Annotated in this window: 45 protein-coding genes and 1 tRNA gene; 35 read left to right on the top strand and 11 right to left on the bottom strand. The window is 67.9% G+C overall.

Annotated features, from left to right (window positions below):
• Positions 1–252 precede the first annotated feature (252 nt).
• The 20 genes from ACYVG2_RS18875 (at position 253) to ACYVG2_RS18780 (ending at position 17,878) form a co-directional block, all read left to right on the top strand.
• Positions 253–783 (top strand): hypothetical protein, encoded by a 531-nt coding sequence (locus ACYVG2_RS18875; RefSeq protein ID WP_460782397.1) that lies wholly within the window; start codon positions 253–255, stop codon positions 781–783.
• Positions 756–1,418, top strand: coding sequence for a hypothetical protein (locus tag ACYVG2_RS18870; protein WP_460782396.1), 663 nt, complete (start codon positions 756–758; stop codon positions 1,416–1,418). The genes ACYVG2_RS18875 and ACYVG2_RS18870 overlap by 28 nt, the downstream gene beginning before the upstream one ends.
• Positions 1,419–2,450: an HAD-IIA family hydrolase gene (locus ACYVG2_RS18865; protein ID WP_460782395.1), complete on the top strand. Its 1,032-nt coding sequence runs from the start codon at positions 1,419–1,421 to the stop codon at positions 2,448–2,450.
• Between the two features lie 56 nt (positions 2,451–2,506).
• Positions 2,507–2,701 (top strand): hypothetical protein, encoded by a 195-nt coding sequence (locus ACYVG2_RS18860; protein WP_448966132.1) that lies wholly within the window; start codon positions 2,507–2,509, stop codon positions 2,699–2,701.
• Entirely contained in the window at positions 2,698–3,495 is a 798-nt protein-coding gene (locus ACYVG2_RS18855) for a TlyA family RNA methyltransferase (RefSeq protein WP_460782394.1), read from the top strand. Before ACYVG2_RS18860 ends, ACYVG2_RS18855 begins: the two co-directional genes overlap by 4 nt.
• Entirely contained in the window at positions 3,492–4,415 is a 924-nt protein-coding gene (locus tag ACYVG2_RS18850; protein ID WP_448966130.1) for an NAD kinase, read from the top strand. Before ACYVG2_RS18855 ends, ACYVG2_RS18850 begins: the two co-directional genes overlap by 4 nt.
• A complete protein-coding gene (gene recN / locus ACYVG2_RS18845) occupies positions 4,412–6,094 on the top strand; it encodes a DNA repair protein RecN (protein ID WP_460782393.1) in 1,683 nt (560 codons plus the stop codon). Before ACYVG2_RS18850 ends, recN begins: the two co-directional genes overlap by 4 nt.
• Before the next feature lie 26 nt (positions 6,095–6,120).
• Positions 6,121–7,818, top strand: coding sequence for a CTP synthase (locus ACYVG2_RS18840; RefSeq protein ID WP_460782392.1), 1,698 nt, complete (start codon positions 6,121–6,123; stop codon positions 7,816–7,818).
• Positions 7,811–8,395, top strand: coding sequence for an NUDIX domain-containing protein (locus ACYVG2_RS18835; RefSeq protein ID WP_460782391.1), 585 nt, complete (start codon positions 7,811–7,813; stop codon positions 8,393–8,395). The genes ACYVG2_RS18840 and ACYVG2_RS18835 overlap by 8 nt, the downstream gene beginning before the upstream one ends.
• 2 nt (positions 8,396–8,397) lie before the next feature.
• The gene (gene xerD / locus ACYVG2_RS18830; RefSeq protein WP_448966126.1) at positions 8,398–9,300 is read left to right on the top strand and encodes a site-specific tyrosine recombinase XerD; all 903 of its coding nucleotides are present in this window, start codon (positions 8,398–8,400) and stop codon (positions 9,298–9,300) included.
• A 150-nt stretch (positions 9,301–9,450) separates the two neighbouring features.
• On the top strand, positions 9,451–10,284 hold the full coding sequence (locus ACYVG2_RS18825) for a ParA family protein (protein ID WP_448966173.1): 834 nt from the start codon (positions 9,451–9,453) through the stop codon (positions 10,282–10,284).
• The gene (locus tag ACYVG2_RS18820; protein WP_460782390.1) at positions 10,268–11,098 is read left to right on the top strand and encodes a segregation and condensation protein A; all 831 of its coding nucleotides are present in this window, start codon (positions 10,268–10,270) and stop codon (positions 11,096–11,098) included. Before ACYVG2_RS18825 ends, ACYVG2_RS18820 begins: the two co-directional genes overlap by 17 nt.
• Complete coding sequence (scpB, locus tag ACYVG2_RS18815; protein ID WP_460782388.1) at positions 11,088–11,678, top strand: SMC-Scp complex subunit ScpB; 591 nt, start codon at positions 11,088–11,090, stop codon at positions 11,676–11,678. The genes ACYVG2_RS18820 and scpB overlap by 11 nt, the downstream gene beginning before the upstream one ends.
• Positions 11,675–12,487, top strand: a complete 813-nt coding sequence (locus ACYVG2_RS18810) for a pseudouridine synthase (RefSeq protein ID WP_460782386.1) — start codon at positions 11,675–11,677, stop codon at positions 12,485–12,487. Before scpB ends, ACYVG2_RS18810 begins: the two co-directional genes overlap by 4 nt.
• On the top strand, positions 12,484–13,608 hold the full coding sequence (locus ACYVG2_RS18805) for a prephenate dehydrogenase (protein ID WP_460782385.1): 1,125 nt from the start codon (positions 12,484–12,486) through the stop codon (positions 13,606–13,608). The genes ACYVG2_RS18810 and ACYVG2_RS18805 overlap by 4 nt, the downstream gene beginning before the upstream one ends.
• Positions 13,601–14,278, top strand: a complete 678-nt coding sequence (gene cmk / locus ACYVG2_RS18800; protein WP_460782384.1) for a (d)CMP kinase — start codon at positions 13,601–13,603, stop codon at positions 14,276–14,278. Before ACYVG2_RS18805 ends, cmk begins: the two co-directional genes overlap by 8 nt.
• Positions 14,268–15,791 carry a ribosome biogenesis GTPase Der gene (gene der, locus ACYVG2_RS18795; protein ID WP_460782383.1) on the top strand — a complete coding sequence of 508 codons (1,524 nt, stop codon included), beginning with the start codon at positions 14,268–14,270 and terminating at the stop codon, positions 15,789–15,791. The genes cmk and der overlap by 11 nt, the downstream gene beginning before the upstream one ends.
• 50 nt (positions 15,792–15,841) lie before the next feature.
• Positions 15,842–16,210: an ArsR/SmtB family transcription factor gene (locus tag ACYVG2_RS18790; protein WP_448966119.1), complete on the top strand. Its 369-nt coding sequence runs from the start codon at positions 15,842–15,844 to the stop codon at positions 16,208–16,210.
• On the top strand, positions 16,207–16,707 hold the full coding sequence (locus ACYVG2_RS18785) for an SRPBCC domain-containing protein (protein WP_460782382.1): 501 nt from the start codon (positions 16,207–16,209) through the stop codon (positions 16,705–16,707). Before ACYVG2_RS18790 ends, ACYVG2_RS18785 begins: the two co-directional genes overlap by 4 nt.
• Before the next feature lie 100 nt (positions 16,708–16,807).
• Entirely contained in the window at positions 16,808–17,878 is a 1,071-nt protein-coding gene (locus ACYVG2_RS18780) for a Glu/Leu/Phe/Val dehydrogenase family protein (RefSeq protein ID WP_460782381.1), read from the top strand.
• Here the strand turns inward: ACYVG2_RS18780 and ACYVG2_RS18775 are convergent.
• Entirely contained in the window at positions 17,875–18,432 is a 558-nt protein-coding gene (locus tag ACYVG2_RS18775; protein ID WP_460782380.1) for a phosphorylase family protein, read from the bottom strand. The genes ACYVG2_RS18780 and ACYVG2_RS18775 overlap by 4 nt on opposite strands.
• 79 nt (positions 18,433–18,511) lie before the next feature.
• Here ACYVG2_RS18775 and ACYVG2_RS18770 point away from each other — a divergent pair, with 79 nt between their 5' ends.
• On the top strand, positions 18,512–19,009 hold the full coding sequence (locus ACYVG2_RS18770) for an NUDIX domain-containing protein (RefSeq protein ID WP_460782379.1): 498 nt from the start codon (positions 18,512–18,514) through the stop codon (positions 19,007–19,009).
• A 17-nt stretch (positions 19,010–19,026) separates the two neighbouring features.
• On the opposite strand, the gene ACYVG2_RS18765 is transcribed toward ACYVG2_RS18770, so the two are convergent.
• From ACYVG2_RS18765 to ACYVG2_RS18755, 3 genes are read right to left on the bottom strand one after another with little or no spacing between them, the layout of a single operon-like run.
• On the bottom strand, positions 19,027–19,392 hold the full coding sequence (locus ACYVG2_RS18765) for an RNA-binding S4 domain-containing protein (RefSeq protein WP_448966114.1): 366 nt from the start codon (positions 19,390–19,392) through the stop codon (positions 19,027–19,029).
• Between the two features lie 17 nt (positions 19,393–19,409).
• Positions 19,410–20,081, bottom strand: coding sequence for a lysoplasmalogenase family protein (locus ACYVG2_RS18760; protein WP_460782378.1), 672 nt, complete (start codon positions 20,079–20,081; stop codon positions 19,410–19,412).
• Between the two features lie 23 nt (positions 20,082–20,104).
• The gene (locus ACYVG2_RS18755; protein ID WP_460782377.1) at positions 20,105–20,686 is read right to left on the bottom strand and encodes a GNAT family N-acetyltransferase; all 582 of its coding nucleotides are present in this window, start codon (positions 20,684–20,686) and stop codon (positions 20,105–20,107) included.
• Positions 20,687–20,793: 107 nt separating this feature from the next.
• On the opposite strand from ACYVG2_RS18755, the gene ACYVG2_RS18750 reads away from it, so the two are divergent.
• Positions 20,794–20,870: transfer RNA gene (locus tag ACYVG2_RS18750), tRNA-Pro, on the top strand.
• 64 nt (positions 20,871–20,934) lie between these two features.
• Here ACYVG2_RS18750 and ACYVG2_RS18745 read toward each other — a convergent pair.
• Positions 20,935–22,383, bottom strand: coding sequence for an MFS transporter (locus ACYVG2_RS18745; RefSeq protein ID WP_460782376.1), 1,449 nt, complete (start codon positions 22,381–22,383; stop codon positions 20,935–20,937).
• A gap of 230 nt (positions 22,384–22,613) precedes the next feature.
• On the opposite strand from ACYVG2_RS18745, the gene ACYVG2_RS18740 reads away from it, so the two are divergent.
• From ACYVG2_RS18740 to ACYVG2_RS18730, 3 genes are all read left to right on the top strand, one after another.
• Positions 22,614–23,213, top strand: coding sequence for a TetR/AcrR family transcriptional regulator (locus ACYVG2_RS18740; protein ID WP_460782375.1), 600 nt, complete (start codon positions 22,614–22,616; stop codon positions 23,211–23,213).
• 138 nt (positions 23,214–23,351) lie between these two features.
• Positions 23,352–24,206: an enoyl-CoA hydratase/isomerase family protein gene (locus ACYVG2_RS18735; protein WP_460782374.1), complete on the top strand. Its 855-nt coding sequence runs from the start codon at positions 23,352–23,354 to the stop codon at positions 24,204–24,206.
• Between the two features lie 5 nt (positions 24,207–24,211).
• Entirely contained in the window at positions 24,212–25,033 is an 822-nt protein-coding gene (locus ACYVG2_RS18730) for an alpha/beta fold hydrolase (protein ID WP_460782373.1), read from the top strand.
• 2 nt (positions 25,034–25,035) lie between these two features.
• Here ACYVG2_RS18730 and ACYVG2_RS18725 read toward each other — a convergent pair whose 3' ends face one another.
• The 3 genes from ACYVG2_RS18725 to ACYVG2_RS18715 form a co-directional block, all read right to left on the bottom strand.
• A complete protein-coding gene (locus tag ACYVG2_RS18725) occupies positions 25,036–26,247 on the bottom strand; it encodes a metal-dependent hydrolase family protein (RefSeq protein WP_460782372.1) in 1,212 nt (403 codons plus the stop codon).
• 14 nt (positions 26,248–26,261) lie between these two features.
• Positions 26,262–27,677 carry an L-serine ammonia-lyase gene (locus tag ACYVG2_RS18720; protein ID WP_460782371.1) on the bottom strand — a complete coding sequence of 472 codons (1,416 nt, stop codon included), beginning with the start codon at positions 27,675–27,677 and terminating at the stop codon, positions 26,262–26,264.
• An 80-nt stretch (positions 27,678–27,757) separates the two neighbouring features.
• On the bottom strand, positions 27,758–28,783 hold the full coding sequence (locus ACYVG2_RS18715; protein ID WP_460782370.1) for an Lrp/AsnC family transcriptional regulator: 1,026 nt from the start codon (positions 28,781–28,783) through the stop codon (positions 27,758–27,760).
• A gap of 79 nt (positions 28,784–28,862) precedes the next feature.
• Here ACYVG2_RS18715 and ACYVG2_RS18710 point away from each other — a divergent pair, with 79 nt between their 5' ends.
• The 7 genes from ACYVG2_RS18710 to ACYVG2_RS18680 all read left to right on the top strand — a co-directional run bounded on the left by ACYVG2_RS18710 (position 28,863) and on the right by ACYVG2_RS18680 (position 35,810).
• Positions 28,863–30,326, top strand: coding sequence for an MFS transporter (locus ACYVG2_RS18710; protein WP_460782369.1), 1,464 nt, complete (start codon positions 28,863–28,865; stop codon positions 30,324–30,326).
• Positions 30,323–31,549 (top strand): amidohydrolase, encoded by a 1,227-nt coding sequence (locus ACYVG2_RS18705; protein WP_460782367.1) that lies wholly within the window; start codon positions 30,323–30,325, stop codon positions 31,547–31,549. Before ACYVG2_RS18710 ends, ACYVG2_RS18705 begins: the two co-directional genes overlap by 4 nt.
• Positions 31,550–31,605: 56 nt before the next feature.
• Positions 31,606–32,523 carry an ABC transporter ATP-binding protein gene (locus ACYVG2_RS18700; protein WP_460782366.1) on the top strand — a complete coding sequence of 306 codons (918 nt, stop codon included), beginning with the start codon at positions 31,606–31,608 and terminating at the stop codon, positions 32,521–32,523.
• Complete coding sequence (locus ACYVG2_RS18695; RefSeq protein WP_460782365.1) at positions 32,520–33,332, top strand: ABC transporter permease; 813 nt, start codon at positions 32,520–32,522, stop codon at positions 33,330–33,332. The genes ACYVG2_RS18700 and ACYVG2_RS18695 overlap by 4 nt, the downstream gene beginning before the upstream one ends.
• A gap of 15 nt (positions 33,333–33,347) precedes the next feature.
• The gene (locus tag ACYVG2_RS18690) at positions 33,348–34,532 is read left to right on the top strand and encodes a sensor histidine kinase (protein ID WP_460782364.1); all 1,185 of its coding nucleotides are present in this window, start codon (positions 33,348–33,350) and stop codon (positions 34,530–34,532) included.
• A complete protein-coding gene (locus ACYVG2_RS18685) occupies positions 34,510–35,181 on the top strand; it encodes a response regulator (protein WP_460782363.1) in 672 nt (223 codons plus the stop codon). Before ACYVG2_RS18690 ends, ACYVG2_RS18685 begins: the two co-directional genes overlap by 23 nt.
• 128 nt (positions 35,182–35,309) lie before the next feature.
• Positions 35,310–35,810 (top strand): hypothetical protein, encoded by a 501-nt coding sequence (locus ACYVG2_RS18680; RefSeq protein WP_460782362.1) that lies wholly within the window; start codon positions 35,310–35,312, stop codon positions 35,808–35,810.
• 53 nt (positions 35,811–35,863) lie between these two features.
• Here ACYVG2_RS18680 and ACYVG2_RS18675 read toward each other — a convergent pair whose 3' ends face one another.
• The 3 genes from ACYVG2_RS18675 to ACYVG2_RS18665 all read right to left on the bottom strand — a co-directional run bounded on the left by ACYVG2_RS18675 (position 35,864) and on the right by ACYVG2_RS18665 (position 38,990).
• Positions 35,864–36,790: an oxidoreductase gene (locus ACYVG2_RS18675; RefSeq protein WP_460782361.1), complete on the bottom strand. Its 927-nt coding sequence runs from the start codon at positions 36,788–36,790 to the stop codon at positions 35,864–35,866.
• A 455-nt stretch (positions 36,791–37,245) separates the two neighbouring features.
• Positions 37,246–38,427: an N-methyl-L-tryptophan oxidase gene (gene solA, locus ACYVG2_RS18670; RefSeq protein WP_460782360.1), complete on the bottom strand. Its 1,182-nt coding sequence runs from the start codon at positions 38,425–38,427 to the stop codon at positions 37,246–37,248.
• The gene (locus ACYVG2_RS18665) at positions 38,424–38,990 is read right to left on the bottom strand and encodes a TetR/AcrR family transcriptional regulator (protein ID WP_460782359.1); all 567 of its coding nucleotides are present in this window, start codon (positions 38,988–38,990) and stop codon (positions 38,424–38,426) included. The genes solA and ACYVG2_RS18665 overlap by 4 nt, the downstream gene beginning before the upstream one ends.
• Positions 38,991–39,085: 95 nt before the next feature.
• Here ACYVG2_RS18665 and ACYVG2_RS18660 point away from each other — a divergent pair, with 95 nt between their 5' ends.
• The 3 genes from ACYVG2_RS18660 to ACYVG2_RS18650 all read left to right on the top strand — a co-directional run bounded on the left by ACYVG2_RS18660 (position 39,086) and on the right by ACYVG2_RS18650 (position 42,307).
• Positions 39,086–40,312, top strand: coding sequence for a metal-dependent hydrolase family protein (locus ACYVG2_RS18660; protein ID WP_460782358.1), 1,227 nt, complete (start codon positions 39,086–39,088; stop codon positions 40,310–40,312).
• A 5-nt stretch (positions 40,313–40,317) separates the two neighbouring features.
• Positions 40,318–41,196 (top strand): alpha/beta hydrolase, encoded by an 879-nt coding sequence (locus ACYVG2_RS18655; protein WP_460782399.1) that lies wholly within the window; start codon positions 40,318–40,320, stop codon positions 41,194–41,196.
• Positions 41,197–41,902: 706 nt separating this feature from the next.
• Positions 41,903–42,307, top strand: a complete 405-nt coding sequence (locus ACYVG2_RS18650; RefSeq protein ID WP_460782356.1) for a YveK family protein — start codon at positions 41,903–41,905, stop codon at positions 42,305–42,307.
• The last annotated feature ends 52 nt before the right edge of the window (positions 42,308–42,359 follow it).

Here is a 42,359-nt window from a genome sequence, read left to right as displayed (position 1 = left end):
AACTTCTTCTAAACAAAATGGCCACCCAACGCAGGGTGGCCATTTTGCGTTAACCAGGAAGTTGAGAGAATCAGATCATGCCGAACGAGGACGAGCGTCGACCGCGACGCGACGACGACTCCAGCGCCCGACGAAACGATCGTCAGGGCCGTCCTCCGCGCACTGATCGCTCGGCTTCCTCCGGCGGTGCCGGCGCACCGCGTCGGGACAGCTCGGGTGCCCCTCGCCGTGAAGGCGGATACCAGAAGCGCGATGGTGCAGCACCACGTCGCGACGGTGGAGCTCCCCGTCGTGACGGTGGAGCACCACGTCGTGAGGGCGGCTACCAAGGCCGCGACGGTGCTCCGCGCCGTGACGGTGTGGGTGCTCCGCGCCGTGATGGCGCCGCTCCCCGCCGTGAAGGCGGTTACGTCAAGCGTGACGGTGCTGCCCCTCGTCGTGATGGCGCAGGTGCTCCCCGTCGCGATGGAGCGCCGCCGCGCCGTGATGGAGCAGCTCCCCGTCGTGAGGGCGGTTACGTCAGGCGTGACGGTGCTGCCCCTCGTCGTGACGGCGACCGCCGTGAAGGCGGCTACCAGAAGCGCGAAGGCGGCTACCAGGGTCGCGACAGTGCACCTCGTCGGGATGACCGCAGCTCCGGCGGACGTGGATTCCCGCAGCGTGGTGGCACCGGTCGCGACCGACCGGATCGCCAGAGCGATGACCGTCCGCGCCACGATGATCCCGCGATCCCTGAAGACATCACGCCCGCCGACTTGCACTCGTCGGCGCGCAACGAGCTGAAGACACTCAGCAAGGAGAACGCCGACGAGGTCGCGCGACATCTCGCGATGGCCGCCAAGCTCATCGACGAAGATCCGGCCCTCGCTCATCAGCACGCCCTCGCGGCATCCCGCCGGGCCGGTCGCATCGCGATCGTCAGGGAGTCGCTCGGCATCACCGCCTACGCGACCGGCGACTTCGCCCTCGCGCTGCGCGAGCTGCGCACATACCGGCGCATCTCCGGCAAGGACGACCAGATCGCGCTCATGGTGGACAGTGAACGTGGGATCGGCCGACCGGATCGAGCCCTCGAGACCGGTCGCGCTGCAGATCGTGCGAAGCTTCCCACTCCGGTGCGCGTCGCTCTCGCCATCGCCATGTCCGGTGCGCGCCTGGATCTCGGAGACACAGAACTCGCCCTCGGCGAGCTGCAGATCCCCGAACTCGATCCCGACCGCGCCTTCGAATGGAGCCCCGCTCTGTTCGCCGCGCACGCTGCGGTGCTGGAAGACCTCGGCCGCGACGAAGAAGCGGCGTTCTGGGCGGAACGGGCCGACGTCGCCGCCGACGCACTCGGTATGGGCGATGCCGACGAGGATGAGATCTTCGTGGAAGACGGACTGATCGAGGGCGAGCTGCCGGAAGAGGAGTCCTGAGTGGGACTGTTCTCCCGATCGCGCCGGAGCCCGCTCGACGGCGTCGACGTCGTCCTCGCTGACCTCGACGGCGTCGTCTACGCCGGACCCGGCGCGCTGCCGCACGCCGTCGACAGCCTCAATCGGGTCGCCGAGACCCGTCGTGTGGGCTACATCACCAACAACGCCTCTCGCACGGACGCCTCCGTCGCCGAGCACCTCACATCGCTCGGCCTGACCGTCGAGGCGAACGAGGTCGTCACCAGTCCCCAAGCGGCCATGCGGCTGCTCGCGTCCATGGTCCCGGCACCCGCCACACTGCTCATCGTGGGGGGCGAAGGGCTCGTCGTCGAGGCGGAGAAGGCCGGCTACACGGTCACCCGCAGCGCCGAGGACGCTCCGGACGCCGTCGTGCAGGGCTTCTCGCCCGAGGTCGCCTGGACCGACCTCGCCGAGGCCGCCTTCGCGCTGAAGATGCCGGAGGAAGAGGGCGGCATCCCGTGGATCGCCACCAACAGCGACTGGACCATCCCGCGCGAGCGCGGCGTCGCGCCGGGAAACGGCACTCTCGTCTCGGCAGTGCACACCGCAGTGGGACGTCTGGCCACCGTGGCCGGCAAGCCGGAGGTGCCGATCTTCGAAGAGGCCATCGCACGGTTCGGCGGCTCCAAGACGCTGTTCATCGGTGACCGTCTGGACACCGACATCATGGGCGCAGTGCGTGTCGGCATCGATTCGGTACTCGTGCTCACGGGAATCGATCGGCCCAAGCACGTGCTGGCGGCACCCGAGGGATCCAGGCCGACGTACATCCTCGGTGACCTCCGCGAGTTGCACGAGGCGTACCCGCAGACCGAGCGCAAGGACGGAGCCGTCACCGTGAACGGTGCATCCGTGCGAGTGGTCGGCGGAGACGTCGAGATCCTCTCCGAGGGCTCGCGGCAGATCGATCTCGTCCGTGCCGGGGCCACGGCGATCTGGGAATCCGGCACGCCCATCTTCGTGCTCCGCGTCCCCGAGAAGCTCTACGAGGACCCGTTCCACCGTCCGTGAGTGCTTCCCCGCCGTGCCTCACCAGGTGCGTCGGAGCCGCGCCGTAGAGTGGAGTCGTGAGCGATGAGACGACTGCGACGCCGACCGACGGTCTGTGGAGCCGACTGCGCCTGATCGAGGGGCAGCCGCTGGCCGACCGTGCCGATGCGTACTCGACCCTGCACGATGAGCTCTTCCGCCGCCTCGAGAGCGGCACCAAGCTCGACACCCGCGACAAGTCCGCCGACAGGGCGCCGTCGGGAGACCGGTGACGCGCCTCGACGCCGCTCTCGCAGCCAGAGGACTCGCGCGCTCGCGTTCGCACGCGGCCACGCTGATCGCGGCGGGTGTCGTCAGTGTCGACGGGCGCCCTGTGATCAAGGCGTCGACCTCGGTGAACGACGACGCCGACATCACCCTCGCCGAGAGCGACCACTACGTCAGCAGGGGCGCGCAGAAGCTCCTCGCGGCTCTGGACGCGTTCCAGGTGCCGATCGACGGGCGCCTCGCGCTCGACATGGGCGCGTCGACCGGTGGCTTCACCCAGGTGCTTCGTGAGCGCGGAGCCCGCAAGGTGCTCGCCGTCGACGTCGGACACGATCAGCTCGCTGCATCCATCGCGGCAGATCCTGCGGTGGTCGGCGTCGAGGGGTTCAACGTGCGGCACATGACCCGCGAGAGCCTCGGCGAGGCCACCGGCGAGAAGGATGCACCGGATGTGATCGTGGCCGACCTCTCGTTCATCTCGCTCGAACTCGTCCTCCCCGCAGTCGCCGCTGTCGCGGCATCCGACGCCGACATCGTCCTGCTCGTCAAACCGCAGTTCGAGGTCGGACGCACCGCCGTCCGCGGGGGACTGGTCACCGATCCCGCCACACGAGCGGATGCCGTCGCCCGCGTGGTCTGGAACGGATGGGACGCCGGATTCGGCATGCTCGGGATCGTGGCGTCACCGATCCTCGGCACGCACGGCAACGCGGAATTCCTGGTCCACATGGCGCCCGGTCGTGGGAGCAATCCGACACAATGGAGACAGCAGATCGACGAACTGGCTGGAGGACGATGAACGAGCGCAACATCCTGGTCGTCGCCCACGCCGGCCGGGACGACACCGTCGCCGCCGCCCGTCGCGTCATCGATCTTCTGCGCAATGCCGGCGCGCGGCCGGTGCTCTCGCCCGACGACCGCGCTGAGCTGTCCGCCGTCGACGGAGACTTCAGCGACGTCGACGCCCTGGGCGATGATGTCGCGGTCGACGACCTCGAGCTCGCCATCGTGCTCGGCGGCGATGGCACGATCCTTCGCGCGGCCGAACTCGTGCGCGGCACGAACAGCGCACCAGTGCTCGGCATCAACATGGGGCACGTCGGCTTCCTCGCCGAGATCGAGCGCGATGCGATGGACGACGCGGTGCAGCGCGTCATCGAGCGAGACTATGCGGTCGAGGAGCGCCTGGCTCTCGCCGTGCGCGTCAAGGATGCCGAGGGGAACGTCGTCTTCGAGACGTGGGCCCTGAACGAGGCGACCGTCGAGAAGGCCAGCCGAGAGCGCATGATCGAGGTCGTCGTCGAGATCGACGGCCGCCCGCTGTCGAGCTTCGGCTGCGACGGCATGGTCATCTCCACACCCACCGGTTCCACCGCCTACAACTTCTCCGCGGGCGGGCCGGTGATCTGGCCCAGCGTCGAGGCGATCGCGGTGATCCCGCTGTCGGCGCACGCGCTGTTCGCACGGCCATTGGTCGTCAGCCCTGATGCGTCGGTGGCGATCGAGATGCTCGAGCGCACCTCCGGCACCGGCATCCTGTGGTGCGACGGGCGTCGTTCGCATGACCTCCCACCCGGGGCGCGTGTGGTCGCACGGCGCTCATCGCGTCCCGTGCGTCTCGCCCGGCTGCACCCGACCGCCTTCACCGAGAGACTGGTGCGCAAGTTCCAGCTGCCGGTGGCCGGCTGGCGCGGACAGGACGGAGGGGTGCCGCTGTGATCGAGGAGATGCGGATGCAGGGACTCGGTGTCATCGCTGACGCCGTGCTGCCGCTCGGTCCCGGCTTCACGGCGATAACGGGCGAGACCGGAGCGGGCAAGACCATGGTCGTCACAGGCCTGGGGTTGCTGCTCGGTCAGCGCGCGGACTCCGGTGCTGTGCGCGCCGGCGCCGCGCAGGCCTCTGTCGCAGGCGTCTGGATCGTGCCGGAGTCGGGTGCGGTGGCCGAGATCGTCTCGGATGCCGGCGGCGACCTCGAGCCGCTCGACGACGGCCGCGGCGAGCTGTACGTGTCTCGCACGCTGAGCGCAGAGGGGCGCAGTCGTGCCAGCGTCGGCGGACGCGCGGCACCCGCCGGAGTGCTGTCCGCCCTCGCAGACGAACTCGTCGTCGTGCACGGACAGTCCGAACAGCTGCGACTTCGCTCGACAGCGGCCCAGCGCGACGCCCTGGACCGTTTCGGCGGGGCGCCGATCGCCGACGCTCTGCAGGCGTACAGTGCGGCGTTCACCCGCTGGCGCGAGCTGGATGCCGAGATCGCCGAGATCGCCGAGAATCGCGATCTTCGGGCCGACGAGGCGCAGCGGCTGCGTGAAGCGCTCGCGCTGATCGATGCGACCGCCCCCGAGCCGGGGGAGGACGTCGCACTCGCGGAGCGGTCGGAGCGGCTCTCCAACGCCGAAGACCTCCGGCTCGCGGCATCCCTCGCGCACAACGCGCTCTCCAGCGAGGAGGGCGACGCGGACGCGTCGGCACTCATCGCCGACGCACGGCGCAACCTCGAGCGGGCGACGGATCCCGCGCTCGTCGCGATCTCCGAAGGGATCGCCGACGTCGGCTACCGCATCGCGGACCTCGCGGGGCAGCTCTCCGCATACCTCGCCGACCTCGACGAGACAGGACCGCATGAGCTCGCCGCTGTCGAGGAGCGGCGAGCGGCGCTGACCGCACTGATCCGTTCGCACGGATCGCTGGATGAAGCGCTCGAACTGTGGCAGACGGGATCCGCGAGGCTCGCAGAGCTCGACGATGACGATGATCGCCTGGAGCGGTTGCAGGCCGAGCGCGACGCCGCACGGAAGGCGCTCGACGACGCCGCCGCTGCGCTCACCGCCGCACGCACCGAGGCCGCAGCGCGCCTCGGCGCCGCAGTGACCGACGAACTGCATGCACTGGCCATGCCGGACGCCCGCCTCGAGGTCGCGGTCCGCGAGGGCGCCGAGAGCACGCACGGACGTGACGACGTCGCGATCCTGCTGGCACCGCACCCCGGGGCCGAACCCCGCTCCGTCGCGAAGAGCGCGTCGGGCGGAGAGCTCTCACGCGTGATGCTCGCGATCGAGGTCGTCATCGCCGGTACCGACCCGGTTCCGACGTTCGTCTTCGACGAGGTGGATGCCGGAATCGGCGGCGCCGCGGCCATCGAAGTGGGACGGCGACTCGCCCGGCTTGCAGAGACATCCCAAGTCATCGCGGTCACGCACCTGGCCCAGGTCGCAGCTTTCGCCTCCAACCACCTTTCCGTCGTGAAGGCCAATGACGGCGCGGTCACCGCGTCCAGCGTGCGGCGTCTGGAGGGGGAGGATCGGGAAGCGGAGATGGCGCGGCTGCTGTCGGGACTCACCGATTCGGATGCCGCGATCACCCATGCCCGAGAACTTCTCAGCCTTGCGGTCTGAGCGAACTGTTAGGATCGAAGCCCGTGATGAACTCTTCTGACGCGGGGCCCAAGAACGACACGACCAAGCACATCTTCGTGACCGGTGGTGTCGTTTCGTCTTTGGGCAAGGGGCTCACAGCCGCCAGCCTGGGAAACCTGCTCACCGCACGCGGATTGCGCGTCGTCATGCAGAAGCTCGACCCGTATCTGAACGTCGATCCCGGCACCATGAACCCGTTCCAGCACGGTGAGGTGTTCGTCACCGACGACGGCGCTGAGACCGACCTCGACATCGGTCACTACGAGCGCTTCCTCGACATCAACCTGTCGCAGGCCGCCAACGTGACGACCGGCCAGATCTACTCGCAGGTGATCGCGCGCGAGCGCCGCGGCGAGTACCTCGGAGACACCGTGCAGGTCATCCCGCACATCACAGACGAGATCAAGCGCCGCATGCGTCTGCAGGCGACCGAGGAGCCGCGTCCCGACGTCATCATCACCGAGGTCGGCGGCACGGTCGGCGACATCGAGTCGCAGCCCTTCCTGGAATCGGCACGCCAGCTGCGCCATGAGCTCGGCCGCGACAGCGTGTTCTTCGTGCACGTCTCGCTCGTTCCCTTCATGGGGGCCTCCGGCGAGCAGAAGACCAAGCCGACGCAGCACTCCGTCGCGGCCCTCCGCCAGGTCGGCATCCAGCCCGACGCGCTGGTGCTGCGCAGCGATCGTCCGGTGAGCGAGAGCAACCGCAACAAGATCGCGCTGATGTGCGACGTCGACGTCGAAGGCGTCATCAACACCGTCGACCTGCCCAGCATCTACGACATCCCGTCGACGCTGAACGACCAGGGCCTCGACTCCTACATCGTGCGCAGGCTCGGACTCGACACCAAGGCCGCACCGGAGGTCGACTGGTCGCGCTGGCAGAAGGTCCTGCAGGCCGTGCACAATCCGAAGCACGAGGTCACGATCGGCCTGGTCGGCAAGTACATCGACCTGCCGGACGCCTACCTCTCGGTCACCGAGGCGCTGCGCGCCGGCGGGTTCGCCCACGAGGCGCACGTCAGCATCCGCTGGATCCCGTCCGACTCCTGCGAGACGCCGGAGGGTGCGGCCAAGGCGCTGTCCGACGTCGACGGCATCTGCGTGCCAGGTGGATTCGGCATCCGCGGCATCGAGGGCAAGCTCGGCGCGTTGAAGTTCGCCCGCGAGCAGGGCATCCCGACGCTCGGCCTCTGCCTCGGACTGCAGTGCATGGTCATCGAGTACGGCCGCAACGTCGCAGGCATCGCCGGTGCCTCCTCGAGCGAGTTCGACCCCGAGACCTCGGAGCCCGTCATCGCGACGATGGCCGAGCAGGTCGAGATCCTCGACGGCGGCGACCTCGGCGGCACCATGCGCCTCGGGCTCTACGAGGCGGAGCTGGGCGAAGGAACGCTCGCGCGCGAGCTGTACGGCACCGCGCAGGCATCCGAGCGTCACCGCCACCGCTACGAGGTCAACAACACGTACCGCGACCGCCTGTCCGATGCGGGGCTCGTCTTCTCCGGCCTGAACCCCGCCCTCGACCTCGTGGAGTACGTCGAGCTTCCCCGCGACGTTCACCCCTACTACATCGCCACGCAGGCGCACCCCGAGCTGCGCTCTCGTCCGACCGCACCGCACCCGCTGTTCCGCGGGCTGATCGGGGCCGCGATCGAGCGGCACCGTTCCAGCGAGCTCTTCGACGTTTCGGCCGATGACTGAGAACCAGGGCGGCACGTCCGCGCTGCGCGATGAGCTCTTCGAGCCGGAGGTCGTCAGCAGCGACGTCGTCTACAAGGGCTGGGTCTGGGACGTGCGCTCCGATCATGTCGCGTACGGCGACGGCGAGATCATCCGCGAGTACGTGGATCACACCGGCGCTGTCGCCGTGCTCGCTCTCGACGACGCGGGCAGGGTGCTGCTGATCCAGCAGTACCGGCATCCGATCCGTCACCGCGATTGGGAGCTTCCTGCCGGACTGCTCGACATCGAGGGTGAGGATCCTCTCGTCGCCGCGCAGCGCGAACTGGCGGAGGAAGCCGACCTCGCCGCACGCGACTGGGAACTGCTGGTGTCCACCTGGACGACCCCTGGCGGCAACAACGAACTGATCCGCATCTATCTCGCGACCGGGATCGAAGACGCGTCCGCCGTCTACGCCCGCGAGGACGAGGAAGCCGACATCCGCGTCGAGTGGGTTCCGCTCTCCGATGCGGTCGATGCCGTGCTCGAGGGGAGACTGCGCAACGGCATCCTCTCGCTCGGCGTGCTCGCAGCCGAGCGGAGATTGCGCGACTGACCGTGCGGCTGGATCGTGCGATCGACGCGTACCTCAGGCACGTCACGATCGAGCGCGGTCTCTCGGAGCACACGGTCGGGGCGTACCGTCGGGATCTCGACGTCTACCTCGGATGGCTGACCGAGGCGGGCATCGACGACACGACCGCCGTGACGGGCGCGATCATCAGCCGTTTCATCTCCGACCGTTCGAGCATGGTGCCTCCGCCGGCGGCGACGAGCCTGGCCCGTCTGCAGTCGTCGGTGCGCGGTCTGCATCGCTATCTGGTGCGTGAGGGGATCGAGACGGAGGATCCGACCGGCAGACTCCGGCCGCCCAAGATGCCGCAACGGCTGCCGAAGGCGCTGACGATCGATCAGGTCGAGCGGCTGCTGGCCGCACCGTCCGCCGAGGAGCCCATCGGCATCCGAGACCGCGCACTGCTCGAGCTGCTCTACGCGACCGGCGCGCGCGTGTCGGAGGCTGTGGGCCTCGACGTCGACGACCTCGCGCACGGCGATGTGCTGCGCCTGCGCGGCAAGGGCTCGAAGGAGCGCATCGTGCCGATCGGCTCGTTCGCGCGGGATGCCGTCGACGCGTACCTCACCCGTGTGAGGCCGGCCCTCGCCGCCAAGGGCAAGGCGTCCGCCCGGCTCTTCCTCGGGGCGCGCGGTGCTCCGCTGTCGCGTCAGAGCGCCTGGCTGGTGATCCGTGCGGCCGCCGACGCCGCGCACGTCACGTCAGAGGTCTCACCGCACACGCTGCGCCACTCGTTCGCGACCCACCTGCTCCAGGGCGGTGCGGACGTGCGCGTGGTGCAGGAACTGCTCGGTCACGCGTCGGTCGCGACCACTCAGATCTACACGCACGTGTCGGTCGACACGCTGCGCGACATCTACGCGACCTCGCACCCGCGCGCGCGCTGAGGGCGCGATTACGCGGGATCGCCGGGGCCGCACCGGGCGTACTCATGCGTAAATCGCTACAATCGACCAAGCACGACGGAAGCAGGAGAATCGGTGGCTCAGAAAGTGGCGAAGTCCAAGGGCAAGACGTCGAACATCGGCGACACCCCGATGGGACCCACTGGGCGTCCGTATCACGGCTTCCCGACCCCGGCCCCACTCGGCTCGCACGGGCCTGCACGCATCATCGCGCTGTGCAACCAGAAGGGCGGCGTCGGCAAGACGACCACGTCGATCAACCTCGCCGCGGCCCTCGCAGAGTACGGCCGCAAGGTGCTCGCCGTCGACTTCGACCCGCAGGGCGCGCTGTCCGCCGGACTCGGCATCCAGACCCACGACGTGCCCACGATCTACGATCTGCTGCTCGACACCAAGCGCGACGTGCACGACGTGATCGTGCCCAGCGGCGTCGACGGTCTTGACGTCCTGCCCGCGAACATCGACCTGTCGGCCGCCGAGGTGCACCTGGTCAACGAGGTCGCCCGCGAGACGATCCTCGCGCGCGTGCTGCGACAGGTCGCGGGGGAGTACGACGTCATCCTCATCGACTGCCAGCCTTCCCTCGGCCTTCTCACCGTCAATGCACTGACGGCCAGCCATGGCGTGCTCATCCCGCTGGAGTGCGAGTTCTTCGCCCTCAGAGGCGTGGCGCTGCTCATCGAGACGATCGAGAAGGTGCGCGACCGCCTCAACCCCGACATCAAGCTCGACGGGCTGCTCGCGACGATGTACGACGCGCGCACGCTGCACTCGCGTGAGGTGCTCGAGCGCGTGGTGGAAGCCTTCGGAGACGACGTGCTGGAGACCGTGATCGGTCGTACCGTGAAGTTCCCCGACGCGTCGGTGTCAGGGGTGCCCATCACCGAGTTCGCGCCGGAGCATGCCGCCGCACAGGCGTACCTGCGACTGGCGCGGGAGCTGGTCGCCCGTGGCGCCGTCGCGTGAGATCGAGCCCGCTGAGCCTGTAGAGCCTGAAACCGGGTTCCGCGTCTCGCTGACGAACTTCGACGGCCCGTTCGACCTGCTGCTGAATCTCATCTCGAAGCACGAGATGGACATCACCGAGGTGTCTCTGAGCGCGGTCACGAACGAGTTCATCGCCTATCTGAAGGAGATCGACGGCGACGATCAGGAGCTCGACCAGGCATCCGAGTTCCTCGTCGTCGCAGCGACTCTGCTCGACATGAAGGTCGCCGGTCTCCTGCCCCAGGGCGAGCTCGTCGACGCCGAGGCCGTCGCGCTGCTCGAGGCACGCGACCTGCTGTTCGCGCGTCTTCTGCAGTACCGCGCGTTCAAGGAGGTCTCGACGTGGTTCGCGCGCTGCCTGCAGCGCGAGGATCGACGCCACGTGCGGGCGGTCCGCCTGGACGAGAAGCACCGCGCGCAGACGCCGGAGCTGGTGTGGACCCTGAGCGTGGACGACTTCGCCGCCATCGCGCTGCTGGCGTTCGCGCCCAAGGAGATCCCCAACGTCGGCCTCGATCATCTGCACGCGCCGCTGGTCAGCATCCGGGAACAGGCGGCGATCGTGGTGACGCTGCTGCGCAGCGCCGAGTCGCTGACCTTCCGTGAGCTGATCGCCGGGTCCTCGGAACCGGGCATCGTGGTGGCGCGGTTCATCTCGGTGCTCGAGCTCTACCGGCACGCCGCGCTGTCTTTCGAACAACTGGAACCGCTCGGCGAGCTGACGCTGCGCTGGGCCGCCGACTCCTGGTCGGACGAGACACTCGCGAGCCTGGGGGCCGACTATGACCGATGAGACGACCGCGGACACCGTCACCGAGACGCCGCTGACCGAGAAGCTCGAGGCCATCCTGCTGATCATCGACGAACCGCTCGGTCTCGTCGCCCTGGCCGCAGCGGTCGGAGCGCCGGTTCCCGCCGTCCGCCAGGCGATCGAGACGCTCGTCGATGACTACGACGGCAACGGGCACGGGCCACGTCGCGGTTTCGAACTGCGTGAGGTCGGCGGCGGCTGGCGGCTGTACGTGCGCGACGACCACGACGGTCTGGTCGCGGAGTTCGTCGGCGGTCAGGCTCCCGCACGGCTGTCGCAGGCCGCGCTCGAGACGCTCGCGGTGATCGCGTACAAGCAGCCGGTCACGCGCAGCCAGGTGGCGTCGATCCGCGCCGTGAACGTCGATTCGGTCGTGCGCACGCTGCTCGCACGCGGACTCATCACCGAGCTGTTCGCCGACTCCGAGACCGGCGCCATCAACTACGGCACGACAGACGCGCTGCTGCAGAACCTCGGCATCAACTCGCTCGACGAGCTGCCCCCGATCTCTCCGCTGCTCGACGACGGTGCAGACGGATTCGACGAAGGAACCATCCGATGAACGATTCCACACCCACCCCCGGTGCAGCCCCTGAAGGCGTCCGGCTCCAGAAGGTGCTCGCCGCCGCAGGGGTCGCATCCCGACGCGTCGTCGAGCAGTACATCGTGGAAGGCCGCATCCGCGTCAACGGCGAGGTCGTCGAAGAGCTCGGGCGGCGCATCGATCCGGAGACCGACCTGGTCGACGTCGACGGCACGGCGATCCAGCTCGACGTCTCCAAGCGCTACGTCATGCTGAACAAGCCCACCGGCGTCGTGAGCACCATGAAGGATGAGAACGGACGACCCGACCTCCGCCGCTTCACGAACGACTACGAGGAACGGCTGTACAACGTCGGTCGCCTTGACGCCGAGACGAGTGGTCTGCTGATCCTCACCAACGACGGCGAGCTCGCGCATGTGCTCGCGCATCCGTCGTTCGGGGTAACCAAGGTCTACATCGCGAAGGTCGAGGGCATCGTCACCGCGCAGACGATCGCGAAGCTGACGAAGGGTTTCGACCTGGAAGACGGCCCGATCAAGGCCGACAAGGCACGCCTGCTCGACACGTCGAAGGTCGGCACGGAATCGAGCCTCGTCGAGCTCACCCTGCACTCCGGGCGCAACCGGATCGTGCGCCGGATGATGGCCGCGGTCGGCCACCCGGTCACTGAACTCGTGCGCCGCCAGTTCGGCCCGCTCCACCTGGGAACGCTCCCTGCGGGGAAGACGCGAGAACTGAGTAAAATCGAACGTGGTGCGCTGTTGACTCTCGCGCGCCACGATTCCCCTGCGGACGCTACGCCGGGAGACGCCCAGGAGACCGAGTGAGCGACACGGCCAGAACCATTGGCAGCGGCATCGCGCCGCGGCTCTCGGGGACGGTCCGCATCGTCGGCGCAGGCCTTCTCGGCGCGAGCATCGGACTCGCCCTGCGCGCCAAGGGCGTCGACGTCGTGCTGTCCGACACGTCGCCGGCACAGCTGCGCCTGGCGATCGACTACGGCGCGGGACGCGCCGCGCAGGACGACGATGCGCCGGCGCTCATCGTCGTGTCCGTGCCGCCGGACGTCACCGCCGACGTGATCGCCGCAGAGCTCGCGCACTTCCCGGGTGCGGTCGTCACCGACGTCGCGAGCGTCAAGCTCGAGCCGTTCCGTGCGCTGAAGGAACGCGGAGTCGACATCGCCCGCTACATCGGCTCGCACCCGCTCGCGGGCCGCGAGCGCGGGGGAGCGATCTCGGCACGTGCAGACCTCTTCATCGGCCGGCCATGGGTCGTCTGCCGCGATGAGGAGACCCGCGCGGTCGACCTCGCACTCGTGGAGGCGCTCGCACTGGATGTCGGAGCAATGCCGCTGGAGATGACGCCGGAAGAGCACGACAGCTCCGTCGCTCTCACCTCGCACGTGCCGCAGGTCGTGGCCAGTCTGCTCGCCGGACGTTTCGCGACGGCCGACGAGGGGGCGCTGCGCCTGGCAGGACAGGGCGTGCGCGACACGACCCGCATCGCGGCATCCGCTCCGGAACTGTGGGTGCAGATCCTCGGCGCCAACGCGCAGCCCGTCGTCGAGATCCTCGATGCCCTCGCCGACGACCTGCGTGAGGTGTCTGACGCGTTGCGCGCACCCGCTGAACCCGGCGCGAGACGCGTCGTCGCCGAGGCGATCCGCCAGGGCAACGACGGCGTGGAGCGGCTGCCGGGCAAGCACGGCCAGAACCGCAGATTCGAGCAGCTCGTCGTCATGGTCGACGACACGGCCGGTCAGCTCGGCCGCCTGTTCGGCGAACTCGGCGAGCTCGGAGTGAACGTGGAAGACCTGCGCCTGGAGCATTCGCCTGGCGCACAGTTCGGACTCGCGGAGATCAGCGTGGCCCCTGCCGCGCTGCGCGGTGCGATCGACGGACTGCAGGAGCGCGGATGGCGGATTGCAGGAGCGACCAATGAGTGAGTTCATCGCGATCGACGGACCCGCTGGGTCGGGAAAGTCGAGCGTGTCGAAGGAAGTGGCCCGTTCACGCGGCTACGGCTACCTCGACACCGGAGCCGCGTACCGGGCGCTGGCCTGGCATGTCCTCGACCGCGGCGCCGACACCGATGACGCCGATGCGGTGCTCGCCGCGGCATCCGATTTCGATCTCCGCCTGGGGCTCGACCCCGACGACCGCACCGTCGCCGTCGGCGACACCGACATCACCGCGACGATCCGCGAGCCGCGCGTGTCCGAGGCGGTCAGCGGTGTCGCTCGCGTGCCCGCCGTGCGCGAGCAGGTCAACATCTTCTTCCGCTCGCTGGTGGCGTCGGCTGCGTATCCCGCTGTCGTCGTCGAAGGGCGCGACATCACCACGGTGGTCGCCCCCGATGCCCCGGTGCGCATCCTCCTCACTGCCGCCCCCGAGGTGCGGGCAGCCAGACGCGCCGGCGAACTCGCCGGTGAGAACGCCGCCGTCGTGGCAGAGGCGCTGCACAAGCGCGATGCCTCGGACAGCGCCGTCGTCGATTTCCTCAACGCCGCGGAAGGCGTGGAGGTCGTCGATTCGACGCACCTCGATTTCCCACAGACCATCGATGCCGTACTCGCGGTGATCGAACGAAAGCAAGGAGCGGAACATGGCCGCTGAAGAAGAATACGAGGGCGGTCCCGACCGCCTCGCCGAGAAGATGGACGAACTCGACGAGCAGCTCGCCGAACAGCGCGCTGAGGCCCTGCGCGCGGGGCTCGCCGACTACGACCTGGATGAGGACGATGCCGCGCTGCTGGCCGGCATCACCCAGGGTGAGGGCGGGATCGAGTTCCTGCCCGCCCTGCCGGTGATCGCGATCGTCGGGCGTCCGAACGTGGGCAAGTCCGCGCTCGTGAACCGCATCCTCGGCCGCCGCGAGGCCGTCGTGGAGGACACTCCCGGCGTCACGCGCGACCGCGTGACGTACAAGGGCGAATGGAACGATCGTCGATTCTCGCTGGTCGACACCGGCGGGTGGGAGCCGGATGCCAAGGGCATCGATCGTTCGGTGGCGGCACAGGCGGAGGTCGCGATCGACCTGTCCGACCTGGTGCTGTTCGTCGTCGACGCGATGGTCGGTGCGACGTCGACCGACGAGCACGTCGTGAAGCTGCTGCGCAAGAGCGGCAAGACGGTGTTCCTCGTCGCGAACAAGATCGACGACGCCCGTCAGGAGCCGGAGATCGCCTCCCTGTGGAGCCTCGGTCTCGGCCAGCCGTACCCGACCTCGGCCGTGCACGGCCGCGGTGTCGCCGACCTGCTGGATGCCGTGCTCGAGAAGCTGCCGTCGATCTCGTCGGTCGCGAAGTACGAGATCGGCGGACCTCGCCGCGTCGCGATCCTCGGTCGTCCGAACGTCGGCAAGTCGTCGCTGCTGAACAAGGCGGCGGGCGAAGAGCGCGTCGTCGTGAACGAGCTGGCAGGAACGACCCGCGATCCCGTCGATGAGGTCGTCGAACTCGGCGGCAAGCTGTGGCGCCTGGTCGACACCGCCGGCATCCGCCGCCGTGTGCACCTGTCGCAGGGCGCCGACTTCTACGCCTCGCTGCGCACCTCCGCCGCGCTCGAGCGTGCGGAGGTCGCCGTGGTCGTGCTCGACGTCTCGGAGACGATCAGCGAGCAGGACGTGCGCATCATCGACCTCGTGCTGGAATCGGGCCGAGCCCTCGTGCTGGCGTTCAACAAGTGGGATCGCCTGAACGACCTCGATCTGGAGAACGCCGACCGCCGCCGCTACCTCGAGCGCGAGATCGAGCAGGACCTCGCGCACGTCTCGTGGGCGCCCCGCGTGAACATCTCGGCCAAGACCGGGCGTCACTTCGACAAGCTGGTCCCTGCGCTCGAGACGGCACTGGAGAACTGGGATCGCCGTATCCCGACCGGCAAGTTCAACGCCTTCATCTCCGAGCTCGTCGCCGAGCATCCGCACCCGCTGCGTGGTGGCAAGCAGCCGCGCATCCTGTTCGGTACGCAGGCCTCGACGCGTCCTCCGACGTTCGTGCTGTTCACGACCGGCTTCCTGGACCCCGGCTACCGCCGCTTCATCCAGCGCCGCCTGCGCGAGCTGTACGAATTCGAGGGTACGCCGATCGTGATCAACATGCGCGTGCGGGAGAAGCGCCAGCGCTGATCTCGTTTCGATGGTGGACAGGACGGTAACCAATCGGTTACCGTTCTGACATGGACGTATTCGGAGCGATCGCCGACCCCATCCGTCGCGACCTGCTCCGACGACTCTCCGGAGGCCCGGCGCGCGTCGTCGACCTCGCGGCCGATCATGCCGTCTCCCGTCCGGCCATCAGCAAGCATCTGCGGATCCTCGTCGATGCCGGGCTGGTGCACGCCGAGGCCAGTGGGCGCGAACGGCACTATGTGATCGACGTCGAGCCGTTGGGAGAGGTGAGAGACCTGCTCGGCGCGCTCACCGCCCGCCGCGCCCCGATCTCCACGCAGCATCTCGATGCCCTCGACACCGAGGTGCATCGTGCCGCGCGCGATCGGCGGCGCGGTGCGTCCGCATCCACTCATTCGAAGGAGGACATCGCATGACCCTGACAGGAAGATTCGATGGCGCTCAGCAGACGTTGGTGCTGACGCGGCAGTTCCGCACGTCGATCGACGACGTGTGGGCGAGCATCGCGGAATCCGATCGCCTGAGCCGCTGGTTCGGCACCTGGACCGGTGATCCGTCCACCGGGACGGTCTCGGTGACCATGAACGCGGAAGCCGAGCCCATGCCGGCGGTGCCGTACGAGATCCGCCGGTGCGAGCCGCCGAGGGCACTCTCGGTGCGCGTGAGCGACGAGTACGGTACCTGGACCCTCACGGCCGAACTCGCAGCGGTCGACGGCACGACCACGCTGATCCTCACGCAGGAGGACGTCGATCCCGAGACGCTCGAACAGACCGGCCCCGGCTGGGAGTGGTATCTCGACAGACTCGTGGCCGCTGTGCACGCCGAACGGATGCCGTCGCTGGACGATTTCGAGAAGATCTACATGCCCATGACGCAGGAGTACGCGGCGCTCGCGCACCCGGCCGCATGACGGTTGCCTCCGAGGCGCACTTGGTGGTGCAATGGATGTGGAAGCCGTAATCAGACGGCGTCCGTACCCGTGCCCACAAGGCCCGCCGAAAGAGGATGCGATGACGCACACCCTGCCCCTGCCCGATTTCAGCCACGAACGCGTGGAGGTGATCACAGGTCGGCGCAGCGGCCTGTTCATCGCCGTGGCTCTGCACTCGTCAGTGCTCGGCTCCGCACTCGGCGGTGCACGACTGTGGACGTACCCGCATTGGAGCGATGCTCTCGGCGATGCGCTGCGGCTCTCCGCCGCGATGACGCTGAAGAATGCGACTGCCGGCCTGGACGCCGGTGGAGGCAAGGCTGTCATCGGACTGGAGCCGGGTACCGTGCTCGACGCGGAACGACGTCGTGCCGCATTCCTCGACCTCGGTGACGCCGTGGAGTCGTTCGACGGGCTGTACCGCACGGCGGAGGATGTCGGATCGACCATGGACGACATGGCGGTCGTCGGCGAGCGCACGACGCATGTCGTCGGGCTCCCGGATGCCGCCGGCGGCTCTGGTGAGCCGGCCGGACCCACGAGTCTCGGTGTGTACGAGTCGCTGCGCGCGGTGCTGGAGCGCACGACCGGATCTGCGGATGTCGCGGGTCGACGCATCACGATCTCCGGGCTCGGTCAGGTGGGTGGACGCCTCGCCGTGCGGCTCTCCACCGAGGGGGCACTGCTGACCGTGACCGACGTCAACCCCGAACGCCGCCACCTCGCCGGCGAGCTCGGCGCCACGTGGGCGGAGCCGGGAACCGAGCACCTCGTCGCGTCCGACGTGTTCGTGCCTGCCGGCATCGGCGGGCTGCTCACGGACGAGGTCATCGATGCGCTCGACACCTCGGCGGTATGCGGCCCGGCGAACAACCCGCTCGCATCGCACAGCGGCGCCGACCGCCTGGCCGCGCGCGGCATCCTGTACGCCCCCGACTTCGTCGTGAACGCCGGTGGCGTCATCTACCTCGATCACGAGGCCAAGAAGCTCGGCTCGCGCGCCGAGATCATGGACCGCGTGACGCACATCGGCGACACCGTGCGGCGCATCCTCGCCGACTCGGAGGAGCGCGGGATCACGCCGCTCGCCGCCGCGGAGGAGCTCGCTGCGGCGCGGCTGCGTGCCGGGGCCGAGGTGGGCGTCAGCTAGACGCCGAACTCGTCACGGACGCGATCGCGCAGCTGGTGGCTGCAGGCGGTGACGGCCTCGTTCCAGGTGGTGTTCGCATCGTCCTGGGCGCGGTCGGACACCGCCTTCCAGATGCGGATCGGCACGCCGAACTGTGTCGCGACCCAGGCGTACGCGTAGGACTCCATGTCGACGAGCTGACCGCCGAGTTCGCGGATGGCGACGACAGCATCCGCATCGTCGATGAAGCTGTCGCCGGTCGCGATGGTCATCGTGCCCTTGCCGAGGATCATGCGCGGCGGCATGGAGACATGCTGCCCGGCGACACCCTCCTCATCGCGCACGTCGTGCTGGAACGCGACGTCGATCTCGTAGACCCCGGCATCGAGGTCGGGGTCGAGCGCGCCGGCCGTACCGACGACGAGGATCTCCTCGTAGGTACCGGCATCGAGCGCACGGGTCAGACCGTACGTGGCCTTGAGCTTGCCCGGTCCGGTCACGAGACGGTCGAAGCCGTCCAGCGGCTCGGAGAAGGCGACGAGTTCGGATTCGAGGGCGGCGACGAGAAGCTTCACCGCTTCATTGTCCCAGACACGGGTTACGTCTCGCGTCGTCAGCGGCGCACGAACCCGGATGCTGTGAAAAGCTGAAGGGGTGACGATCATTCCTCCCGTACCCGGCGAACCGCGACGCCCCGACGGGCCGCGCGACCCGGGCGACGCGTGGGTCGTGGCCGAGACGGGGGAGAAGTACTGGGGCCGCTTCGGCGCCGCAGGGCTTCTCGCCGTGGACGCCGCGCGCGGCATCCTGCTGCAGCACCGCGTCAGCTGGAGCCACTTCGGCGGTACGTGGGGGCTGCCCGGCGGGGCGCTGCACGAGGGGGAGTCTGCGATCGACGGTGCCCTCCGCGAGGCGACCGAGGAGGCCGGAATACCCGACGGCGCCGTGCAGGTGCGGTTCACGAGTGTGCTGGATCTGAAGATCTGGTCGTACACCACGGTCGTCGCCGACGTCGTCGAACCGTTCACGCCGGTGATCAGCGATCCGGAGAGCGTCGCGCTCGAGTGGGTGCCTGTCGATGAGGTCACGGATCGGCCGTTGCATCCGGGATTCGCCGCTGCTTGGCCGAGCCTGCGAGACGAACTCGGCTGAGCTGCCGTGCTCGCGCGTCAGTGGTCGTCGCGTCCGCGCAGCTTGTCGATGTCGCGCCGTTCGCGCTTCGTCGGTCGTCCTGCGCCGCGATCGCGCATGCCCATGATCGCCTGCGGCTCGCGCGGGGGCGTGCGCTCGTCATAGGCGAGGGCAGCAACCGGCGCTCCGACGCGTTTCACGAGTGTCTGCCGCACGACGAGGATGCGGTCGAAGCCGCTGATGCGCACTCGCAGCTCGTCGCCCGGTTTCACCGTCTGCGCTGCCTTCACCTTGTCGCCGTTCACACGTACATGCCCCGCTCGGCATGCAGTGGTGGCCGCCGAGCGCGTCTTGTACACGCGGATGGCCCACAGCCAGCTGTCCACACGCACCGGGCTGGTCATCATCGGATTCTGTGCGGTCATCGGATGCTGCGCTTTCGGAGTGCGACGAGGGCTCCTGCCACGATGAGCCCCTGCCCGAGCGTGTATGTGAGCATCACGAGCGGGCTGGTCCACTGCGGCATGGTGTCGGCGAGGAAGAGTCGGAAGGCGAGCACGGTGTCGCTGAGCAGGAAGAACACTCCGCCCGTGGCGATGAGCGGGCTGCAGCGTGCGGCGAAGGCGGCGGTACCGCCGAGGACGAGGCCGTAGCCGGCGACTGCCGGGAGCAGGGTGCCCGTGTGCGGGCCCAGCGTGATGATCATGGCGATCCACCATGCGGCGTACACGAGCGCCCACCACGGCATCCGCCGCACGCTGAGCACACGGATGAAAGCCACGATGTATGCGACGTGGGCGAGGCCGAAGAACAGGAGCATGAGCGGCAGCTCCGGTCCGGCTGGGAAGAACGCGCCGGCGCCGTCGCCGAGCCACGAGAAGACGATGGCGGTGAGCAGCAGGGCGATCGCGAGAGGGGGTCGCAGGCGGAGCGAGACGATGACAGGCACGGCGAGGAGCGGCATCAACCAAAGTTTGGTGGGCGACGCGATGCCGCTCTGCAGAGCGAGGGCCACGACGTGCACGATCGACATCGCGATGTAGGGGAGGAACGCCCAGGGGAGGAGCGTTCTCGTCAGGGCGCCGCGGTGCATCCCTCCATCGTAGAGCGGGCGGGTCAGGCGACTTGGAGGGTGACGATCGGACGTTCGGGTTTCGGCCCTGGTACCTCGGTGAACCCGGCGGCGAGGAAGGTGGAGAGAGCGCCGTGGAACAGGTCGTTCACACGAACGTCGGTCTTGGCCGTGTCGATCGGGTAGGCCTCGATCACACGGGCGCCCGAGGTTCGTGCGAAGTCGATCGCGGCGTCGAGGAGGGCGGCGTTGAGGCCCTGGCCGCGGTGCTCCTTGCGGACGACGAAGCAGCTGACCGCCCACACGCTCTCGTCGTCGAGCGCCTCGCGGGTCGTGGCGACGATGTTGCGCGTGCGTGCGAGGCGGCGCTGCGCCGGCCGCCGGCCGACGCGGACCCAGCCTGCGGCATCGCCGTCGACATAGGCGACGATTCCCGGCGGGCGATCGGATGCCACCTCCTGCTGGAACAGCGTCGTGCGCTGGTCGAGGTCAGTGGTCTCCCACTCCTTGTTGGTGAGCACCGGCCACACGCACTGGCAACTGCGGCCGTCACCACCACCGCTGAGCGCGTCCTGGATGTCGCCCCATACGTCAGGGCTCGCGAGCGCCGTCGTGATCTTTGACATGTCGGGCAGGCTACGCCGTGGGCACGACACGGGGCAAGAGTCGTGGTTCGCGATGGCGCCTTGGTGCGGCTAAGATAGTGGAGTTGCCTGCGCGTGAGCGAAGACAACGGGCTGTGGCGCAGCTTGGTAGCGCACTTGACTGGGGGTCAAGGGGTCGCAGGTTCAAATCCTGTCAGCCCGACCATTTAGGCCCGGAAACTCGCAAGAGTCTCCGGGCCTTCTGCATACATTGTGGAGCTCTCGGCGAGTCAGTGCTGACTGTCGGCGAGGCTTCTTCGGCGGGTTCGGGTCGAGATCCCCACAGCTATGGCCGTGGCGACGGCAAAGGCGACGAGCATCACGACGATGTACATGTTCACTCCGGATGCCGACGGTGTCGAACTGTCCGGGATCGCCGTGGCGCTCAGGATGCTGCCTCCGACGATGTTCATCACGACGGCACCGACGCCGAGCATCACCTGTACGAGTGAGGCGACGACGCCCTGCCTCTCCTCCGGAACGAGAGTCGTCGCGAAGTTGAAGCCGGAGGTGACCAGCGCTCCGGCCGTCAGTCCGAGAAGGCCTGCACAGATGGCCGCGGGCAGGAAGGTACTGGTGGATAGGAGGAGCCCGAGACCCGCTGCGAGGCCGATGAAGGCGCCTCCGGCGAGCGTGCGGGCGGGGCCGATGCGAGCGCCGAGCCAGCCGGCGAAGATCCCTCCGATCGCGGCGCCCAGGGCGGGGAGCGCGAACATGAGGCCGAGTGAGCTCGATTCTCCGGCAAGACCATAACCCAGGCCCGCCTCGGGCGGTGTCTGCCCGATGATGCTCAAGAGTTGCAGGAGCGCCTGGTAGGCGCCGGTGCCGAGCACGACGACCAGCAGGGTCGCGACCAGGGGTCGCGTCAGTCGGCGCAGATCGACCACGGGCTGCGGCGTGCGCAGCGCCGAGAACACCCATGTCGTCAGAAGGGCGATGCCCAGCAGCAGCATCACGACCAGCCCGGCGCTCGTCCACCCCGCCGTGGGCGCCAGGCTGATGTACGCGAGCACGCCCGCGAGACCGAACCCCAGCAGGAGTGCCCCGAGCACATCGAGTCGACTGCGGGCGTGAACAGGGGACTCGGGCAGGAAGGCGCGCACGGCGATCGCGGCGATGAATGCGAGGGCGGCGGACACAACGAACACCGCGCGGAAGTCGAACGCCGCGACGACCGCTTCGAAGAGGAACGGTGACGCGATTCCGAGGATCGCAGAACCGGAGGTGACGATACCGACGGACGTCATCCCGACACGGGCGGGGAACATCTGTCGGATGTAGACGACGGTGATGAAGACCGAGCCCACCGCGGTCCCCTGGATGACGCGGCCGAGCAGGAAGATTCCGATGCTGGGAGCGACGAGGCAGATGAGTGCACCGACGCCACCGGCGAGCAGTGCGAGGACGAGGATGCGGCGTTTGCCGTAGATGTCCGCGCTCTTGCCCAGCAGCGGTGCCCACATCGCCCCAGCTAGGACGGCACTGGCGTTGAGCCAGGCGCTCTGGTCCGTGCCGAAGAACTCGGCCATCTGCGGCAGCACGAGCAAGGGGGCGACGATGACGGTGTCGACGAGGGTGTTCGCGACGATGAGAATCGCCACCCACCAGACGAGGCGTCCGCTCCATCCGTCGTGTTCTCGTTCGGTGAGGCGGGTCGAGCGAGAGGGGGTCTGTGTCATGGCTCACTCCAGAGATCGGTGCGACGTGGTGTCGCGAATGTTCTGGACATTGTGAGAGCGCGGTACTGCCGCTCGTCGAGGACGCAGGAAACGGGCGCATTCGAGCCCCTCATCGAAGGAAAAGTCGTGCGGAGAGTCGAGGGTGAATGAAACGGCTAACATCGGCTGAGGTTGCTCAGCTGCTGCGGTTCGCGGTTGCGCCGAAGCGTGTCGGAAGAGAGGGTTGCCCCATGACGGTTGATGACTCGCGCGCGCGTCGCCCCGGCGGGCGGACGCGTCTGGTCACGGAGCGGCTGCGGATGGCGGCACTGGAGATCGTTGCCGAGAGCGGGATCGACGGCCTGCAGTACGAGGAGCTCGCTTCCCGCGCGCAGGTGGGCCGCGCGACGGTCTATCGGCGGTGGCCGAACCGCGATGATCTCTTCCGTGACGTGCTGACGCATTTCGCCGAGACGGCGGTGCAGATCGAGGATACCGGCGACATCGTGCGTGATCTGACGTACTTCCTGCATTCGTTCGCCGAGGCGTCTGTGACCTCCGCCGGCCGCGCGGTGCTCCAGATTCTCTTGCGCCGTGCCGACGGTAGGGATGGGTTGCATCGCGTGGGAGTGGAGCTGCTGGATCGCCGCACCGGCGAGCTGCAACGACGCCTTGATCGGGCGACGGAGGCCGGGCAGTTGCCTCCTGCGGAGGCCACCTTCGTCAACATGATGCTCGTGGGGCCGGTGCAGTGGTTCGTTCTGCGTCGGGAGCGTCCCTTTGAGCTCAGCGATGCTCAGGCGATTGTCGAGCTTGTCGTGGCCGGAATGTGGCGTGAGCAGGCTGGTTGAGTACCTGAATCTTCGCAGGTCTTGGTGCGGGAGCGCGTTCCCGGCGATTCTCTGCGCGGACGGGGTGAGTGAGAGCTTATCGAGATATTGTGTCTCATTAACGGGCGGGGTTGGCTCGCTCCGACGAAGGGACTCACCATGGTTGATACCTCGAGCTTCGGTTGGGACGGTCACGTCGCGCCCACGCCGTTGGAGGAGTACTCGAAGCGCTACGCCGACTTCTTCGAGATGCGTCGAGAAGACGGCATCCTCGAGCTGCGCCTGCACACCGACGGCGGCCCGTACGTGCACAACTGGGCGGCGCACAACGCATGGAATCGGGTGTGGCAGGACGTCGGCAACGACTCCGAGAACCACGTCCTGATCATCACGGGAACCGGTGACACCTGGTTCAGGGGCGACCCCCGCCAGACCTGGCCCAAGCCGCTCGTGGACGAGACCCCGGACTACATCTTCCAGCAGACGATCGACGCCTGGAAGCTGATAGAGAACTTCGTGAACAACATCGACATCCCCACCATCGCTGCGGTGAACGGGCCGGGGATCCATACGGAGTTCGCCCTGATGTGCGATGTGACACTCGCCGCCGAGGACGCGGACTTCATGGACCCGCATTTCATGGTCGGAACCTCCCCAGGCGACGGACTCGCTCTGGCCCTGCAGCACCTGATGGGTACCAAGCGCGCCGCTTATGCCGTCTACGGTGGAACGAGCCTCCCCGCCCGCAAGGCTCTGGAGTACGGTCTCGTCAGCGACGTGCTGCCTCGCGAAGAACTGCTCCCCAAGGCCTGGCAACTCGCCCGCGACATCATGAAGCGGCCACGGTTCGCGCGGTGGTCGACGCACAACATCCTCAACCGGCCGTGGCGCAAGCTCGTGACCGAGGACTTCGGATTCCACTTCTCGCAGCAATCGCTGGCCACCGTCGCCTCCAAGACGCTCATCCCGGTTCCCGAGCTGGTCGCGGACGCGCGCGAACGCAAGGTCTGGTGATCCGGATGGCGGGGGCTGCGGCGACCATCCGCACCGGCGCGGGAGTCACCTCGTTCCGTGCTGACGGTGCCGGGCCCCCGCTGTTCCTTCTCCACGGGCTCCAGGTCGGGCAGGAACTGTTCGACGGGCTTCGTGCGCACCTGACGTCATCGTTCACGGTCATCACCTATGACCAGCGCGATCGCGGCGAGACCGTGTTCGAACCTTCGCCCTACACGACCGATGATCTGGCCGACGATCTCGCCTCACTCATCCAGGCGCTCGGGTATGCTCGCGTACACGTTCTGGGAACGTCGTTCGGGGGGATGGTGGCTCAGGCCTTCGCCCTCCGTCACGCCGACCTCCTCGGAGGGCTCGTGCTCGGCGCGACCTCGCAGGCCCCGTTTCGCGCCGAGCGCACCGCCGGCCCTGTCGCGGACCTCCTCGTCGCGCTCGCGCGTGGCGATGAGCCGCGCGCCAGGGCGACCCTCGCACACCTTGTGCCGTCGGCGACCTCTGCGTCGCCGACCGAGGGAGCGTCGACGCGCACGGACCGTGGCAACGGGTTGATGCGACGTTTCGATGCGACTCGCGGTTTCGATACGCGCGGTCGCCTCGGGGAGATCGCCGCTCGGACGCTGGTTATCCACGGGCGTGAGGACGCCGCTGTGCCCGTAGACGACGCCCTGTCGATGGTCGACGAGATCCGCCGGGCGGATGCACTGCTACTCGCGGGCTGCGGGCATGCGTGGGAGAACGAGCACCCCGCTCGCGCCGCGTCGGCCATCACTGCATTCCTCAGCGACCCGTGCCAGTCGCTGACGACCCCAGTGCGGTGCGACGTCTGAGCTCACCGCACGCGTCGACCGCCGAGAATGACGGATCGGATGCGCGTGCGCAGCCCGCGGAGATCGTCGACCTCGCCGTCCACGACGACGAGGTCGGCGATCTTCCCGGGCGCGAGCACGCCGAGGTCGTCCTTCCGCAGCAGAGCTGCGGAATTCGCCGTCGCTGCGCGCCACGCGTCCGCCGGCGTCATCGAGGACGCCTGGGTCATCAATAGCAGTTCGTCGAGGTTGCTCGCAGAGGGGTGGCCGTACGGCGGGGAATCGGTACCCATGGCGATTTTGACACCGGCGTCGACGGCTCGCGCGAAGCTCGCCCGGTGGGCGTCGAGAGCCTCCCGGGCGAGGGCCTGGCTCTCGGCCGGTATCGGCACCCCGCGGTCGGCGGCATCCACGATCGCCTGAGTTGCTGACAGGGTCGGCACGAGCCACGCATCCGTGCGGAGCAGGAGGTCGATCGCCTCGTCGTCGAGGTGGTACCCATGTTCGATCGAGCGGGCGCCGTGCCGCAACGCCGCTTTGATCCCTTCCGTGCCCTGCGCATGCGCAAAGAAATAGGTCCCCGCTGCGGCTACCTCTGCCGCGATCACTGCGAGTTCGTCGTCACGGAAATGCGCGTGCCGCGGGTCGTCTCCCGTCGACATGACTCCGCCGGTGGTCGCGACCTTGATCGCGTCGGCCCCGGCTCGCAGGATCTCCCGCACACCGCGGCGCACGTCGTCCACTCCATCGCGGACCCCTCGCGGGCGGCCCGGGTGAGGCATCATCATCGCCATCGAGCGGCTGCCTCCTGACGGAAGATGCAGATCGCCGTGACCACCGGTCTGGGAGAGCATGACGAGCGCGGTCTGCAGACGCGGTCCCTCGATGAGGTTCTTTTCGATCGCGCGCTTGACGCCGGCATCGGCTCCGGCCGCATCGCGTGCCGAGGTGATGCCCTGATCGAGGAGGAGTGAGAGGTTGCGCAGAGCCTCGTAGTAGGGGAGCGAGAAGGGCTCCTGCTCGCTGCGCGCGACGTCGAGGTCGCGCACCATGACGTGGACGTGGCAGTCGAAGAGACCGGGGGCGATGAACGCTCCCGTGCAGTCGACGGCCTCATCGCCGTCCAGCCCTGCTCCGACATCGACGATGCGGTTCCCGACGATGGCCACGTCGGCTTCCGATGTGGTGACGCCGTCGAAGACGCGCCCGCCGGTGAAAACCGTGCGTGTATGCATGCGTGGTGTTCCTCTCAACACTCGACGACGTTGACGGCGAGTCCGCCCTGGGCCGTCTCTTTGTACTTGTCGCTCATGTCCGCGCCGGTGTCGCGCATCGTCGCGATCACCTGGTCGAGGGAGACGCGGTGCTCCCCGTCGCCCCACAGCGCCATTCGCGCGGCATTGATCGCTTTCGACGCCGCGATCGCGTTGCGTTCGATACAGGGGACCTGCACCAGCCCGCCGATCGGGTCGCAGGTGAGGCCGAGGTTGTGCTCCATGGCGATTTCGGCAGCGTTCTCCACCTGACGTGGCGTGCCGCCGAGGATCTCGGCTAAGCCTGCTGCGGCCATCGACGATGCCGACCCGACCTCGCCCTGGCAGCCGACCTCGGCGCCGGAGATCGAGGCGTTCGCCTTGTAGAGCGAGCCGACGGCGGCCGCAGTGAGCAGGAATCTCTCGATGATGTCCTCGCGCGCTCCTTCGCGGCCGGACGTGGCCGCGGGGGTGTAGTGCAAGGCGTAGTACAGCACCGCCGGAACGATGCCGGCCGCGCCGTTGGTCGGTGCCGTCACCACGCGTCCACCGCTCGCGTTCTCCTCGTTGACGGCGAGTGCGATGAGGTTCACGCGCTGCTGCCAGTGTTCGTGACCGTGGTCGGGATCCTCCGCGGCCAGACGCGCCGCCCACGCGCCCGCCCGGCGCCGCACCTTCAGGCCGCCGGGGAGCACGCCGTCGCGCCGGACCGATGAGCGCACGCTCGACTCCATCACGTCCCAGATGTGCCGCAGGCCCGCATGGATCTCGTCGCCAGACCGCCGAGCGCGTTCGTTCTCGCGCATCACCTCGCTCACGGCGAGTCCTGTCTCCTCGCACCTGGACAGGAGCTCGGCCCCTGAGGAGAACGGCAACGGGGGATCGCACCGTGTGGTCGGGGCCGAGGCCGCGTCCTCGTCCGCGTCCTCGTCCTCGCGGACGATGAACCCGCCGCCGACCGAGAAGTAGGTCTGTGTGGCGAGCTCGTCGCCGGCCGCATCGACGGCGGTGAACGACAGTGCGTTGGGGTGGCGGGGGTGAATGGTCAGCGGGCGCAGGATGAAGTCCTCGACCGCGCAGGGGATGGGATGCCGTCCGCCGAGCTCGACGGTTCCGGTACGGGTGATCTCGTCAAGCCGCGCCGTGACCTCGTCGGGGGTGATCTCGTCGGAGCGCGCTCCCGTCAGTCCCAGCAGTACAGCGGTGAAGGTGCCATGCCCCGCCCCGGTTGCAGCGAGGGAGCCGAAGATCTCGACGCGCACGGTCGACACACGCGGGAGCGCGTCCCGTGCCTCGAGCGACGCGGCGAAGTCCGCGGCGGCCTTCATCGGGCCGACGGTGTGAGAGCTCGAGGGACCGATCCCGACCGTGAAGAGGTCGAAGACTCCGACAATCGGCTGCGCATGCGTCATGGAACGTACGCTAGGCAGCGAGGACGTCAGGCGCGTCCAGTTGATGATTCCTTGCCGAACGAGCAGTCGTCGCGCAGTATCTAGGTCAGCATGGGAACCATGGTGTCGGTTGCGAGCCCCCCGGTCCGAAGGTATCGTCCCTCCTTCTTCAGGCTCTGCAACACCACCGATCGGTCGGCGATCGAGACGCCGGGAACCCCTTCCTCGATCGCTACCTCGAGTCGCTGCACGTCGGCGAGTGCCCGCATCCATACCGACAGCACGAGGTTGTACGGGCCGATCGTCGACGCCGCCATGCGGACTTCGCTGAGCCGCGTCATGGCGGAGCCCACACGCTCGGCCACGGTCGCCGGAACGCGAAGGAAGTACCACGCGTGCACGGGCCAGCCCGAATGAGCGCGCGCAACCTCGGTGCGAACGACGAGGCGTCCCTGAGCGCTGAGTGTGGCGAGCGCCTCGCGGATGCGGCGTTGCCCCACCCCCAGCTCTCTGGCAATGCTCGTCACGGTGGCGCGCCCATCCTGCCCGAGCGTGTGCAGCAGCGCGTGCTCAAGCTGCGGTTCGACCCTGCCACGAGCCGCGGTCGGCGCATCGAGGGTGCGCTCGACTGCGGACGTCTCATCGGTCGACAAGGAGCGCAGGCGCCACTGCCCGGCGTCTGTGAACGGTGAGGACAGAAGGAGAGTACGCGTCGCACGCACGCCCGGGAGTCGACGCATTCTCCCCATGATGTATTCGCTCAGCGCGTCCAGATCGCTCGCACCCACGATGGCCAGCAGGTCTCGTCCTCCCGCGGTGTGATCGATCGTGAACGCCTCGGGGTCGGCGGCGAGAGTCTGCGCGATCTCCAGAGTCGCGCCGGGCTCGGCTTCGATCTCGAGGATCGCCGATGGCCCCCGCGCACCGGCCCCGGGGTGCCCGGCCACCCACGCGAGTCCGTGATCGGACAACCGTTCCCACCGGCGGGCCAGCGTGACCGAGTCGACGCCGATGATCGGCGCGAGGGAGGCCCACCGGGCGCGCGGGTTGATCTGAAGCGCTTGAATCAGTCTCTTGTCCGTCTCATCAAGGCTCGCTAACTGCGCAGCAACGTCAGTCTTGTTCATAAAACTGCATTCTAGGTGCCCTCTTCGCGCTCGCGGGTGAACATGTCCCATCGCATTGGAATCGACGGAGGAGCACGTCATGTCGCAGAGACTCTCCCGGGGGCGCTCGGCAATCGGTGTCGTCGGCTTTCTGGTCGTCATGGAGTTCGGCAGTGGTGCGCTGCAGGGCTGGTTCTCGCCGTTGCTCGCCGCGATCGGTCAGCAGTTCGGTGTCGGCGCCGGCGCGCTGAACTGGGTGAGCGCGATGTACATGCTCATGACCGTCGCCTGCGTCCCCATCCTGGCGAAGCTCGGCGACATGTTCGGGCACAAGCGGCTCCTGGTCGTGGCGACCGCACTCGTCGCCGCGGGATCGCTGGTCGTCGCCTTCGCACCGACATTCGAGCTGTTCCTCCTCGGACGGGCGCTGCAGGCACCGCTCGCGGCGTTCCTGCCGTTGGAGTTCGCGATCGTCCGCGCCCGAGACGAGCGATCGGCGAGCCGAAGCATCGGAGTGCTCGTCGGCGCACTGACCCTCGGCGCCGCGGTCGGCTCCCTTCTGTCCGGGCTGCTCTTCGGCGCGACCGGCGATCTCACGATCGTCCTGTTGATCCCCGCGGTGTTCATCGCGTTGTGCGTGCCCGTCGTCGTGCTCCTCATACCCGAGACCGCTGTGCGAAAGCGAGGCCGTGTCGACATCGTCGGAGCGGTCCTGCTGACGATCGGCCTGCTCGCGATACTGACAGGTGTGTCGAACGCCGGCACATGGGGATGGGGAGATCCGCGCACCCTCGCCCTGGCCCTGGGTGGAGCGGCGGTGCTGGCGCTGTGGGTGATTGTGGAGCGCAGAATCGCCGATCCACTGGTCGACCTCACGATGCTCACTCGCGGGGGGATCGGGCTGCCGATCGTCGCCTCGCTGCTTTTCGGCGCTCAGACCTACGGCGGTCAGACGGCGAGCTTCCTCTGGCTCCTCGGAGATAACTCACGAGACGGATACGGTCTCGGGATTCCACCCGCAGCCGCCGGCGCGATCATCGTGCTGTATGCGCTCGCGGCCTTCCTCGGCACGCTCCTCGGGGATCGCCTCGCACGCCGGATCTCACCCCACCGAGCGATCGCGCTCGCCGGTGTGACAGCCGCCGCGAGCTTCGCTCTCATGATCGTCTCCGCCGGGGTGGCCGCGCTGTTCATCGCATCCATGGCGCTCGGCGGCATCTCTGCAGGAGTCCTGCTGGCGGTTCTTCCCGCGGTCGTGGTCCGCAATGCGCCAGCGGACTCGGTCGGTATCGCGTCAGCGCTCTTCAACACCGCTCGCACGGCGGCAGGAGCGGCCGCCGGGGCGGTATTCGCTCTCGTCATGACTCTGTTCGTCACCACGAGCGGCGACGGCGGCGCAACTGGGCCCCGCTCCACTCCCTCGTCTTTCGTCGCTGTCTGGGCGATCTGCCTGGCGATATCGCTGGTACTCGCCGTCGTCGGACTGCGCGTGCGGGTCGCCGCCGCGGCACCGCTCCGCGAGACCTCAAATCCACCTGCCGCCGAACCAATCGAGGAACGATGACAACCGCCCCACCATCCCCGTCCCACGCCGTCGCCGCCGGAGTCCGCGACGCGGTGATCGCCTCCCGCGCGAGCTGGGAAGCAGAGGTGCTGGCGTTGAGCGTGGAGATCCACCAGCATCCGGAGCTCGCTTTCGCAGAACATCACGCGTCCTCACAGGTGGCCACAACGCTGCGCAATGCCGGATTCGTCGCGCGCACAGGGGCGTTCGGGCTCGACACCGCAGTGGAAGCCACGTTCGGCGACGGGGACATCACCGTCGCGATCTGCGCAGAGTATGACGCGCTTCCCGGCCTCGGTCACGCCTGCGGACACAACATCATCGCGGCAGCCGGAGTCGGTGCGGCAATTGCACTGTCACGGGTCGCTGACGGCCTCGGGATCCGCGTGAAACTCCTCGGAACCCCGGCGGAGGAACACGGTGGGGGAAAGATCCTCATGTTGGAAGCAGGCGCGTGGGACGACGTCGACTTCTCCCTCATGGTGCACGGAGGCCCTGGAGACGATCTGCACTGCGGCGATGTGCGCACACAGGCCGTGGCCCGATTCGACATATCCTTCCAGGGCCACCCCGGCCATGCCGGTGCTCCGAGTCCTGACGGAGTGAACGCGGCGAACGCGGCGACGATCGGACTCGTAGCCATGGGACTCCTTCGACAGCACCTCCCGGATGGCGTGCGAGCCAACGCCTTCATTGCGCACGGCGGCGAGGCGACGAACATCATCCCGTCCTCGACACGAGTACGCGCCGAAGTGCGCGCTGACACGCTGGAGGCGGTGGAGAGTGTACAGCGCCGTATCCTCGCCTGCTTTGAGGCCGGTGCGACCGCGACCGGCTGTTCCTGGACGTGGGAGCACGCCGAACCCACATATGCCGATGTCGTCCAGAATCCGGTGCTCGCCCGTGCATGGGACCGCAACCTCGCCACTCTCGGGCGCTCGCCGCGCCCCCACACAGGGGCGCCTGGCGGGTCGACCGACATGGGCAATGTGTCTCATGCCATTCCCTCGATTCATCCGCTCATCGCAATCGAGGGATGCTCTTCGGACCCGCACACACGCGAGTTCGCGGACGATGCGATCGGACCCGCTGCCGGAGCAGCGGTTGTCGACGGGGCCCTCGCGATGGCGCTCACCGCTGTCGATGCGGTGACGCACCTGCGCGATGGGCAGAGGCTCGTCGACCCGGACACGGACGATGAAGAGAGGTACCACGGGCGGTAGTGGGGAGTACCGCAGGCAGATGTCCTGACGGCCGGCGAAAACTCAGCATTGAAGACATGATCACCAGTCAGAACCTCACGAAACGATACGGCGAGAAGACCGTCGTCGACGACCTCACCTTCACCGTGCGCCCGGGCGTCGTCACCGGATTCCTCGGACCGAACGGCGCAGGCAAGTCCACGACCATGCGCATGCTCGTCGGCCTCGACCGGCCCACCAGCGGCGACATCACGATCGGCGGGCGCCGATATCACGACCTCCCCGATCCGGTTCGTCATCTCGGCGTCATGCTCGACGCGCGATCCGTGAACCCCGGCCGGACCGCTCTCAACCATCTTCTCGTCGTCGCCGACACTCACGGCATCTCCCGTGCCCGAGCGACTGAAGTGCTCGAGATGGTGGGACTGGGAGCCGTCGCAGACAAGCGGGCGGGCGGCTTCTCGCTCGGCATGAGCCAACGGCTCGGTATCGCGACCGCGCTCCTGGGCGACCCGACCGCGCTCGTGCTCGACGAACCCGTCAACGGACTCGACCCGGACGGGGTGCTGTGGCTTCGACACCTTCTCGTGCGGCTCGCCGCCGAAGGACGGACCGTGTTCCTCTCCTCTCACCTCATGAGCGAGCTGTCCTTGATCGCGGAAGACCTCGTCGTCATCGGGCAAGGCCGTCTGCTCGCGGCGGGCAGCGTGGACGACGTCATCGAGTCGGTAGCCCCGCAGACCACCCGCGTCGTGACGCCAGAGGCCCCACGCCTCGCCGACGCGATCCAGAACTCCGGCGTCGAGGTGCGCCGGGCGGATGACGGCACGCTGTTCGTCAGCGAGCTCAGCGCTCGTGAGGTGGGGATCATCGCCGCGGACCAGGGAGTCACGCTCTACGAACTCGCCACCGAACGTGCATCACTCGAGGAAGCGTTCATGCACATCACCCGCAACGCTGTCGAGTACACGTTTCACGAGGAGGCCGTCGCATGACCACCGCACCTGCTGTCCCGGTCCTGACCGCACCGCGAGGTCGGGAACGCATCACCGGTGCCGGTCTCGTTCGCTCGGAGTGGCGCAAGCTCTGGACGATCCGCTCGCTGTGGATGACGTTGAGCGCCGCGTTCGCGCTCACGATCGGCCTCTGCGCCTACATGATCATCGACGGCACCACACTGGGCGGCGGCGACGCCGGCCACATACCGTTTGGTTGGACCGCCATCTATCCGGTCGGCATGCTGGTGCTCGTCGTCTTCGGCGTGCTGAGCGTGAGCACCGAATACGCCAGCGGCTCGATCCGCACCAGCCTCACCGTGGCGCCTCGTCGTACGGGTGTGATGCTCGCGAAGGCGACGGTCGTCACGGGCGTCTCCGCAGTTCTCGCGGCTGTGACGACCGTTCTGCTGTACCTGCTGCTTCAGGCGACGGGTACGGTTCCGTCCGCGGCCGGAATGTCCCTATTCGCCCCCGACATGTTCTGGGGAGCGCTCGGCGGCACGCTCATGATGCCTTACGGCGCACTCTTCGGCGTACTGCTGGGGTGGCTGCTTCGCAACGCGGCCGGCGCGATCTGCCTGTACTTCGGCCTGTTCCAGATGGGGCCGCAGATCCTCCCGACGTTCCTCCCCGAATCTCTCGCCGGGGTGACGGACTACATGCCACTCGCGGCAATCAACATCATGCGATCGGGTGGGCTGAGCACCGAACCGTACGGCGCCGTCACTGCCGGCATCATTTTGATGGCGTGGTTGGCCGTGCTTGGTAGCTTGGCGTGGTGGCGGTTGAAGAAGTTCGACGGCTGAAGCGGGGTGGCGGGCATGACACGACGACGAGACTGGGTGAGGGCGTTCGACGCCGCCCACCCCCTCGTATGGGATGTCGTGCTCGCCCTCGTCGTCTTCCTCGCCTGCACCAGCGCTTCGGCCGGCCTCCGGACGGTCGGAATGCCGGTCCTCCTGGTCACGTGCGGCATGGTCGTACTGCGCCGCCGGACTCCTCTGCTCGCGCTCGTCATCGCGACCGTCGCGCTCAGCGCCGGCGTGGTGACGAGCGCGCTGGCCGGGGAAGACCCGCCGTGGGGATACCTCCCGATATGGATACTGCTGTTCCATGTGGGACTGCGCCGGAAGAGGGCGTTCGCGATCGCCGCTGCACTCGCCGGCGTCGTGGCACTCGCAGCATTTGCCGGCGCAGGCAGGCTCGGCACGCTTGCGCTCGAAGATCGCGCGGCAGTGCTCCTTCCGGTCACAGCCATGAGCGCAGCGGCGCTCCTCGCCGGAGCACAGTTGCGAGCATCTCGCGACGCACAGCGGCAACAGCGCGACGAAGCGGCACGGGCAGCGGCAGTCGCTGAACGGTCACGGATCTCTCGCGAGATGCATGACCTGATCGGACATGACCTCTCCGTCATCGCCTCGCTGTCCGCTGGCGGTCAGAACGTGGCGCACTCCTCGCCCGAGGACGCTGAACGCGCTTTCGCCGCGATAGGAGAAGTGAGCCGGGCGTCGGTCGGTCAGCTGCGGCAGGTGCTCCGTCTGCTCCGCTCCGCCGATGACGACGACGTCCTTCCACTCGCGCCGCAACCCGATCTGTCGCAGCTGGGTGATCTGATCCACGCGGTACGCGGTGCAGGACTCCGCATCGACGATCAGCGTCACGGCGACCTTCGTGAGCTGCCGCCGGCCCACCAGCTCACGGTGTACAGGATCGTCCAAGAAGCTCTCACCAACACGCTGCGTCATAGCAGGGTCGGGACCGCGGTCACGGTACGTGTCGTCGCGGATGTGCGTGACGTGATCGTCTCTGTGGCGGACCGCGGCTCCGTTTCCGGGGTGGAGCCGCCAGCGCCGTGGACGGAGGGACACGGCATCATCGGCATGCGAGAGCGCGTCGCAGCGCTCGGCGGTACCCTCGAAGTCGGTCCGACCGCTGCCGGGTGGCTCGTCAGGGCAGTGATTCCAAGGCAAGGCGGTGCGTCCGATGAAAGTTCTCCTCGTCGATGATCAGGCCTTGCACCGGATGGGCATGCGCATGTTCCTGGCCGGACAGAACGGGATCGAAGTCGTGGGCGAGGCCGCGGACGGCGCCGAGGCCATCCAGCACTCGCTTCGCCTACGACCGGACGTCGTCGTCATGGATGTGCGGATGCCGGGGATCGACGGCATCGAGGCCACGCGGAGGATCGTTGCGGAGGCTCCGAGCGTCAGGGTGCTGCTGCTGACGACCTTCGATCTCGATGAGTACGTGATCGACGGCCTCGAAGCGGGAGCAAGTGGATTCCTCACAAAAGACGCCGAACCCAGCGACATCCTCTCCGCCATTCGCGCCATCGCCGCCGGGGACGCCGTCATCGCGCCCAGCGCGACACGGCGTCTCCTCTCACGCTTGACCGCCCGGATACCGAACCAGACCTCGTCGAGTTCGTCGGCACGGACCTCCGTCGCCCAGCTCAGCCCCCGCGAGTACGAGATCTTCCTAGAGATCGCACGCGGGGCGACGAACGCCGAGATCGCTGCGACGCTGCATCTTGCGGAGTCGACCGTCAAGAACAACGTCGGGCGGATCTTCGCGAAGGTCGGCGCGCGTGATCGCGTACATGCGGTGATCATCGCGCATCAGGCGGGAGTGTTGTCGGGCCTCACCGGAGACTAGCTCTAAGCCTCACCGGCGGTATTGCTCGGCAGTGTGAAAGGAAGGACGTGTCCATGTCATCCCACTCCGGCGACGCCCGGAAGCCTCGTCGACCCCTTGGGCGCGGTCGCCGCCACCCATCACCAGACATGCCCGTGGGAAAGGTGCGGGAATGGTTGTCGTCTTACGTCTACGGAAACATCACGGTCCTGAGCGCGGCGATCGCGGTGACGCCCGACCAGATCCACCATGGTGCGGCGGTGTGGACGGTACTCGCCACGGGTCTCCTGACGTTCCTCGCCCACGTACTCGCACACGTGGTCGCGCACGGGTTCGGTCAGACCGCCGACGAGAAGAAACCCACTGCGCACCGTGCGGCTCTGCGCGAGGTGCTCAGCACAGCCCGCCCTATCGCCACGTCGGCACTGATACCGGCAGCGCTCTTCGCAGTGGCGTGGTTCGGTTGGCTTCCGTCGGTATGGGGACAGGCCGCCGCGGTCATCGTCCTCGCCGTGCGCATCGGCTTCGTCGGGGTGTTCACGCAGCGGTTCAGCGGAAAGGCTCTGACGCTGAGGGCGCTCTGGAGCGGTGTGGTGCTCGCCTTGGTGGCGTTCGGGATCGGGATCGCGAAAGTGCTGCTCACCCACTAGTCGAGAGTTGCGAGCCGGGCGCGGGGAATCCGTCGACCGCCGATTCGTACCGGCTAGCCCGGTCCTTCGCTCGTCGCGGCGAGGAGCGTCGTGACGATGTCGCCGATCGGTGTCGGAATGCCGTGGACTCGGCCGAGGCGGGAGACGACCCCGTTGCGGACGTCCCATTCCAGCGGGCGCCCTGCCTCGCGGTCGGTCAGGATTGACGTGCTCAGGTCGGCGGGGAATGACTGGAATCGCGCCAGGACCTCATCCGGGACGGCGTCGCTGAGCCGCGCGCCTTCGGCACGGGCGACGCGCAGACTCTCCTGCAGGTACGCGAGGGTCAAGGCGGCGACGTCGTCGCGCGCGAACATACCCGAGCGCCTCCCGGTGAGTGCCATCAGGCCGGCTGCCGCGTTTTGGAGGAGCTTGCGCCACGCGACGGCCAGGAAGTCGGGGGAGAGGTCGACGGCGCACCTCGTGCCACGAAGAACCTTGGCGATCCGGAGGCTCCCACGCGCGTCGGGCAGCGTGAGCCGCGCTTCGCCGCGCAGACGCACCGAGCCGTCGGTCTGCGCCTGCGCGGGGAACCAGACCACGGACGGGAGGATCCTCGCCTCTGGCGGGAGATGTGGGGAGACCATCGCGGTCTGCTCGACGCCGTTCTGGAGGACGCAGACCACGGTGTCCGGCCCACACAGCGCGGCGAGCCACGGCGCGGCACCGTCGATTTGGGTCGCCTTGACCGCGAGGAATACGACATCGGCAGGGTGTGGCGCCTGATCCGGATCTGTATGTACCGGGCCGGGCACACTGATGCGCTTGTCTCCTGTGAGGAGTTGGAGTCCTGGGCGCGGCGTGCGGCCGTAGAGGGTCGGTGTGCGTCCGGCCTCGTGTAGCGCCGCGGCGATCGTGGTCCCGATCGCTCCTGGCCCGACCACGGCGACCTCGCGCGTCGCGACATCGACGGTCGGGGCGGCGGTCTCGCGTTCGATCACGCGCAACACCGTACCGTGTCCTGGTTGCGAGAAGCTCGCACGGCCTCACGCTTCCCGGCTGAGCGTGACTCGAGGTCGCGTGCGCGTCAGCGACCTCGTCGAGTCCTCGGGGACCCGGCGACGCACCTGGATGCCTACCGCGCCTCGCTCGCCGACACCCACGGAGATGTTCCCTGACCGAGAAGGTGCTCTCCTGCAGTCGAAGGTTCGCGTCATCGATTCCGGACATGGCCTCTGCACTACTACTACTACTACTACTACTACGGAGGCCCTTCACCGCTTGTATGCCTGGTCGCTGAATGGTCCGTCAAAGGCGTCGGGGCGTCGGTTACGTGTCGTCGCACCGGGCAGATCGCGTCGTATTCTCGTCGGACTCCGATGCCATTGACGTTGCCGTCGCCTTGTGGGTTCGAGAGCGGGCACGATTGCGGGAGTGGGAGAATACGGTCTCCCTTTCACGCGGTTCCCAGCCGGAAGACGGGCACGAAGTCGGGGTCGACGATCGCCGGTCGCGTCAGGCTGAACGACGAGATGTCGTGCTCCGTGCGGCCGACCGTGAGCAGGTCGGCGAGAATCCGCCCGACCAGGCTCGCGAATTTTCCCGCATGGCCGGCGCCGTTGAACACGGCGACGTGGGGATGGTCGGGGATGGTGTCGAGCACGAAGTCCCGGTCGGCGGGCATGTCGTACACGCACGTCTTGCTCATCAGCAACGGGCCGTCGGCGCCCGGCAGGTGCGCACGGAGGAAGGCGCGGAGGACCTCCGGCTCGTCGTCGTCTGGGACGAAGGAACGCTCCGAGGGGGAGATGAAGTGGCCGCGCATGTCGCGTGCGAGCCTGACGGCCGCTTCGCCGTAGACGGGGAATCCGTAGTGCACTTCGTTGCTGTGGTGGATCCAGATCGGGAATCTGTCCGGAGTGAAGTCGGAGAGATTCTGCGAGGAGAAGTACCCCACCTGTTCCTGGCTCAGCGTGAGAGCGAACGTCAGTCCGAGGTCGGGCATCAGGTCTCCGAGCCAGGATCCTGCGGCGACGACGAGATGGTCTCCGTCGAACGATCCCTCCGACGTCGAGACGGTCACCCCGTCGGCGTCGACCCGCACGCCCGTGACGACGACACCAGAGCGGAACTCCACCCCGGCGGCCATGGCGAGCGACACGTGGGCCGACACGGAGCGGCGGATGTCGAGGATGCCGGCATCCGCCTGATGGATCCCGATCGTGTCGTCCGTCACGTTCCACTGCGGGTACCGGCCGCGGATGTCGTCGATCGTCAGCTCATCGTAGCGGATGCCGGCCGCGTCCATCGCCCGTCGGTACTCGTCGATCTCCGCCGCGCCCGGGCTGTCCGCCAGCGCGAGGTCGATGCCTCCGGTCTGCGTGTAGACCTTCAGTCCGGAGCGCTCCTCGACGTGCGCCCACGCGGCGAACATCGCGTCGGTGAGCTTCGTGTAGTCGTCGCGGTGGTACGCCCGACGGATGATCCTCGAGTGGTCGCCGGACGAGCCGAGGGCGTGGCCGAGCTCGAACTGCTCCAACACGAGAACGCGCTCTGCGCCAGCCTGCGACAGCCAGTAGGCGGCCGCGGATCCGATGGCTCCGGCGCCGATGACGATGTGGGAGTAGCCCCGGGTCATGGTGTCGGCTCCTTCGCGAACGATGCGATGAAACGCTCTGCGGCAGCATCGACCTCCGCGGACGGGCTGAGCAGCCGCTGCAGTAGCAGCCCGCGCATGCCGGCGACGGCGACGAAGCTCGACTGTGCGGCATCCGTCGCCGTGAATCCATCGCGACGGGCAGCTGCTTCGAGGAGGTGCGTCAGATCGTCGAGGTCGGCGATGAACTCGTCGTAGGCACCGCGCTCGTACACGGCCAGTCCGATCAGGTGGAAGAAGGCACGGGTCCGCTCCTCCTGCGCCGCGCTCGAGTAGAAGTCCCAGATTGCCCGGAAAAGCTCGAGGAACCCAAGGCCCTCGCTCGTCGCCGCGATCATGAGGTTGTCGCGGCGGCGTGCTTCGGAGAGCACCGCGCTGAGCAGGCCCGGTCGTGAACTGAAGTGGTAGGTCAGTAGCGTGTGGTGCACACTGAGCCGCTCCGCCACCTGCCGCATCGAGAGGTTCGGGCTGGGGCCGTTCTCGCCGAACTCGTCGAACAGCGCCTGTAGGAGACGTGCCTTTCCTTCGCCCACCGGTGCTCGCATGTTGCCTCCGTTGATTTCTTCACCACTGTTGAGTACGTTAGCGCACAACCAATTCACCACTGTTGAGGACGCGGTCGATCTCGGAAGAGGACTCGATGACAAAGACCTGGTTCGCAGGCGGGATCCTCGCCGACGGCTCTGGTGCCGAGCCCTCGCCCGCAGACGTGTGCGTGGAAGACGGCATCATCACCCGAATCGGAGATGCTCCGGCGAACGCGACCACCGTCGACCTCGACGGCATGCTGCTGACGCCCGGTCTGATCGACGCCCACGTGCACTTCGGACTCTCGAGCCCGATCCGCGCGCAGTTCGGCTTCCAGCTCTCGGCCGCGGAGATCGCGGCCGACATCTTCGTCACAGCCGGCCGCACCCTCGACGCCGGCTTCACCACGGTGCGCGACACCGGAGGCATCGACGGGGGAGTCGTCAACGTCATCGCGAAGGGCAAAGTGCGTGGTCCTCGAGTGCTCTCGTGCGGCCCCGTGCAGTGTCAGACCGGCGGACACGGCTACTACGGCGCCGCGTGGGAGCCGACCGAGCTGTGGGAGACGCACCACGTCCCCGGCCTCGCCGCGCTGTCGCTCATGTCGGGCAACGCCGACGAACTGCGCCGCAACGTCCGCGAGTCGTTCCGCCGCGGCGCGACCTTCCTCAAGCTGTGCGTCACCGGTGGCGTCGTCGGATCCCACGACAGCCTCGACGACACGCAGTTCACCATGGCGGAGATCGCGGTCGCGGTCGAGGAGGCAGCGGCACGCGGCACCTACGTGACGGTGCACGCCCACAACAACGCCGGCATCCGCAACGCCGTGCAGGCCGGGGTCCGCTGCGTGGAGCACGGCACCGACATCGACGAGCCGACTGTGAACCTGATGCGCGAGCATGACGTGGCGCTCGTCCCCACCTTCGCGGTGGTCGATCAGGTCATGGACCCGGAGAGCCTGGACCTCGACCCCTCGGCGCGTGACCGTGTCGCAGGAGCCCGTCGGCGCATGGTCACCGCCCTCGGGATCGCTCGCGAAGCGGGCGTGCGGGTCGGGCTCGGCTCCGACCTCCTCGGCCCCGAGCAGTACCGCCGCGGCGAGGAGCTGCGGCTGCGCGCCGAGCTGGAGTCGCCCATGCAGGCACTCGTCTCGGCGACCCGCGTGAACGCCGACATCCTCGGCATCGGCGACACCGTCGGCATGATCCGCGTGGGGATGACGGCCGACATGGTCGCCTGGGCGCGCAACCCGCTCGACGACGCCCGCGTCTTCGCGGATCCGGACATGGCCGCCTTCGTCGTGAAGGCCGGCCGCATCATGAAGGGAGACACCCAGTGAGCGCGATGCTGAACGGCTGCTTGGTCGACACGGAGTACTTCGAGATCACGGCCCGGTCAGGGCGCCGCTACGGCGTCTGGGTGACGACGCCCCCGGGCTATGCCGAGTCCACCGAACCGCTGCCCCTGATCTATGTGGTGGACGGCAACTGGGCCGTCGGGTTCACCGCTCCGCTCATCGTCACCCAGGCGGACCCTTACCTCACCGTCGCCCCCTACATCCAGGTCAGCGTCGGCTACGCCGGCGACGAGGCCGCGCAGTGGGCACAGCTCCGCAACCGCGACCTCGTGCCGCCGGGAGAACCCGTCGGCGACGAGATGCGGAGGACGCTCGCGGCCGCCCGCGACTCCGGGGCGATGAGTCCGGAGCACGTGGACGCCTATCTCGCCCAGCTGGCCGACACCCATGCCGATGTGTTCCTCGCGTTCCTGACCGAGGAGCTGCACCCGCTTCTGCAGTCGAAAGTCCGGGTCAGCGAGAGCGGGCATGGCCTCTTCGGATACTCCTATGGGGGCCTCTTCGCCCTGTACGCCTGGTTGCGTGAGACCTATCCGTTCGCGACGTTCGGCGCCGGCAGCCCGGGCGTCGCGGCCACGGACAGCCAGGTGTTCCCCTTGATCGCGGCCCTGCCGGAGCGCGAGCCCGCCTCGTCGGCCCGACGGCTGCACGTCACGCTGAACGAAGCCGAGCTGTTCGGGGACATCCCGATCTATCGCGAGATCGGACGCAACCTGCTCACCGTCCTGGAGGAACTGCATGCCCGGGGACGTTCGGAGCGGATCACGAGGGCTATGCTGCACGAAACGCACCTCACGGGGCTGCAGGCATCCTTCCTCAGCTACCTCAAGACCTGCCACACGCGCGCGGACTCCGCCCCACGATGACGACGGCGAGTGGGTCAGCGCTCCTCGCTGATCTCGCCGCCGTTCTCCCGCCCGACCGTCTCACGACAGACCCGGATGTGCTGGAGAGCTAGGCGCACGATGATGCCGAGTGGGCGGAGTGAGTGGTCGCTGCCCGTCTGTCTCGTGCGCCCGCGCACGCCCGAAGAGGTGCAGCTCGTGGCCCAGGCGTGCCTGCGCCACGACGCGGCGGTCGTCGCCCGCGGGGCGTCAACAGGGCTTATGCCGAGACTGCGTTTAGGCGCAGTCATCGTGCGGAGCCCGGCTGTGCGGGTGCCGGAATCGGCGAGGACGGCCGTGTCACGGTGCCACTGGTGCAGCGCACGCGAGGACACTATCTGCTGGATCCACTTGTTGGCGCTGGTCGGATTATGTCGGTTGTGCGCTCCTCGCATCTTGAACGTTGCGGACTCCCAGTAACTCACGAATGCGTCGGGCGCAAGTTCGATGTTCGTTGCCAGGCATGCACGCTGTCATCGCCGAGTGCAAGCGGGCAGCGGATTGCCGCGCAACTCGTCGGGTCAGATCTCGGCTGCCGACTCGTCGTAACTCATGGGTTGTACTTCTCATGCCATGGGTTGTACTTCTCATGCTGTGACACGGCATTCAGCGGTCGACGGTAGGGGCGTCAGCAGACGGCATCTCAGATGCCGTACGTGCGGGGCTGCCGGTCAGATGTTTGGGAGAAATGATGGAGCTGACGGACTACGTCCGCATCGTGCGCACGCATTGGATCGTGATCTTGGTCGCTACGGTTCTTAGTGTCGGCGCGGCGTTCGGATGGAATTCGCTGCAACCGCGCGTCTATTCCGCCGACACCACTGGCATTGTCACGGCCGTAGGCGGAAACAGCACCAGCGGAGCCGCACTCGTCGGAACGCAACTCGCGCAGAGTCGGGTCAAGTCGTATCTCGAACTCGGTTCGTGGCGGGCTGTGGCGGAACACGCAATCGCAGAACTTGGTCTCGGGTCATCGCCGGAGGGACTGGTCGCTCGTGTGCGTGTGACCAACCCGCAGGACACTACGTCTCTTATGGTTACCGCCACTGGCCCGACACCCGAGGAAGCAAAAGAGCTGGCTCAGGCTTGGTGAACCGCCCTGGGTTTCGTTCCGTTCCTTTATCGAGAGGATGGGAACATGCCCG

Source organism: Microbacterium shaanxiense, assembly GCF_054779995.1.
Note: the sequence above shows the minus strand (reverse complement) of the source record. Positions and strands in the feature narration are given on the sequence as shown.

Bases quoted from the DNA above. Each gene is read 5' to 3' on its own strand.
- ACYVG2_RS18715 (WP_460782370.1), bottom strand. From the start codon at position 28,783: ATGAACAAGACTGACGTTGCTGCGCAGTTAGCGAGCCTTGATGAGACG.
- ACYVG2_RS18720 (WP_460782371.1), bottom strand. From the start codon at position 27,677: ATGACGCATGCGCAGCCGATTGTCGGAGTCTTCGACCTCTTCACGGTC.
- ACYVG2_RS18740 (WP_460782375.1), top strand. From the start codon at position 22,614: ATGACGGTTGATGACTCGCGCGCGCGTCGCCCCGGCGGGCGGACGCGT.
- ACYVG2_RS18840 (WP_460782392.1), top strand. From the start codon at position 6,121: ATGAACTCTTCTGACGCGGGGCCCAAGAACGACACGACCAAGCACATC.
- ACYVG2_RS18680 (WP_460782362.1), top strand. From the start codon at position 35,310: ATGCCCGTGGGAAAGGTGCGGGAATGGTTGTCGTCTTACGTCTACGGA.
- ACYVG2_RS18780 (WP_460782381.1), top strand. From the start codon at position 16,808: ATGACGCACACCCTGCCCCTGCCCGATTTCAGCCACGAACGCGTGGAG.
- ACYVG2_RS18875 (WP_460782397.1), top strand. From the start codon at position 253: ATGGTGCAGCACCACGTCGCGACGGTGGAGCTCCCCGTCGTGACGGTG.
- ACYVG2_RS18760 (WP_460782378.1), bottom strand. From the start codon at position 20,081: ATGCACCGCGGCGCCCTGACGAGAACGCTCCTCCCCTGGGCGTTCCTC.
- scpB (WP_460782388.1), top strand. From the start codon at position 11,088: ATGACCGATGAGACGACCGCGGACACCGTCACCGAGACGCCGCTGACC.
- ACYVG2_RS18705 (WP_460782367.1), top strand. From the start codon at position 30,323: ATGACAACCGCCCCACCATCCCCGTCCCACGCCGTCGCCGCCGGAGTC.
- ACYVG2_RS18825 (WP_448966173.1), top strand. From the start codon at position 9,451: ATGGGACCCACTGGGCGTCCGTATCACGGCTTCCCGACCCCGGCCCCA.
- ACYVG2_RS18850 (WP_448966130.1), top strand. From the start codon at position 3,492: ATGAACGAGCGCAACATCCTGGTCGTCGCCCACGCCGGCCGGGACGAC.
- ACYVG2_RS18810 (WP_460782386.1), top strand. From the start codon at position 11,675: ATGAACGATTCCACACCCACCCCCGGTGCAGCCCCTGAAGGCGTCCGG.
- solA (WP_460782360.1), bottom strand. From the start codon at position 38,427: ATGACCCGGGGCTACTCCCACATCGTCATCGGCGCCGGAGCCATCGGA.
- ACYVG2_RS18725 (WP_460782372.1), bottom strand. From the start codon at position 26,247: ATGCATACACGCACGGTTTTCACCGGCGGGCGCGTCTTCGACGGCGTC.
- ACYVG2_RS18785 (WP_460782382.1), top strand. From the start codon at position 16,207: ATGACCCTGACAGGAAGATTCGATGGCGCTCAGCAGACGTTGGTGCTG.
- ACYVG2_RS18700 (WP_460782366.1), top strand. From the start codon at position 31,606: ATGATCACCAGTCAGAACCTCACGAAACGATACGGCGAGAAGACCGTC.
- ACYVG2_RS18695 (WP_460782365.1), top strand. From the start codon at position 32,520: ATGACCACCGCACCTGCTGTCCCGGTCCTGACCGCACCGCGAGGTCGG.
- ACYVG2_RS18710 (WP_460782369.1), top strand. From the start codon at position 28,863: ATGTCGCAGAGACTCTCCCGGGGGCGCTCGGCAATCGGTGTCGTCGGC.
- ACYVG2_RS18790 (WP_448966119.1), top strand. From the start codon at position 15,842: ATGGACGTATTCGGAGCGATCGCCGACCCCATCCGTCGCGACCTGCTC.
- ACYVG2_RS18685 (WP_460782363.1), top strand. From the start codon at position 34,510: ATGAAAGTTCTCCTCGTCGATGATCAGGCCTTGCACCGGATGGGCATG.
- ACYVG2_RS18745 (WP_460782376.1), bottom strand. From the start codon at position 22,383: ATGACACAGACCCCCTCTCGCTCGACCCGCCTCACCGAACGAGAACAC.
- ACYVG2_RS18665 (WP_460782359.1), bottom strand. From the start codon at position 38,990: ATGCGAGCACCGGTGGGCGAAGGAAAGGCACGTCTCCTACAGGCGCTG.
- ACYVG2_RS18735 (WP_460782374.1), top strand. From the start codon at position 23,352: ATGGTTGATACCTCGAGCTTCGGTTGGGACGGTCACGTCGCGCCCACG.
- ACYVG2_RS18730 (WP_460782373.1), top strand. From the start codon at position 24,212: ATGGCGGGGGCTGCGGCGACCATCCGCACCGGCGCGGGAGTCACCTCG.
- ACYVG2_RS18655 (WP_460782399.1), top strand. From the start codon at position 40,318: ATGCTGAACGGCTGCTTGGTCGACACGGAGTACTTCGAGATCACGGCC.
- der (WP_460782383.1), top strand. From the start codon at position 14,268: ATGGCCGCTGAAGAAGAATACGAGGGCGGTCCCGACCGCCTCGCCGAG.
- ACYVG2_RS18765 (WP_448966114.1), bottom strand. From the start codon at position 19,392: ATGACCAGCCCGGTGCGTGTGGACAGCTGGCTGTGGGCCATCCGCGTG.
- ACYVG2_RS18660 (WP_460782358.1), top strand. From the start codon at position 39,086: ATGACAAAGACCTGGTTCGCAGGCGGGATCCTCGCCGACGGCTCTGGT.
- ACYVG2_RS18755 (WP_460782377.1), bottom strand. From the start codon at position 20,686: ATGTCAAAGATCACGACGGCGCTCGCGAGCCCTGACGTATGGGGCGAC.
- cmk (WP_460782384.1), top strand. From the start codon at position 13,601: ATGAGTGAGTTCATCGCGATCGACGGACCCGCTGGGTCGGGAAAGTCG.
- ACYVG2_RS18650 (WP_460782356.1), top strand. From the start codon at position 41,903: ATGATGGAGCTGACGGACTACGTCCGCATCGTGCGCACGCATTGGATC.
- ACYVG2_RS18835 (WP_460782391.1), top strand. From the start codon at position 7,811: ATGACTGAGAACCAGGGCGGCACGTCCGCGCTGCGCGATGAGCTCTTC.
- ACYVG2_RS18690 (WP_460782364.1), top strand. From the start codon at position 33,348: ATGACACGACGACGAGACTGGGTGAGGGCGTTCGACGCCGCCCACCCC.